The 57,096-nt window shown below is 48.3% G+C and carries 62 protein-coding genes and 4 tRNA genes (1 of these 66 cut by a window edge); 7 read left to right on the top strand and 59 right to left on the bottom strand.

Annotated features, from left to right (window positions below; genetic code table 11):
- Positions 1–364: 364 nt before the first annotated feature.
- The 22 genes from rplQ to rpsF all read right to left on the bottom strand — a co-directional run bounded on the left by rplQ (position 365) and on the right by rpsF (position 11,898).
- A complete protein-coding gene (gene rplQ, locus K0504_RS11770; protein ID WP_220104384.1) occupies positions 365–766 on the bottom strand; it encodes a 50S ribosomal protein L17 in 402 nt (133 codons plus the stop codon).
- A 38-nt stretch (positions 767–804) separates the two neighbouring features.
- Positions 805–1,794 carry a DNA-directed RNA polymerase subunit alpha gene (locus K0504_RS11765; protein WP_220104383.1) on the bottom strand — a complete coding sequence of 330 codons (990 nt, stop codon included), beginning with the start codon at positions 1,792–1,794 and terminating at the stop codon, positions 805–807.
- 33 nt (positions 1,795–1,827) lie between these two features.
- Positions 1,828–2,448 carry a 30S ribosomal protein S4 gene (gene rpsD, locus K0504_RS11760; protein ID WP_220104382.1) on the bottom strand — a complete coding sequence of 207 codons (621 nt, stop codon included), beginning with the start codon at positions 2,446–2,448 and terminating at the stop codon, positions 1,828–1,830.
- A 30-nt stretch (positions 2,449–2,478) separates the two neighbouring features.
- Positions 2,479–2,868, bottom strand: coding sequence for a 30S ribosomal protein S11 (rpsK, locus tag K0504_RS11755; RefSeq protein WP_220104381.1), 390 nt, complete (start codon positions 2,866–2,868; stop codon positions 2,479–2,481).
- Between the two features lie 18 nt (positions 2,869–2,886).
- A complete protein-coding gene (gene rpsM, locus K0504_RS11750) occupies positions 2,887–3,243 on the bottom strand; it encodes a 30S ribosomal protein S13 (RefSeq protein WP_220104380.1) in 357 nt (118 codons plus the stop codon).
- 116 nt (positions 3,244–3,359) lie between these two features.
- Positions 3,360–3,473: a 50S ribosomal protein L36 gene (gene rpmJ / locus K0504_RS11745; RefSeq protein WP_087507567.1), complete on the bottom strand. Its 114-nt coding sequence runs from the start codon at positions 3,471–3,473 to the stop codon at positions 3,360–3,362.
- A 31-nt stretch (positions 3,474–3,504) separates the two neighbouring features.
- Positions 3,505–4,833 carry a preprotein translocase subunit SecY gene (secY, locus tag K0504_RS11740; protein ID WP_220104379.1) on the bottom strand — a complete coding sequence of 443 codons (1,329 nt, stop codon included), beginning with the start codon at positions 4,831–4,833 and terminating at the stop codon, positions 3,505–3,507.
- A gap of 6 nt (positions 4,834–4,839) precedes the next feature.
- The gene (rplO, locus tag K0504_RS11735; RefSeq protein ID WP_220104378.1) at positions 4,840–5,274 is read right to left on the bottom strand and encodes a 50S ribosomal protein L15; all 435 of its coding nucleotides are present in this window, start codon (positions 5,272–5,274) and stop codon (positions 4,840–4,842) included.
- Positions 5,274–5,459: a 50S ribosomal protein L30 gene (gene rpmD, locus K0504_RS11730; protein WP_220104377.1), complete on the bottom strand. Its 186-nt coding sequence runs from the start codon at positions 5,457–5,459 to the stop codon at positions 5,274–5,276. The genes rplO and rpmD overlap by 1 nt, the downstream gene beginning before the upstream one ends.
- Positions 5,460–5,465: 6 nt before the next feature.
- On the bottom strand, positions 5,466–5,966 hold the full coding sequence (gene rpsE / locus K0504_RS11725; RefSeq protein ID WP_220104376.1) for a 30S ribosomal protein S5: 501 nt from the start codon (positions 5,964–5,966) through the stop codon (positions 5,466–5,468).
- Positions 5,967–5,976: 10 nt separating this feature from the next.
- Complete coding sequence (gene rplR, locus K0504_RS11720; protein ID WP_220104375.1) at positions 5,977–6,330, bottom strand: 50S ribosomal protein L18; 354 nt, start codon at positions 6,328–6,330, stop codon at positions 5,977–5,979.
- Between the two features lie 9 nt (positions 6,331–6,339).
- On the bottom strand, positions 6,340–6,873 hold the full coding sequence (gene rplF, locus K0504_RS11715; protein WP_220104374.1) for a 50S ribosomal protein L6: 534 nt from the start codon (positions 6,871–6,873) through the stop codon (positions 6,340–6,342).
- A gap of 13 nt (positions 6,874–6,886) precedes the next feature.
- A complete protein-coding gene (rpsH, locus tag K0504_RS11710; RefSeq protein ID WP_220104373.1) occupies positions 6,887–7,279 on the bottom strand; it encodes a 30S ribosomal protein S8 in 393 nt (130 codons plus the stop codon).
- Between the two features lie 27 nt (positions 7,280–7,306).
- Positions 7,307–7,612: a 30S ribosomal protein S14 gene (rpsN, locus tag K0504_RS11705; RefSeq protein WP_220104372.1), complete on the bottom strand. Its 306-nt coding sequence runs from the start codon at positions 7,610–7,612 to the stop codon at positions 7,307–7,309.
- Positions 7,613–7,623: 11 nt separating this feature from the next.
- Entirely contained in the window at positions 7,624–8,163 is a 540-nt protein-coding gene (gene rplE, locus K0504_RS11700) for a 50S ribosomal protein L5 (RefSeq protein WP_220104371.1), read from the bottom strand.
- Between the two features lie 15 nt (positions 8,164–8,178).
- Positions 8,179–8,496: a 50S ribosomal protein L24 gene (gene rplX, locus K0504_RS11695; protein WP_220104370.1), complete on the bottom strand. Its 318-nt coding sequence runs from the start codon at positions 8,494–8,496 to the stop codon at positions 8,179–8,181.
- 12 nt (positions 8,497–8,508) lie between these two features.
- Complete coding sequence (gene rplN, locus K0504_RS11690) at positions 8,509–8,877, bottom strand: 50S ribosomal protein L14 (RefSeq protein WP_087507578.1); 369 nt, start codon at positions 8,875–8,877, stop codon at positions 8,509–8,511.
- A gap of 658 nt (positions 8,878–9,535) precedes the next feature.
- Complete coding sequence (locus K0504_RS11685; RefSeq protein WP_220104369.1) at positions 9,536–10,150, bottom strand: putative HlyD family type I secretion protein; 615 nt, start codon at positions 10,148–10,150, stop codon at positions 9,536–9,538.
- Positions 10,151–10,460: 310 nt separating this feature from the next.
- Positions 10,461–10,913, bottom strand: a complete 453-nt coding sequence (rplI, locus tag K0504_RS11680) for a 50S ribosomal protein L9 (protein ID WP_220104368.1) — start codon at positions 10,911–10,913, stop codon at positions 10,461–10,463.
- Between the two features lie 24 nt (positions 10,914–10,937).
- Positions 10,938–11,165, bottom strand: coding sequence for a 30S ribosomal protein S18 (gene rpsR / locus K0504_RS11675; protein WP_220104367.1), 228 nt, complete (start codon positions 11,163–11,165; stop codon positions 10,938–10,940).
- 11 nt (positions 11,166–11,176) lie between these two features.
- Positions 11,177–11,485: a primosomal replication protein N gene (priB, locus tag K0504_RS11670; protein ID WP_220104366.1), complete on the bottom strand. Its 309-nt coding sequence runs from the start codon at positions 11,483–11,485 to the stop codon at positions 11,177–11,179.
- Positions 11,485–11,898, bottom strand: a complete 414-nt coding sequence (gene rpsF, locus K0504_RS11665; RefSeq protein WP_220104365.1) for a 30S ribosomal protein S6 — start codon at positions 11,896–11,898, stop codon at positions 11,485–11,487. Before rpsF ends, priB begins: the two co-directional genes overlap by 1 nt.
- Positions 11,899–12,149: 251 nt before the next feature.
- Between rpsF and K0504_RS11660 the strand changes: the two genes are divergently transcribed.
- Positions 12,150–13,406, top strand: a complete 1,257-nt coding sequence (locus K0504_RS11660) for a serine hydrolase domain-containing protein (RefSeq protein WP_220104364.1) — start codon at positions 12,150–12,152, stop codon at positions 13,404–13,406.
- Between the two features lie 239 nt (positions 13,407–13,645).
- On the opposite strand, the gene K0504_RS11655 is transcribed toward K0504_RS11660, so the two are convergent.
- The 15 genes from K0504_RS11655 to rpsJ all read right to left on the bottom strand — a co-directional run bounded on the left by K0504_RS11655 (position 13,646) and on the right by rpsJ (position 23,193).
- Positions 13,646–14,041 (bottom strand): DUF2750 domain-containing protein, encoded by a 396-nt coding sequence (locus K0504_RS11655; protein ID WP_220104363.1) that lies wholly within the window; start codon positions 14,039–14,041, stop codon positions 13,646–13,648.
- A gap of 2 nt (positions 14,042–14,043) precedes the next feature.
- The gene (rlmB, locus tag K0504_RS11650; protein WP_220104362.1) at positions 14,044–14,787 is read right to left on the bottom strand and encodes a 23S rRNA (guanosine(2251)-2'-O)-methyltransferase RlmB; all 744 of its coding nucleotides are present in this window, start codon (positions 14,785–14,787) and stop codon (positions 14,044–14,046) included.
- Positions 14,788–14,790: 3 nt separating this feature from the next.
- Positions 14,791–17,232 (bottom strand): ribonuclease R, encoded by a 2,442-nt coding sequence (rnr, locus tag K0504_RS11645; protein WP_220104361.1) that lies wholly within the window; start codon positions 17,230–17,232, stop codon positions 14,791–14,793.
- Positions 17,233–17,384: 152 nt separating this feature from the next.
- A complete protein-coding gene (locus K0504_RS11640) occupies positions 17,385–18,044 on the bottom strand; it encodes a tetratricopeptide repeat protein (RefSeq protein ID WP_318837968.1) in 660 nt (219 codons plus the stop codon).
- 186 nt (positions 18,045–18,230) lie between these two features.
- A complete protein-coding gene (rpsQ, locus tag K0504_RS11635) occupies positions 18,231–18,482 on the bottom strand; it encodes a 30S ribosomal protein S17 (RefSeq protein ID WP_220104360.1) in 252 nt (83 codons plus the stop codon).
- Positions 18,482–18,673 (bottom strand): 50S ribosomal protein L29, encoded by a 192-nt coding sequence (rpmC, locus tag K0504_RS11630; protein WP_191146496.1) that lies wholly within the window; start codon positions 18,671–18,673, stop codon positions 18,482–18,484. The genes rpsQ and rpmC overlap by 1 nt, the downstream gene beginning before the upstream one ends.
- Positions 18,673–19,086, bottom strand: coding sequence for a 50S ribosomal protein L16 (gene rplP, locus K0504_RS11625; protein WP_220104359.1), 414 nt, complete (start codon positions 19,084–19,086; stop codon positions 18,673–18,675). The genes rpmC and rplP overlap by 1 nt, the downstream gene beginning before the upstream one ends.
- Before the next feature lie 10 nt (positions 19,087–19,096).
- Positions 19,097–19,801 (bottom strand): 30S ribosomal protein S3, encoded by a 705-nt coding sequence (rpsC, locus tag K0504_RS11620; protein ID WP_220104358.1) that lies wholly within the window; start codon positions 19,799–19,801, stop codon positions 19,097–19,099.
- Between the two features lie 13 nt (positions 19,802–19,814).
- On the bottom strand, positions 19,815–20,147 hold the full coding sequence (gene rplV / locus K0504_RS11615) for a 50S ribosomal protein L22 (protein WP_087506480.1): 333 nt from the start codon (positions 20,145–20,147) through the stop codon (positions 19,815–19,817).
- 10 nt (positions 20,148–20,157) lie between these two features.
- Positions 20,158–20,436: a 30S ribosomal protein S19 gene (gene rpsS, locus K0504_RS11610; protein ID WP_220104357.1), complete on the bottom strand. Its 279-nt coding sequence runs from the start codon at positions 20,434–20,436 to the stop codon at positions 20,158–20,160.
- Positions 20,437–20,450: 14 nt separating this feature from the next.
- Positions 20,451–21,275: a 50S ribosomal protein L2 gene (gene rplB, locus K0504_RS11605; protein ID WP_220104356.1), complete on the bottom strand. Its 825-nt coding sequence runs from the start codon at positions 21,273–21,275 to the stop codon at positions 20,451–20,453.
- 17 nt (positions 21,276–21,292) lie between these two features.
- The gene (gene rplW / locus K0504_RS11600; protein WP_220104355.1) at positions 21,293–21,595 is read right to left on the bottom strand and encodes a 50S ribosomal protein L23; all 303 of its coding nucleotides are present in this window, start codon (positions 21,593–21,595) and stop codon (positions 21,293–21,295) included.
- Positions 21,592–22,197 (bottom strand): 50S ribosomal protein L4, encoded by a 606-nt coding sequence (gene rplD / locus K0504_RS11595; RefSeq protein WP_220104354.1) that lies wholly within the window; start codon positions 22,195–22,197, stop codon positions 21,592–21,594. The genes rplW and rplD overlap by 4 nt, the downstream gene beginning before the upstream one ends.
- A gap of 14 nt (positions 22,198–22,211) precedes the next feature.
- The gene (rplC, locus tag K0504_RS11590) at positions 22,212–22,850 is read right to left on the bottom strand and encodes a 50S ribosomal protein L3 (protein ID WP_220104353.1); all 639 of its coding nucleotides are present in this window, start codon (positions 22,848–22,850) and stop codon (positions 22,212–22,214) included.
- A 31-nt stretch (positions 22,851–22,881) separates the two neighbouring features.
- Positions 22,882–23,193 (bottom strand): 30S ribosomal protein S10, encoded by a 312-nt coding sequence (gene rpsJ / locus K0504_RS11585; protein WP_087506498.1) that lies wholly within the window; start codon positions 23,191–23,193, stop codon positions 22,882–22,884.
- A gap of 310 nt (positions 23,194–23,503) precedes the next feature.
- On the opposite strand from rpsJ, the gene K0504_RS11580 reads away from it, so the two are divergent.
- Positions 23,504–24,565, top strand: coding sequence for a hypothetical protein (locus K0504_RS11580; protein ID WP_220104352.1), 1,062 nt, complete (start codon positions 23,504–23,506; stop codon positions 24,563–24,565).
- A 43-nt stretch (positions 24,566–24,608) separates the two neighbouring features.
- On the opposite strand, the gene K0504_RS11575 is transcribed toward K0504_RS11580, so the two are convergent.
- From K0504_RS11575 to murB, 22 genes are all read right to left on the bottom strand, one after another.
- Complete coding sequence (locus K0504_RS11575; protein WP_220104351.1) at positions 24,609–25,991, bottom strand: phosphohexomutase domain-containing protein; 1,383 nt, start codon at positions 25,989–25,991, stop codon at positions 24,609–24,611.
- A gap of 2 nt (positions 25,992–25,993) precedes the next feature.
- Entirely contained in the window at positions 25,994–27,403 is a 1,410-nt protein-coding gene (locus K0504_RS11570; protein WP_220104350.1) for a mannose-1-phosphate guanylyltransferase/mannose-6-phosphate isomerase, read from the bottom strand.
- Between the two features lie 265 nt (positions 27,404–27,668).
- Complete coding sequence (gene tuf / locus K0504_RS11565) at positions 27,669–28,853, bottom strand: elongation factor Tu (RefSeq protein WP_220104338.1); 1,185 nt, start codon at positions 28,851–28,853, stop codon at positions 27,669–27,671.
- A gap of 60 nt (positions 28,854–28,913) precedes the next feature.
- On the bottom strand, positions 28,914–31,025 hold the full coding sequence (fusA, locus tag K0504_RS11560) for an elongation factor G (RefSeq protein ID WP_220104349.1): 2,112 nt from the start codon (positions 31,023–31,025) through the stop codon (positions 28,914–28,916).
- Positions 31,026–31,096: 71 nt separating this feature from the next.
- On the bottom strand, positions 31,097–31,570 hold the full coding sequence (gene rpsG, locus K0504_RS11555) for a 30S ribosomal protein S7 (protein ID WP_220104348.1): 474 nt from the start codon (positions 31,568–31,570) through the stop codon (positions 31,097–31,099).
- A gap of 77 nt (positions 31,571–31,647) precedes the next feature.
- The gene (gene rpsL / locus K0504_RS11550) at positions 31,648–32,022 is read right to left on the bottom strand and encodes a 30S ribosomal protein S12 (protein WP_220104347.1); all 375 of its coding nucleotides are present in this window, start codon (positions 32,020–32,022) and stop codon (positions 31,648–31,650) included.
- A gap of 185 nt (positions 32,023–32,207) precedes the next feature.
- Positions 32,208–36,413 carry a DNA-directed RNA polymerase subunit beta' gene (rpoC, locus tag K0504_RS11545; RefSeq protein ID WP_220104346.1) on the bottom strand — a complete coding sequence of 1,402 codons (4,206 nt, stop codon included), beginning with the start codon at positions 36,411–36,413 and terminating at the stop codon, positions 32,208–32,210.
- 78 nt (positions 36,414–36,491) lie between these two features.
- Entirely contained in the window at positions 36,492–40,520 is a 4,029-nt protein-coding gene (gene rpoB / locus K0504_RS11540; RefSeq protein ID WP_220104345.1) for a DNA-directed RNA polymerase subunit beta, read from the bottom strand.
- Positions 40,521–40,725: 205 nt separating this feature from the next.
- Complete coding sequence (gene rplL, locus K0504_RS11535) at positions 40,726–41,091, bottom strand: 50S ribosomal protein L7/L12 (RefSeq protein ID WP_220104344.1); 366 nt, start codon at positions 41,089–41,091, stop codon at positions 40,726–40,728.
- A 58-nt stretch (positions 41,092–41,149) separates the two neighbouring features.
- Positions 41,150–41,644, bottom strand: coding sequence for a 50S ribosomal protein L10 (gene rplJ, locus K0504_RS11530; protein WP_220104343.1), 495 nt, complete (start codon positions 41,642–41,644; stop codon positions 41,150–41,152).
- 251 nt (positions 41,645–41,895) lie between these two features.
- Positions 41,896–42,594, bottom strand: coding sequence for a 50S ribosomal protein L1 (gene rplA / locus K0504_RS11525; protein ID WP_220104342.1), 699 nt, complete (start codon positions 42,592–42,594; stop codon positions 41,896–41,898).
- A 5-nt stretch (positions 42,595–42,599) separates the two neighbouring features.
- Entirely contained in the window at positions 42,600–43,028 is a 429-nt protein-coding gene (rplK, locus tag K0504_RS11520) for a 50S ribosomal protein L11 (RefSeq protein WP_220104341.1), read from the bottom strand.
- A 115-nt stretch (positions 43,029–43,143) separates the two neighbouring features.
- Positions 43,144–43,695: a transcription termination/antitermination protein NusG gene (nusG, locus tag K0504_RS11515; RefSeq protein ID WP_220104340.1), complete on the bottom strand. Its 552-nt coding sequence runs from the start codon at positions 43,693–43,695 to the stop codon at positions 43,144–43,146.
- A 1-nt stretch (position 43,696) separates the two neighbouring features.
- Positions 43,697–44,077: a preprotein translocase subunit SecE gene (secE, locus tag K0504_RS11510; RefSeq protein ID WP_220104339.1), complete on the bottom strand. Its 381-nt coding sequence runs from the start codon at positions 44,075–44,077 to the stop codon at positions 43,697–43,699.
- Between the two features lie 76 nt (positions 44,078–44,153).
- Positions 44,154–44,230: transfer RNA gene (locus K0504_RS11505), tRNA-Trp, on the bottom strand.
- A 208-nt stretch (positions 44,231–44,438) separates the two neighbouring features.
- Complete coding sequence (tuf, locus tag K0504_RS11500; RefSeq protein WP_220104338.1) at positions 44,439–45,623, bottom strand: elongation factor Tu; 1,185 nt, start codon at positions 45,621–45,623, stop codon at positions 44,439–44,441.
- A 119-nt stretch (positions 45,624–45,742) separates the two neighbouring features.
- Positions 45,743–45,818 (bottom strand) — tRNA-Thr (locus K0504_RS11495).
- Positions 45,819–45,831: 13 nt separating this feature from the next.
- Positions 45,832–45,906: transfer RNA gene (locus tag K0504_RS11490), tRNA-Gly, on the bottom strand.
- A gap of 36 nt (positions 45,907–45,942) precedes the next feature.
- Positions 45,943–46,027, bottom strand: a tRNA-Tyr gene (locus tag K0504_RS11485).
- A 236-nt stretch (positions 46,028–46,263) separates the two neighbouring features.
- Positions 46,264–47,007, bottom strand: coding sequence for a type III pantothenate kinase (locus K0504_RS11480; RefSeq protein WP_220104337.1), 744 nt, complete (start codon positions 47,005–47,007; stop codon positions 46,264–46,266).
- Positions 46,994–47,989, bottom strand: coding sequence for a bifunctional biotin--[acetyl-CoA-carboxylase] ligase/biotin operon repressor BirA (gene birA / locus K0504_RS11475; protein ID WP_220104336.1), 996 nt, complete (start codon positions 47,987–47,989; stop codon positions 46,994–46,996). The genes K0504_RS11480 and birA overlap by 14 nt, the downstream gene beginning before the upstream one ends.
- The gene (gene murB, locus K0504_RS11470; protein ID WP_220104335.1) at positions 47,970–49,037 is read right to left on the bottom strand and encodes a UDP-N-acetylmuramate dehydrogenase; all 1,068 of its coding nucleotides are present in this window, start codon (positions 49,035–49,037) and stop codon (positions 47,970–47,972) included. The genes birA and murB overlap by 20 nt, the downstream gene beginning before the upstream one ends.
- A gap of 213 nt (positions 49,038–49,250) precedes the next feature.
- Here murB and K0504_RS11465 point away from each other — a divergent pair, with 213 nt between their 5' ends.
- The 5 genes from K0504_RS11465 to K0504_RS11445 form a co-directional block, all read left to right on the top strand.
- Positions 49,251–50,252 carry an efflux RND transporter periplasmic adaptor subunit gene (locus K0504_RS11465; RefSeq protein WP_220104334.1) on the top strand — a complete coding sequence of 334 codons (1,002 nt, stop codon included), beginning with the start codon at positions 49,251–49,253 and terminating at the stop codon, positions 50,250–50,252.
- 3 nt (positions 50,253–50,255) lie between these two features.
- Positions 50,256–53,300: an efflux RND transporter permease subunit gene (locus tag K0504_RS11460; protein ID WP_220104333.1), complete on the top strand. Its 3,045-nt coding sequence runs from the start codon at positions 50,256–50,258 to the stop codon at positions 53,298–53,300.
- Entirely contained in the window at positions 53,300–55,327 is a 2,028-nt protein-coding gene (gene prsK / locus K0504_RS11455) for an XrtA/PEP-CTERM system histidine kinase PrsK (RefSeq protein WP_220104332.1), read from the top strand. The genes K0504_RS11460 and prsK overlap by 1 nt, the downstream gene beginning before the upstream one ends.
- A 49-nt stretch (positions 55,328–55,376) precedes the next feature.
- Positions 55,377–56,732 carry a PEP-CTERM-box response regulator transcription factor gene (gene prsR / locus K0504_RS11450; RefSeq protein WP_220104331.1) on the top strand — a complete coding sequence of 452 codons (1,356 nt, stop codon included), beginning with the start codon at positions 55,377–55,379 and terminating at the stop codon, positions 56,730–56,732.
- A gap of 231 nt (positions 56,733–56,963) precedes the next feature.
- Positions 56,964–57,096 carry the beginning of a hypothetical protein gene (locus K0504_RS11445; RefSeq protein WP_220104330.1) on the top strand. The gene runs 767 nt beyond the window's last position, so the window shows 133 of its 900 coding nt (coding positions 1–133); it begins with the start codon at positions 56,964–56,966; the stop codon falls past the right edge of the window.

The following is a 57,096-nucleotide window of genomic DNA, read 5'->3' as shown; positions in this document are numbered from 1 at the left end:
GATAATTTTTTATCTCAACTCACTGCGAGTGCCCACACAGATTGTCTTGCTTAATTGTTAAAGAGCGTGCGTCTTTCGACGCTGCAGCGCTTGGCTGCGGGAGGCGTATATTACGCTTCCTTCCCTCAGAGTCAATCACTTTTTTCAAAGTTTTTGTTCTGAGTGCTTAGAAGTAAACTTGAAACTTTAAAGGTTTCGCATTGCTCCGAAGCAGTGGAGGCGCATTATAGAGAGTCTTCGTTGGAGATCAAGATCTTTTTCGGATCTTTTTCTATGTTTTTATAAATTAATAAAAAATAAAGAAAAGCTTAAAATTCAGACACAAAAAAGCCGGGCGAACCCGGCTTTTTTAAAGAAATGATACTTACTCTTCAGTAGCTGCTTCAGTTGCTTCTTCTTCAGCAACTTCTGGACGGTCTACTAATTCGATGTAAGCCATAGGTGCATTGTCACCGGCGCGGAAGCCACACTTCAAAATACGAGTGTATCCACCTGGACGCTCTTGGTAACGAGGACCTAATTCATTAAACAATTTACCGACAACTTCTTGGTCGCGTGTGCGAGCAAAAGCTAAGCGACGGTTAGCAACGCTGTCTGACTTAGACAGGGTGATCAATGGTTCGATCACTCGGCGCAGCTCTTTCGCTTTCGGCAGTGTAGTCTTAATCACTTCATGACGTACCAGCGAGCTTGCCATGTTTTTAAACATAGCTTGACGATGACTGCTGTTACGGTTCAGTTGACGACCACTCTTGCGATGGCGCATGATCTTTTCCTTCTAACTCAGTTTACTTCGGTATCTGGTTATTCACCGTCAGCGATGCTGGCAGGTGGCCAGTTCTCAAGGCGCATGCCCAGAGACAAACCACGTGATGCCAAGACATCTTTGATTTCTGTGAGTGACTTCTTACCCAAGTTAGGGGTTTTCAGCAACTCAACTTCAGTGCGTTGTACCAGATCACCAATGTAGTGAATCGCTTCTGCTTTCAAACAGTTAGCAGAGCGAACGGTGAGCTCGAGATCGTCGACAGGACGCAATAGAATAGGATCGAATTCTGGTTTCTCTTCTTTCTGCTCCGGCTCGCTGATATCACGCAGCTCGACGAATGCTTCAAGTTGTTCAGCCAGGATGGTTGCCGAACGGCGGATCGCTTCTTCAGGATCCAAAGTACCGTTGGTTTCCATATCGATAACCAGCTTGTCCAAGTTAGTACGCTGCTCTACGCGAGCGGCATCCACATTGTAAGCAATGCGGCGAACTGGACTGAATGATGCGTCTACCAATAAGCGACCGATTGGACGCTCATCTTCTTCACTCTCTGCGCGAGCCGATACTGGCACGTAGCCACGACCGCGTTCAACAGTGATGCGCATGCTGATCTCACCTTCACCCGTTAAGGTACAGATGACATGTTCTGGATTTGCGATTTCAACATCACCGTCATGGGTGATGTCGCCTGCTACTACTGAGCCTGCACCACTCTTAGTCAGAGTCAATACTGCTTTGTCTTTACCAGACAACTTAACGGCCAGGCCTTTAAGGTTCAGCAGGATTTCGATGATGTCTTCAAGTACACCTTCTTTGGTGCTGTACTCATGTTGTACACCATCAATTTCTACTTCAGTCACTGCCACACCTGGCATAGATGAGAGCAGAATACGACGAAGAGCGTTACCCAAGGTATGACCGAAACCACGCTCAAGCGGCTCCAGGGTGACTTTCGCACGAGTAGGTGCAACCTGCTCGATGTCTACCAACCTAGGTTTGAGAAACTCTGTAACAGACCCCTGCATTTGTGTCCTCTCTTTAAATTAAGCGTTTACGCTTTACTTAGAGTACAGCTCGACGATCAGCTGTTCGTTAATATCGGCAGACAAGTCAGCACGCTCAGGATTACGTTTGAAAACGCCTTCCATTTTGCTTGCTTCAACTTCCAGCCAAGTTGGCTTTTCACGTTGCTCAGCAAGTTCCAAAGCAGCTTTGATGCGTGCTTGGTTCTTAGCTTTTTCGCGAACAGCAACCACATCTTCCACAGAAACTTGGAATGATGGGATGTTTACGACGCTGCCGTTTACCACAATACCTTTGTGGCTAACAAGCTGACGCGCTTCTGCACGTGTTGCTGCATAACCCATACGATAAACAACGTTATCTAGGCGGCCTTCCAGCAAAACAAGCAGGTTTTCACCTGTGTTGCCAGTAATACGAGCAGCTTTTTTGTAGTAGTTACGGAATTGCTTTTCCAGAACGCCGTAGATACGACGAACTTTTTGCTTTTCACGTAACTGAACACCATAGTCAGACAGACGCGGTTTACGCGCACCGTGTTGACCGGGTGGATTGTCGATTTTGCACTTGGTGTCGATTGCACGAACACCACTTTTCAGAAACAGATCAGTGCCTTCACGACGGCTAAGTTTGAGCTTAGGACCCAAATATCTTGCCATGTTCTTTCTCCAATATCCGGAAGCGGGGCGTTATACGCGGCGCTTTTTAGGCGGACGACAACCATTGTGAGGAATCGGCGTCACATCAACAATGTTGGTGATGCGGTAGCCACTAGCGTTCAATGCGCGGATCGCGGACTCACGTCCTGGACCTGGGCCTTTAACGAACACTTCAAGATTCTTCACGCCATATTCTTGCGCTGCAGTACCAGCACGTTCAGCAGCAACCTGAGCTGCGAACGGAGTCGATTTACGAGAACCGCGGAAGCCAGAGCCACCTGCAGTTGCCCACGACAACGCATTACCTTGACGATCAGTGATAGTCACAATGGTATTGTTGAAAGACGCATGGATATGAGCCATACCGTCTGGAATCTGCTTTTTGACGCGTTTACGCGTACGAGTTGGTTGTTTAGCCATGTTTAGACCTCTCCCCGATTACTTTTTGATCGGCTTACGCGGACCCTTACGGGTACGGGCGTTAGTTTTAGAACGCTGACCGCGCACAGGCAGGCTACGACGGTGGCGAATACCACGGTAGCAACCCAAATCCATTAGGCGTTTAATGTTCAGCGTAACTTCACGACGGAGGTCACCTTCTACGGCGTACTTACCAACTTCGTCACGCAATTTATCGATAGTTGCTTCATCCAACTGACCGATTTTTGCGTCTTGGGCAACACCAGTCGCAACACAAATTTCTTGTGCGCGGGTGCGGCCGATGCCGTAAATTGCAGTCAATGCAATTACAGCGTGTTTATTGTCAGGGACGTTAATGCCGGCTATACGGGCCATTAACAGCACTCCTCTAATTATGGGTCATTGATTTGAAAAGCCCGTAAGGATACTCAACCAATAACCTGTTTGCAAATCAGGCAAGCCGTTTTATTGGCTTGCCCACTTTTGTCCGATTAGCCTTGGCGTTGTTTATGCTTTGGCTCACTGCAAATCACGCGTACAACGCCGCGGCGTTTGATGACTTTACAGTTACGGCACATTTTCTTTACGGATGCGCGAACTTTCATTCTTAAACTCCGTTGAGTTACCAACCCGGCCTTAGCGGCCGTAGTTTTTAAGGTTGGCTTTGCGAAGTACAGATTCATATTGACTTGACATCATATGAGTCTGTACCTGGGCCATGAAATCCATGATAACCACTACAATAATGAGCAGCGAAGTACCACCGAAGTAGAACTGCACATTCATGGTAATGAGCATGAACTCAGGAACCAGACAAACCAACGTAATATAGAGTGCACCGGCTAAAGTAAGACGAGTCATTACTTTGTCGATGTAGCGAGATGTTTGCTCACCAGGACGGATCCCAGGAATAAACGCGCCCGACTTCTTCAAGTTATCTGCGGTTTCACGCGGGTTGAATACCAACGCCGTGTAAAAGAAGCAGAAGAAGATAATCGCTGCCGCATACAACATCACATACAACGGTTGACCTGGCTGCAGTGTCAATGACACTTGCTGCAGGATTTCCGCTACCACGCCGTCACCTTGACCAAACCAGCTTGCTGCTGTGGCAGGGAACAGAATGATACTAGAAGCGAAGATAGGTGGAATAACACCAGCCATATTCACTTTCAATGGTAAGTGAGTGCTTTGCTGTGCAAACACCTGACGCCCTTGCTGACGCTTAGCGTAATTCACAACGATACGACGCTGACCACGTTCAACGAACACTACGAAGAAGGTTACAACGAATACAATGGCAGCAATAACTAGCAGCACAATCGCGTTCATTTCGCCTTGACGAGCTTGTTCGATGGTCTGACCGATAGCTGTAGGCAAGCCTGCAACAATACCGGTAAAGATCAGAATCGAAATACCATTACCAATTCCGCGCTCAGTGATTTGTTCACCAAGCCACATCAGGAACATAGTACCGGTGACCAAGCTGACTACTGCTGTAAAGTAGAAGCCAAAACCTGGGTCAACCACCAAACCTGGCATCAGGTTTGGTAGGCCAGTGGAAATACCAATGGCCTGGAAGGTACCAAGTACCAATGTGAAGTAACGGGTGTACTGGCTAATCTTACGACGGCCAGCTTCACCCTCTTTCTTCAACTCAGCGAGTGGTGGGTGCACTACTGTCAACAACTGCATGATAATCGATGCCGAAATATACGGCATGATGCCCAATGCGAAGACAGAGGCACGTTCCAGAGCACCACCGGAGAACATGTTAAACATCTCAACGATGGTACCGCGCTGCTGGTCGAATAAATCAGCAAGAACCGAGGCATCAATACCAGGGATGGGTACAAATGAGCCCGCCCGGAACACGAGAATCGCGCCCAACACAAACAGTAGACGACTGCGTAATTCGCTTAGTCCACCTTTCGCACTATTCAAGTCCAATCCTGGTGTAGCCATTGATCCTTATTCCTCGACTTTGCCACCAGCTGCTTCAATCGCAGCTTGTGCACCTTTAGTTACAGCGATACCTTTCAGGTTCACAGCTTTAGTCACTTCGCCTGACAACACAACTTTAACGTTCTTCGTTGTGCCTTTAATCAGGTCAGCTGCGCGCAATGCATTGATATCAACCACTTCAGCTTCAATCTTGTTGAGCTCTTGAGTACGAATTTCTTCGCGAACCAATTGCTTACGAGATGTGAAACCAAATTTAGGTAAGCGTTGTTTCAAAGGCATTTGACCGCCTTCAAAACCAGCGCGAACGCCGCCACCTGAACGTGATTTCTGGCCTTTGTGACCACGACCGCCAGTCTTACCAAGACCAGAGCCGATACCACGACCAACGCGCTTACCTGTAGGCTTAGAACCTTCAGCTGGAGATAAATTATTTAAACGCATTATTCACCCTCCACCTGTACCATGTAGTAAACCTTGTTGATCATACCGCGAACAGAAGGAGTATCTTCCAGTTCAACAGTGTGACCAATGCGACGCAAACCTAAACCAGTTAGGGTTGCTCTGTGCTTTGGTAAGCGGCCGATAGAGCTTTTTACCTGAGTCACTTTCAATGTTTTATTCGCCATGATGCCTTACCCCAGAATTTCTTCTATAGATAGGCCACGTTTCGCGGCGACTTGCTCAGGTGAGTTCATGTTCACCAAAGCATCGATTGTTGCACGCACAATGTTGATTGGGTTGGTAGAGCCATAGGCTTTAGACAGAACGTTCTGTACGCCAGCTACTTCCAACACAGCACGCATCGCACCACCGGCAATAATACCGGTACCTTCAGATGCAGGCTGCATGTAAACGCGCGAACCAGTGTGACGACCTTTAACAGGGTGCCACAAAGTGTTGCCGTTCAATTCAACTTGTTGCATGTTGCGACGGGCTTTTTCCATCGCTTTTTGGATCGCAGCAGGTACTTCGCGGGCTTTACCGTAACCAAAGCCAACGCGACCCTTGCCATCACCAACAACTGTCAGAGCGGTGAAGCTGAAGATACGACCACCTTTAACCGTTTTTGCTACACGGTTAACGGCAATCAATTTCTCCAGAAACTCGCCTTGTTGCAATTCAGCTTTTGCCATCATCGACTCCTTAGAACTGCAGGCCGGCTTCACGAGCGGCTTCTGCAAGCGCTGCTACACGACCATGATACTTAAAGCCAGAACGGTCAAAGGCTACAGAGGTAACTTCTTTAGCAAGCGCGCGTTCAGCAATGGCTTTACCCACAGCTTTAGCAGCTTCCACGTTACCAGTAGACTTCAGTTCTTCGCTGATTGCTTTCTCTACAGTAGAGGCAGCAGCGATAACGTCAGAACCGTTAGGCGCGATCAATTGAGCATAGATGTGGCGTGGGGTACGGTGTACCACCAGGCGTGTTGCACCCAGCTCGCTGATTTTTGCGCGAGCGCGCGTAGCGCGGCGCAAACGAGATACTTTCTTATCCATCGCGATACCTTACTTCTTCTTGGCTTCTTTACGACGGACGTGTTCGTCGTCGTAACGTACACCTTTGCCTTTATAAGGCTCAGGCTTACGATAAGCACGAATATTGGCAGCAACTTGACCAACCAACTGCTTATCGACGCCTTTCAGCACGATTTCAGTTTGGGAAGGACATTCAGCTGTTACACCTTCAGGCAATTCGTGGTCGATTGGGTGTGAGAAGCCCAAAGCTAGGTTTACAACCTTGCCTTTAGCTTGCGCACGATAACCAACACCGTTCAGCAACAATTTGCGAACGAAGCCCTGACTTACGCCAGTAACCATGTTGTTTACCAAAGCGCGCGCAGTACCAGCCTGCGCCCATGCACCGTCTACACCGTCACGGCCGGCGAAAGTCAAAGCATTTTCTTCTTGCTTAACTTCAACACCCGCGTGAATGGTACGAGACAATGTACCTTGACCACCCTTTACAGTCAGATCTTGACCTTTCAACGTTACTTCAACGCCGGCAGGGATCTGAACAGGAGCTTTTGCTACTCGAGACATCCTCTACCTCCGATTAAGCTACGTAGCCGATGATCTCACCGCCCATGCCCGCTTTACGCGCAGCACGGTCAGACATCACGCCTTTAGAAGTGGACACGATAGAAACACCCAAACCAGCCAGTACTTTAGGTAAGTCGCCTTTCTTCTTATAAATACGAAGACCTGGGCGGCTAACGCGCTGGATAGTTTCGATAACTTCTTTACCTTGGAAGTACTTTAATTCTACTTCCAGTTCTGGCTTCGCTTCGCCAGACACTGAATAATCAGTGATGTAGCCTTCTTTTTTCAAAAGTGCAGCAATAGCAACTTTCAATTTTGAAGACGGCATTTTAACCGCAACTTTCTTGGCCGCTTGGCCGTTACGGATGCGAGTGAACATGTCCGAAATCGGATCTTGCATACTCATATCAATTTACTCCCGTGAACGACTCGATTACCAAGAAGCCTTGCGTAGGCCTGGAACCTCACCACGCATTGCAGCTTCACGCAATTTGATTCGGCTCAAGCCGAATTTGCGCAAAAATGCGTGCGGGCGACCCGTCACACGACAACGGTTACGTTGACGTGATTTGCTGCTATCGCGAGGCAGTGCTTGCAGTTTAAGAACTGCATCCCAACGCTCTTCATCAGAAGTGCTTGGGTTAGCAATCAATGCTTTAAGTGCCTGACGCTTCTCAGCGTACTTGGCTACAAGTTTGGCGCGCTTTACTTCGCGGGCCTTCATGGATTTCTTAGCCATAACCCTGTCCTTTACTTACGGAATGGGAAATTAAAGGCAGCCAGCAGAGCACGGCCTTCTTCGTCAGATTTCGCACCGGTAGTGATAGTAATATCCATACCGCGAATCTTATCGACCTTGTCGTAGTCGATTTCTGGGAAGATGATTTGCTCGCGTACGCCCATGCTGTAGTTACCGCGTCCATCAAAAGACTTAGTACTTACACCGCGGAAATCGCGGATACGTGGCATAGCAATACAAATCAAGCGCTCCAAGAATTCCCACATGCGTTCGCCACGCAGGGTTACCTTGCAACCGATAGGGTAGCCTTCACGGATTTTGAAACCAGCAACTGACTTACGAGCTTTGGTTACTACTGGTTTTTGACCAGTAATAGTTGCCATATCGCTTACGGCGTTTTCCAAAACTTTTTTGTCAGCTAAGGCCTCACCAACACCCATGTTCAGGGTGATTTTTTCAATCCGAGGGACTTGCATGATACTGTCGTAACCGAACTCTTTTTGAAGAGCTGGAACAACAGTCTCGTTGTAGTACTCATGCAGTTTCGCCATCGTAATACTCCGAAATTAGCTGATTACTTGATTAGTCGATTTGAAGAAGCGAACTTTCTTGCCATCTTCAACTCGGAAACCTACACGATCTGCTTTGCCAGTTTCGGCGTTGTAGATCGCAACATTAGAAACGTCAATTGCCGCTTCTTTTTCTATGATGCCACCCTCTACCTGCTGGTATGGGTTTGGCTTCTGGTGCTTCTTGACGATGTTAACGCCTTTTACAAGGACTTTGCCTGCTTCAACTAAGACTTGCTCGACTTCGCCGCGCTTACCTTTGTCTTTGCCTGCCAATACGATAACTTCATCGCCTTTGTGGATTTTCGCTGCCATTTCTGATTCTCCTTATAATACTTCTGGAGCCAGAGAGACGATTTTCATGAACTTTTCAGAACGAAGTTCACGCGTCACTGGACCGAAGATACGGGTACCGATCGGCGCATGGTTGGCGTTCAAAAGAACGGCCGCGTTACGATCGAATTTAATCAGAGAACCGTCTTGGCGACGAACACCCTTTCTGGTTCGCACTACAACGGCATTAAGAACATCACCTTTTTTAACTTTACCGCGAGGAATTGCTTCCTTCACAGAAACTTTAATGATGTCACCAATACCGGCATAGCGGCGGTGTGATCCACCGAGAACCTTAATACACATCACGCTGCGTGCGCCGCTATTGTCAGCAACATCCAGCAGGGTCTGCATTTGGATCATTTCAGTGCTCCGCTATTTACTTTACGTAAAACAAAAGATCCGGGCCCGTTCTGAGCTCGGATCGTGGCTGCCTTTTTACAAGGGCGCCGAAGTATACCAACGTTTTGGGGGATTGGGTAGTGGTAATTTCAATCCAAAAAAAGAAGGTTATTTTTTGAGTGGTTTTCGAGGGTGTGTTAGGTAACTTTTATATGCAAACCAACTAATCAACATCTTTTCAGAAGGCTCAGTAGAACTATTAAGATTGCAGCATCTAAATTAGCAACCTAGCCAAGCCGTCAATGTCGCGACTGATTTAATGCTACTTTATGTCGCTAGAACATCTAATCATCGCCATTTTGATCCCGATAGTTAGATAACAATCGGTCGCTTTTCTTCGTAATCCCGTGAGCTAGCATAGATGTAATGACAACAACAAAAGCAACATCCAATTCTCCAAATTGTTTAGCTAGTAACATATATAAAGCCATTAATATGTTTGTAATCAATACTGTCTAGCAGAAGCTTATCAAGTTACGCATTTTACTATCCATTGCTAACATCCCTTTATTAGGATAAGTGTTGCACCATGCTCTATCTTCTCAAATAGATTAATTACAAGGAATGCAACTCTCCATCGTAATTGCCTCCGTAGCCGCTAGCGCTGGGGGAGCCAGCCCTATTGAACTAAAATGTAGAGGTAATCCCTCTTGGTTACGTGACCTTGCTGATAAACTGACTCGATATCTTGCAACTGCTCTTGATAAATCACGTTGCGCGCTTCCAAGGCCTCGGCTTGCTGCGCTAACTCAACAAGCTCCTGCGATAAAAAGCCTTTGCTGTCGCTCAATTCACTTAATTGCTTAACGTGCAGTTCTTTTATTTGTGCTAATTGGTTTTCTAGTGACCGAATTTGCAACTCGACTTGTTGGACTCGACTTTCGCCCGCATCAACACCGTTAGCCAGCGAACGCTCCGTAATTAACGTTACTAATGGCTGACCTTCTTCAACTTGTTCGCCTTCTTTAACATGCAAAATTTCAACATTAGCCATTCTCGGAGTGTAAATTTTGAGAAACCCCTTACTAGGAACTAAGTAACCTCGCACTACTTCCTTTCGGCTATATTCACCAAGCCAAAGAAAAAGAGCAGTCACAGCTAGAGAGATGACCAACAATGTAGTAATCGTTGAAAATGAAACGGGCTGCGCAACAACAATGTCGCCAGCTAGTCGATTTTTTTGGTATGCAAGGGCTTGCTGTCGAAACAAGCCTTCTGAAGATAATTTAGACATTCCACGTCCTTGTGAATTCTTTTGATATCGTTACGAAAGATTGAATAAGTTCTCATCGCCCTGATGACATTCATCGCTATTTAAAAAAGCACATGGTTAACATTCAGCCAAGTCGAAATAACCAAAAAATCGACGTTGTTGAGATTCGTCAACTCACCACAGTTTAAACACCGAAAAGTTCATCCTCCATTTGCTAAACAGAAAAGTACTCACCCAGCCGTGTTCCATTGATAAACCGCACATAAAAAAACACCGCCAGTTGGCGGTGTTTTTTTACGCTCGAGCTCCAATGAAGGAGCAAAGCAGAAGATTACTCTTCAGCTTCAATCACAACTTTAACAGCTGTAGTAACATCTGAGTGAACTTGTACGTCAATGTCGTACTCACCAATGTTACGTAAAGTGCCTAAAGGCAGACGTACTTCAGACTTAACAACTTCAACGCCAGCGGCGGTGATTGCGTCAGCCAGGTCACGCGTACCGATAGAACCGAACAGCTTGCCTTCGTCACCAGCTTTAGAGGTGATTACAACAGCTTCCAGCTCAGCCAGTTTGGCACCACGTGCTTCGGCAGCAGCTAGCTCGTCAGCCAGTTTTGCTTCCAATTCAGCACGACGTGTTTCAAACGCGGCAACATTTTCTTTATTAGCAACTACTGCTTTGCCTTGAGGCAGCAGGTAGTTACGAGCGTAACCAGCTTTAACGGTTACTTCATCACCCAGACCACCCAGGTTAGCGATTTTATCAAGCAGAATAACTTGCATCTGAATCTCTCCTAGTAAGTGGGCTTATTTGTGGCCATCAGTGTATGGCAACAGAGACAGGTAGCGAGCGCGCTTAATAGCACGGGCCAACTGACGCTGATACTTAGCACTGGTGCCAGTGATACGGCTTGGTACGATTTTGCCACTTTCAGTGATGTAGCTTTTCAACGTAGCAATATCTTTGTAATCAATCTCGGTCACGCCATCCGCTGTGAAGCGGCAGAATTTACGACGACGGAAAAAACGAGCCATGAGGCTATCTCCTAGTTAATCTGTTCAATGCTTCTGGCATGCAATACCAAGCGGGATAAACCGTTGGCGGATTTTTGCTGGCTAATAAAGCCGCTCACCTTTACTTGCATTGCCGTTGTCAAAGACGCTGTTTGCGTCTGCAGTTCTTCGCCGCTTGCCACGACTTGAATCCGACACCACGCTCGGCGTGATTTGTTGGCTTCAATTTGCTCTGACTCATGGTCGAGAGAAAAGTGACAGTGTTGAATCCCTGCGGGGCTTACACTGTGCTGCGGTGCTCGGCTAACTACGCCACTTAACACCAGCCAGTTATCGGCCATTATTCTTCTGCGCTTGCCTCAGCAGCCGGAGCTTCTTCGGTTTTAGCAGGACGCTCTTCACGAGGAGCGCGCTCTTCGCGAGATGAACGCTCTTCTTTCGCTTTCGCCATTGGCGAAGGCTCAGTAACAGCATCTTTAGTACGCATGATCACATTACGGATCACAGCATCGTTGTAGCGGAAACTAGTTTCCAGCTCGTCGATTACAGCTTGGTTAGCTTCAACATTCATTAACACGTAGTGTGCTTTGTGAAGTTTGTTGATTGGGTAAGCCAGTTGGCGACGACCCCAGTCTTCTAAACGGTGAACTTTACCACCGTCAGCATCGATCAGACCGGTATAACGTTCAACCATACCAGGAACCTGTTCGCTTTGGTCTGGGTGGACCATAAATACGATTTCGTAATGACGCATTGTTGCTCCTTACGGATTATTAGCTTCGTTAGGCTCAGTCACACCACATAGAAGCAAGGAACTAAAGTAAGTTTGACTGATTTAAGGGCGCGTAGTGTACAGAATGTAGGCGTAGCACGCAACAAGCCAGAACGATTAACTTAGCTCCCGAATCTTATTTAGATTTGCTACCCTATCGCGGCTGTTCGGTAAGCCAATAAGCCATACCGAATTAGGCAGCACAATATCGGCCCAACGGAGTGCATTAAACCATGCGACGAACCTGTCATTTCTTGAGACTTGCAACAGCTTTGATTGCTCTTCTGCTCGCGCCATCGCTAGCGGCAGCAACCAAACCTGCAGCATCCCTTGATGACTGGTTACAGCAGTTTGATGACTATTTCTTGGCTCAAATGCAAAAGCATAAAGTGCCGGGCGGTGCTTATGTGATTGTGCAGGGCGACCAAATTCTTAGAGTGCGGCCTTATGGTGTGCGTAAACAACGCAGCGCCGCTCCGGTAGATATTCACACCACTTTCAGGTTGGCGTCGGTTTCTAAAACCTTTGCGGCGAGCCTAGCGGCTAAGCAGGTTCATCAGGGCCATTTCAAATGGCAAGATTCGGTGGTCAAGTATGTTCCTCAGCTCGCTTTTAAAACTCCCGGCCACGCCGAGCGGCTGCAAGTAAAAGACTTACTCAGTCACGCCAGTGGCCTGGTCCCTAATGCTTACGACAACTTGATTGAGGCAGGCCAATCACTTCCGAAAATCCTGCCGCAATTTAAAAAGCTCAAACCCTTGTGTGAACCCGGCAAGTGCTACGGTTACCAAAATGTGCTGTATAGCATGATTGAGCAAGTCATCGAACAAACTAACCCGCTCGATTATGAATCATTAATGCAACAAGCCGTGTTTGATCCGCTTGGCATGGACAACGCCAGCTTGGGCCGCGATGCGTTTATGAATAACCCAAACCATGCCACTGGCCACTTAAAGCTTAAACGTGGCTGGTACCCTAAAAAACCAAAGCGCGATTACTACAATTTCCCTGCCGCCGCGGGGGTAAACGCCAGCATTTATGACATGGGGAAATGGCTTATTGCACAATTAGGCCACCGACCTGACGTACTGCCGCCAACTGTACTCAACGATATGCGTACAGCCAACGCCGTCACTAAACGCGACTTAAAGCGCCGCCAATGGCGTAAATATTTGAAGCGAGCTGAATACGGCCTTGGATGGCGTTTGTATGACTTTAATGGAACAGACTTGGTTTACCATGGCGGTTGGGTTGCCGGTTTTCGCGCCGATTTAGCCTACGCACCAAACATTGATATTGGCATTGCGGTATTACTCAATGCCGAATCTCATGCCATCAACTATGTGACCACTCACTTCTGGGATATGGCTTTAAAACCGCAAGCGTTAGCATTAATAGACCAAGCCAAACCAACGCCGCAGCCAAGAATGATTTCACCTTTACTGCTGCGCAATGCTCAGGTTCAACCCTATCGGAGCGAGCAGTATTAATTCGGGTTACATTACGACCCAATAACTAATCTAACAGTCAAACACCTAACGAATTTCGAAGCAGAAAGATAATCAATAATAATATTTGCTCAGTTATCGTACTGACATTTTATCTTTGGGCTGATCCCCAGTTTAACCTCGAGAAAAGTGCAAGCCGGACTAACGGATCTTCCTTTCTTCCTAAATCACAGCTACAAAAAAGGCTCCCGAAGGAGCCTTTTTTGTTTCAGCCAAAGCTATTAAGCCATGGGTGCTTTTTTCTTTTGAAGCTTGGTATTAACAGCCAGCTCTTGCGCTGAAATAACTTCGCTAGAGCCTTCTAAATCTGGGAATACGGCAACATCAATGACATCGTTTTCCATACCCGGCAGCCACTTTTCTTGCCAGTCATCTAATGAAATGGCCAGCGGCTTTAACCCTTGCCATTCTTCAACAGCAGCGTTACTCGCAAAAACTTCGAGAGGCCACACGGGCAATAATTGCTCACCGTCGCTATCAACAATCAAACAGCCTTCGTCATCAGACAACGCCCAAACTTGCTTGTGCTTTACGGTTAACCCTAAAAACAACTCAAAACGTTGTTCTTCGTTTTGCTGACCCCATTCGGAGATCTGCGCTTCTGAGTAATCACTCATGTTTATGCTCCTAGCCGTTGTCGGACGACTTCATACAAACAGATGCCGGTTGCCACCGACACATTTAAACTACTAACGACACCGGCCATAGGTAGCTTGACCAGTTCATCACAATTCTCGCGCGTTAACCGTCGCATGCCTTTGCCTTCCGCGCCCATCACCAACGCCATTGGCCCTTGCAGTTTGCAGTCAAACAGGTTTTGCTCGGCTTCACCGGCGGTACCCACCAACCAAACGCCCTGCTCTTGTAAAAAACGCATGGTCCGGGCCAAGTTGGTCACTTGTACCAACGGCATCGTTTCTGCCGCACCACAGGCAACTTTCCGTACCGTAGGGTTTAAGCTCGCCGATTTATCTTTCGGTACAATCACCGCATCAACGCCGGCCGCATCGGCCGTTCGCAGACAGGCGCCAAGGTTATGGGGATCAGTCACCCCATCAAGCAACAACAGCAGTGGCTTATCAGTTTTTGCCAAAATTGCATCTAAATCCGCTTCTGTAGCAACTTTGGCGGGTTTAATACGCGCCAAAACACCTTGGTGATTTTCGCCTTTGGCACGATCATCTAAGGTTTTTCTGGGCACAAACTGAACACTTACACCGTGTTGGCGAGCCGTTGTCACCATTGCTTGAAAAGCATCGTCATCACGGCCTTTCAGGCACCATAGCTCGACCACTCGTAATGGCGCGGCATCTATAATTGCGCGAACGGCGTGAATGCCGAACACAGACTCAAGTTGACTCATGGGTTACTTTTTCTTGCCTTTATTGCTGGCGTTTTTGCCTTTTGCCTTTGATTTGCCTTTCGGCCCTTTGGATTTCTTTTTACTTTTTGCCAAGGCCGCGCCGGCCGCAGAGACCATTGCTCGTGCAGAGCCCGGTTTAGGCTTGGCGATATCGGCGCCGCCTCGTTGATTCTTGTTTGGCGAATCCTTGTTGGCTTTACCTTTTGATTTGCTTGGCGAGCGTGGTTTGCCTGATGCCGTTTGCCCGGCAAGAACAAAATCAATCATTTTGTCTTCTAGGTTGACCGCTGCAACCTTCACCTCAATCACATCACCGATCCGGTAGCTTTTACCGGAGGCATTGCCCACTAAACGCTGGCGCGCACCATCAAAATTGTAGTAATCATTTTGCAGGCTTGAGATATGGACCAGCCCATCAATATGAAGTTCGTCGAGGCGCACGAAAAAACCAAAGCTAGTCACTGAGGCGATTACACCACTAAATTCATCACCCACGTGATCTTGCATGTACTCGCATTTGAGCCAGCTATCAACGTCTCGGGTGGCTTCATCAGCGCGACGCTCGGCCATAGAGCAATGAGGGCCAAAGTAATCCATGTCTTCGTCGAAATAGTGGTAGCCACCAATCGGCGTCCAGCGGTCGGGTACTTCGCCATGCTCTTTAGCAATAAGGTACTTAATGGCTCGGTGCAGCAATAAGTCGGGATAGCGACGAATGGGCGACGTAAAGTGCGCATAAGACGTTAACGCCAAGCCAAAGTGACCTATATTTTCAGCATCGTATACCGCTTGGCGCATCGAGCGCAGCAGCATCGTTTGAATCAATTCAGCATCAGGCCGTTCGGCCGCACGCTCAAGTAAGTCGGCATAATGCTTAGGCGTGGGCTCCATTTCGCCCCCTAAATGCAAACCGAGTTCGCCGAGGAAGTTTCGGAAATTAGTCAAACGCTCTTCACCAGGCGAGTCATGGACTCGGAACAAGGATGCAGCCTTGTGCTTTTCGACAAACTTAGCAGCCGAGACATTGGCCAAAATCATGCATTCTTCGATGATCTTATGGGCGTCATTGCGCACCACAGGCACAATGTGATCGATTTTGCGAAAAGCGTTAAAGATAAACTTGGTTTCTACCGTCTCGAGTCCTAATGCGCCGCGTTCAACGCGAGCAGCATGAAGCGCCTGATATAAGTTGTGTAGCTGTTGTAAATGTCCAACCAGCGGTTGATACCGTTCGATGAGTTCGGCGTCACCGTCTAAGATAGCGGCTACTTTGTTGTAGGTTAGCCGCGCCTTGGATTCCATTACCGCGGGATAAAACTTATAACCAGATAACGACCCGCCCTCGCTTACGGTCATTTCGCAAACCATGCACAAGCGGTCGACTTCCGGATTCAACGAGCACAAACCGTTAGACAGTTGTTCCGGCAACATCGGGATCACTTGCTGCGGAAAATAGACAGACGTGGCTCGATTAACGGCTTCGTCATCGAGCGCACTGCCCGGACGAACATAGTGACTCACGTCAGCAATTGCGACCCACAAGCGCCAGCCACCACTTTTCTTTCGCTCACAATAAACCGCATCATCAAAGTCTCGAGCATCTTCGCCATCGATGGTCACCAATGGCAAACCACGTAGATCGACGCGACCATGCTCGTATTTGTCTTTTTCAGGAACGTCTTCAGGAATTCCCTTAACGGTTCGAGTAACGGCTTTTGGCCACTGATGAGGAATTTCATGGCGGCGAATAGCTGTTTCAATTTCCATGCCTGGCGCCATGTGTTCACCGAGAATCTCAGTGACTTTACCAATTGCATGTTGGCGTTGATTGGGCCGTTGAACCAATTCTACGACTACCACATGACCTTGGCGGGCACCTTTGCTGTCGTCTTTTGGAATCACAATGTCTTGATTCAATCGGTTGTCGTCGGGCACCACAAAGCCGGTACCCTTTTCAACAAAATAGCGGCCAACGATACTACGAGATGCATCTTCCAACACACGGACAATACGGCATTCCATACGTCCTTTGCGATCAGACTTGGTGGGGAAAATTAAGACCTTATCACCATGCAATACCGCTAGCATTTGTCGCGGCGGAATAAACAAATCCGAGCCACCTTCATCGGGACGCGCAAAGCCGTGACCATCGCGATGTCCGATAACAGTAGCTGTGATAACGCCCATCTTCTCCGGTAAGGCGTAGCATTTGCTGCGAGTAAAGACTAACTGACCATCTCGCTCCATCGCTCGTAGGCGACGTCTAAGCGCTTCTTGCTGCTGCTCGTCATTAATTTTGAATTGCTGTTCGATTTGCGAACGATTCAGTGGCTCCGGATGGGCTTCGAGCACCTGAAGGATTAATTCCCGAGATGCGATGGGACGGTCATATTTTTTGGCTTCGCGATCCTGATGCGGATCTTGATAGTTTTTTGATTTACTCACGCTGGCTCTTCAATGTGGCCTGATAGCGCTGAGTATACCTTATGGACCAACAATGCCGCGAAGAAATTATTGAATGACATAAAACAACTAAGCACTAGCGGCAAAGTTAGGATCTAATCTTTACGGTTGGGTTTCAGATCAGTAAATAGGGTTTAACGTTCAAGCGGACGCTGCGCTTGTTTTACAAGCTCGGCAGGCATCTTTTGTGCAAGTAACAGCAACAACTCGCCTGCGCGTTTTTGGTCTTTCCGATCACCAATAATCGCATTGTGCAGCCAATGATAAACATCATAATAACTCGACGGATCGCCATAGCCTTCCAAGTAAAGCTCAACCAATTGCATTTGGGCTTTGATGTGGCCGGTCGATGACGCGGTATATAAATATTCGACTGCGCGTACTTTGTTTGCCCGGACGAATTTACCTTGAGCGTGGTAGCGCCCCAACTGCTCGAGTGCATCGGGTAGCCCTTGCGCGGCTGACCGTTCAATATAAAGCATGCCTAATTGCGCATCGCGTTCGATACAAACGCCATATAGCAACATGTCACCGTACAGAAACTGGTAAGCAGGCACTTTCATTTTTTCGGCACGGGCTTTGATATCTTCAACGAGCTGGCAGTCGTCATCGCGAACACGTTTGAGGTGTTCATTTTTATTAATAAGCTCGAGCAATTCGTCTTGGGAATAAATTTGGACAGCTGACAGGATTGACTCCGCTTTCGCTAAATTTGGCATTAGTAGCGCAGGCATAGCAATAAGCCCAACTATCACTAATGCGTGTCGTAGCAGACTTTTAGCAAAGGTTGTCACGGCGTCATCTCCCCTATTAATGCAGCCTAAGATTACTTATAACCTGTGTATCGGCGATTACCAATATTTCTTTATAGTCTAGCTTGGTCTGGCTCACTAAAAACAAGCCATTGCACAACGGCGTATTTCATAAAACAAAAAAGGCTCCCGAGGGAGCCTTTTTTTAGTAAAGCATTAAGTCAAAACTTAAGCTTTAGTTACCACTTCAACCAGGGTCCAGTTTTTAGTCTTGGACAGTGGGCGGCATTCTTTAATGCTAACCACATCACCTGCTTGACATTGGTTTTCTTCATCATGTACGTGCAGCTTAGTCGTACGCTTAATGAATTTACCGTAGATCGGGTGCTTCACTTTGCGCTCGATAGCAACAATGATGGACTTGTCCATTTTGTCGCTAATTACTTTGCCTTGCAGCGTACGGATTTTAGCTTCGCTCATTACGCACCTGCCTTCTCGTTCAGGAGGGTTTTTACGCGCGCAATGTTGCGGCGCACTTGTTTCAGCGTGTGAGTCTGAGCTAGCTGACCAGTGCTTGCTTGCATGCGCAGGTTAAATTGCTCACGCAGCAGCTCCAGCAGTTCAGCATTCAGCTCTTCCACGCTTTTTTCACGCAGTTCACTCGCTTTCATTACATCACCGTCCGAATTACAAAGGTTGTTTTAATTGGAAGCTTACGGGCTGCCAGATCAAAGGCTTCACGAGCCAATTGCTCTGGAACACCGTCCATCTCATAAAGAACACGGCCTGGCTGAATCTGGGCAACCCAGTATTCAACATTACCTTTACCTTTACCTTGACGAACTTCCAACGGCTTTTCAGTAATTGGCTTGTCTGGGAAGACGCGAATCCAGATTTTACCCTGACGCTTCACATGACGAGTCATAGCACGACGCGCAGCTTCAATCTGACGCGCAGTGATGCGACCACGACCAACAGCTTTCAAACCGTAAGTGCCGAAGCTTACTTTGCTACCAGCAACCGCTACACCACGGTTACGGCCTTTGTGCATCTTACGGAACTTAGTACGTTTCGGTTGTAGCATTGCTTACTCCTTACTTAGTACCTTTACGGCCGCGCTTATTAGCTGGACGCGGTTGTTGCGCCTGCTGCTTCTCGACCTGTTCCATACCACCGAGGATCTCGCCTTTGAAGATCCACACCTTGATGCCGATGATGCCGTAAGTAGTCAAAGCTTCTGAAGTAGCATAATCGATGTCTGCACGCAGAGTGTGCAGTGGTACACGACCTTCGCGGTACCATTCTGTACGAGCAATTTCTGCACCGCCCAGACGACCACTAACTTCTACTTTGATACCTTTGGCACCGAGGCGCATAGCATTTTGAACCGCGCGCTTCATGGCACGACGGAACATAACACGGCGCTCAAGCTGACTAGCGATGCTATCGCCAACCAATTTTGCGTCGAGTTCAGGCTTACGCACTTCAGAGATGTTGATTTGTGCAGGTGCACCAGCCAATTTGGCTACGTGCAAACGCAGTTTCTCAACGTCTTCACCTTTTTTGCCAATCACAACACCTGGACGGGCAGTGTGAATGGTCACGCGAATGCTTTTCGCTGGACGTTCAATTTCAATACGTGAAACTGAAGCGTTTTTCAGTTCTTTATTTAAGAACTGACGAACCAAGTGGTCGCTGTGCAGGTTGTCCGCGTACTCAGTTTTCCCGGCATACCAGGTTGAGTTCCACGGCTTAACGATGCCTAGGCGAATTCCATTTGGATGTACTTTCTGACCCATTTACCTGTCTCCGTTAGCTGTCGGACACAACCACAGTAATGTGGCTGGTACGCTTCAGGATGCGGTCGGCACGACCCTTTGCACGCGGCTTGATGCGTTTCATAGTTGGACCTTCGTCAACGAAGACTTTGGCAACTTTCAACTCATCAATGTCGGCGCCCTGGTTGTGCTCGGCGTTTGCAATTGCAGACTCCAGCACCTTTTTAACCAATACAGCAGACTTCTTAGGGCTGTAGTTCAGGATGTCCAGTGCTTTCGCTACCGGTACACCTCGGATTTGATCCGCGACCAAGCGAGCCTTCTGAGCTGCGGTCCGGGCAAACCGATGTTTAGCTAATGCTTCCATCATTTACTCCTTAACGCTTCTTGGCTTTCTTGTCCGCGATGTGTCCGCGGTATGTACGAGTAGGTGCAAATTCACCCAGCTTATGGCCAACCATTTCGTCAGTCACGTAGACAGGAACATGTTGGCGACCATTATGGACAGCGATGGTCAATCCGATCATATCGGGAATGATCATTGAACGACGGGACCAGGTTTTCACTGGTTTTTTATCCCCGCTTTCCACCGCTTTCTCTACCTTCTTCAGCAAGTGCAGGTCAATAAATGGACCTTTCTTGAGAGAACGTGGCATGGCTTCTACCTCTATTACTTAGAACGACGGCGAACAATGTACTTATCAGTACTCTTGTTCTTACGCGTCTTGTAGCCCTTAGTCGGCACACCCCAAGGTGTAACAGGATGACGACCACCAGACGTACGACCTTCACCACCACCGTGTGGGTGATCAACCGGGTTCATGGCAACACCACGAACGGTTGGGCGAACGCCACGCCAGCGAGATGCACCAGCTTTACCAAACTGCTGCAACATATGCTCGGCATTACCTACTTCACCCAAAGTCGCACGGCATTCGGCGAATACTTTACGCATTTCGCCACTGCGCAGACGCAGAGTTACATAGGAGCCTTCACGGGCAACGATTTGTGCATAAGCACCAGCTGAACGTGCCAGCTGAGCACCTTTACCCGGTTTCAGTTCAACACAGTGAACGGTTGAACCAACAGGAATGTTGCGCAACGGTAACGTGTTACCGGCTTTAATTGGCGCATCTTCACCAGACTGAACTGGTGCACCAACTTGTAGGCCTTTAGGCGCGATGATATAGCGACGCTCACCATCTGCATAAAGAACTAGCGCAATGTTAGCACTACGATTCGGATCGTATTCCAGACGCTCAACTTTCGCTGGGATACCGTCTTTGTTGCGTTTGAAGTCAACAATACGGTAATGCTGCTTGTGACCACCACCAATGTGACGCACGGTAATGCGACCATTGTTGTTGCGGCCACCAGACTTAGACTTTTTGTCCAGCAAAGGGGCGTATGGTTTGCCTTTGTACAGGTCGTTATTAACAACCTTAACTACGTGGCGACGACCCGGAGATGTTGGCTTACATTTAACAATTGCCATGTTTCCTACTCCTCCAATTACTCACCGCCGCCAACGAAATCAATTTCGCTGCCGTCTTTAAGCGTTACATAGGCTTTTTTCCAATCGCTGCGGCGGCCGAAACGAGCACCGTGGCGTTTGGTTTTGCCTTTGACACTGGCGGTACGAACACCAGCAACTTCAACTTCAAACAGCTTCTCTACAGCCGCCTTGATCTCACGCTTGTCAGCGTCAGTCACAACTTTGAAAACAACAGTGTTGTTGCTTTCAGCAGCCATGGTGCTCTTTTCAGAAACTACCGGCGCTAAGAGAACTTTTAGCAGACGCTCTTCAGTGATCATGCCAGGCTCTCCTCAAGTTGCTTCACTGCAGCGGCAGTGATCAAAACTTTATCAAAAGCAATCAAGCTAACTGGGTCGATGCCTGCAACGTCGCGAACGTCAACTTTGTACAAGTTGCGGGCGGCCAGGAACAGGTTCTCATCAACTTCTTCAGTAACGATCAGAACATCGTTCACTTCGTACTGCTTCAGTTTGCTAGCTAGCTCTTTAGTTTTAGGTGCTTCAACACCAAATTTTTCTACAACGATCAGACGTTCTTGACGCACAAGCTCAGACAAAATGCTGCGCAATGCACCGCGATACATCTTTTTGTTCACCTTTTGGCTGTGATCTTGTGGCTTAGCCGCAAAAGTCACGCCACCGCTGCGCCAGATTGGGCTGCGGATAGTACCAGCACGTGCACGGCCAGTACCTTTTTGTTTCCAAGGCTTCTTGCCGCCACCACTCACTTCAGAGCGAGTTTTTTGAGCACGAGTACCTTGACGAGCACCTGCTGCATAAGCAACAACTACTTGGTGAACTAACGCTTCATTAAAGTCACGCCCGAAGATCGTTGGATTGACTTCAAGCGCGCTTTGCGCGTCTTTCAATACTAATTCCATCACCAATCTCCAAGTTACGCTTTAACGGCTGGTTTAACGATGACGTTGCCGCCAGTAGCGCCCGGAACCGCACCTTTTACAAGGATAAGGTTACGTTCTGCGTCAACGCGAACTACGTCCAGAGACTGAACAGTTACACGCTCTGCACCCATATGACCGGCCATTTTCTTGCCTTTAAAGACTTTACCTGGTGATTGGTTTTGACCAATCGAGCCATGTGCACGGTGACTCAAAGAGTTACCGTGAGTCGCGTCTTGGGTACTGAAATTCCAACGCTTAACTACGCCTGCGAAACCTTTACCTTTAGAGGTGCCAGTTACGTCAACTTTTTTAGCTTCAGCCAACAACTCAACAGTGAGTTCGTTGCCAGTAGCCAATTCTTCGCCTTCACCGTCTGCCAGACGGAATTCCCATAAACCGCGACCGGCTTCTACGCCCGCCTTAGCAAAATGGCCCGCTTCTGGCTTGGTCACACGGTTGGCTTTTTTCGCGCCAGTGGTCACTTGAACCGCACGGTATCCGTCGGTTTCCAGAGTTTTAATCTGTGTGACACAATTGGCTTCGACTTCAATTACGGTTACAGGTGTAGAAACACCATCTTCAGTGAAGATGCGCGTCATACCCACTTTACGACCGACTAATCCGATAGCCATGGTTTACAAACCTCTTCTAGTCTGCTTGGGATTAACCCAAGCTGATCTGAACATCAACGCCCGCAGCAAGATCCAAACGCATCAAAGCATCGACAGTTTTGTCGGTTGGTTCGACAATGTCGACCAAACGCTTGTGAGTACGGATCTCATATTGATCCCGCGCGTCTTTGTTAACGTGCGGAGAAATCAGAACGGTATAACGTTCTTTGCGGGTTGGCAGCGGAATCGGACCACGTACCTGAGCCCCGGTGCGCTTCGCAGTCTCAACGATCTCTGACGTAGATTGATCGATCAGACGATGGTCAAAAGCTTTTAGGCGGATACGGATTCTTTGGTTCTGCATCAGACCAACGCTCCAAAAATGTTTGACACAAAAACACACGCCCAATCCAGTACCATTATTGGTATGGTGGGTGTGCATCGGTTCATTCAACCCCCAATTGGGGTTGCTGGTTTTAGTAAACTGAGTTTAATGAACTTCATTAATCAACAGTTACTGATAACTCGTACTAGGACGAGTGGTCGCGTATTATACACAATCAATTGACGAGCACAAGCGTCATCGACAATTCAATTTAAAACACTCGGCAATGCCATTATCGTATTGCTATAGTTAGCTGAAATAACTTAATAAATTCATTCTTTGGTATTTTATGTTGTTGATGTGGCTCACGACCACAACGCTTAACCTAGCCACGCCATCGCTGCCGCCAGTACCTGCAGAGCAAGAGGCGGATATGTGGCGCTACGCGCAGCAGCACATGCAGCCCTGCAGTTCATCGGCAAAAGAAAACTACCCTTGGTATGACAAAGCCCACTTACTACTTTCCGATACTGTGTGTGAGCAAGCACTCTGGTTTGATAGCTTCTTTGGACCAGATCAAGTGTCTAGCTCTGATGTTCAAAGCGCCAGTAGTTTGGTTCAGTTAAACCTCGATTATGTTTATCGCGAACGGGAGTCCGATCAATTAAAGCCCCGGGTTCAAGCATCGATTAACCTTCCGAATACCTCTAACAAGCTAAAATTGTTAATTGAAGGCCGTGATGAATCCGTCACCGGCGATAATTTAACTAGCCCTGCCGGGCGCTCCCAAGAAAAATCCGCTGCCGCGGTTCGCTATATCTTTTTTGACCAAAACAACTGGGATTTGAATTTTGACGTGGGTGCGCATTTCAACGGTGGCCCCTTTACGCGGATTCGAGCCCGTAACTACAAACCGCTGAGCGAACGTACCATCTTTAAGTTTACGCAAGACTTAACGTTAGAGCTTGAAGATAGCTGGTATGAAACAACCCGTTTTACCATCGACAATTTCCACGATGACGTTGTTTATCGTTATCAAGCACAATCGAAATATGGTGAAAAAACCGATGGTATCGAATGGCGCTTGTTAGTCGCCCGCATTAAACAATTGACCTCACGCAGCGCTATCGCGGGATTTGCTTCAGTGTCAGGTGCAACAGAGGATCCAAGTGACGATGATGAATCAGAGATTTATCGGCTTGGGTTAAATTATCGAAAGAGTATTTGGCGCCCGTGGTTCGTCGTTCACGTCGAGCCGCAAATAACCTTTCCTCGAAAATATGATTACCAGACTAATTATTTATTTTTGCTCGGCATCGAGGTGCAATTTGGTAAGGGGCGTCGATCGCCGTCCTATCGACGGGTGAATTTTGCGACGCCAGATCCCACAGAAAACCATGTTCCCCAATAAAAAAGCCGGCTAGTTGCCGGCTTTTCATGCACCAATCATCACGTTAGCTTGCACTTAGCAGGGCCAACAGCTCGTCCGTTTTGGCCTGCATCAGCGCCATATCCGTGCGGCTTTCCACATTCAAACGCACCACAGGCTCGGTGTTAGACTTGCGCAAGTTAAAGCGCCAGTCAGCAAATTCCACGCTAATGCCATCAGTACGGTCAACCAGCAAGGCGTCGGCTTCGTACGTAGCTAACACCGCTGCAATGGCACTATCGGGATCGCTTAAGGTTTGGTTGATTTCACCGGATGAGGGATACGCGGCAATCCGCTCTTTCACCAATTCAGATAACGGCTTGCCCGTGGTGGTTAATAGCTCGGCCACAAGCAACCATGGGATCATGCCGCTGTCACAATATGCAAAGTCGCGGAAGTAGTGGTGCGCACTCATCTCGCCACCATATACCGCATCTTCTGCGCGCATGATGTCTTTGATAAAGGCATGGCCAGTTTTGCTCATAATAGCCTGGCCGCCGGCTTGCTCTACCACATCGATGGTGTTCCAAGTTAAACGTGGGTCGTGAATGATTTTAGAGCCCGGTTGCTGCACTAAAAATGCTTGCGCCAACAGGCCAACAATGTAGTAGCCCTCAATGAATTCGCCGCGCTCATCAAACAAGAAGCAGCGGTCGAAATCACCATCCCAGGCAATGCCCATGTCGGCACCATGCGCTTTGACTGCATCGGCAGTATGAGCGCGATTCTCTGGCAACAATGGGTTTGGAATACCGTGAGGGAATGTTGGGTCGGGCTCGTTATGAATTTTTATCAACTCGACGGGTACTTGCGCTTGAGTAAACACCGCTTCAAGAGCATTCACCACATGACCCGCTGCGCCATTACCAGCATTCACAACCAGCTTGAGGGGCTTGAGTTTGGCGATGTTGATATACCCCAATAAATGGGCGATGTACTCGCCCAGCAAGCTTCGTTGCTCGTAGCTGCCTTTGGGTCGCTCGGTGCTAAAGTCGCCGTTGCGCCATGGCGCTTCACCAGCAATACGCTTAATGTCCGCGAGGCCATTGCTATTGCCGATAGGACGGCTGCCCTGACACACCAACTTCATGCCGTTGTAGTCAATAGGATTGTGCGAGGCGGTGACTTCGACGCCGCCATCAATCCCCAGGTGGGATGTGGCAAAGTAGATTTCTTCGGTGCCAGTCATTCCTAGGTCAATGATGTTAGTGCCCGCATCCATCAAGCCTTCAGCCAGGGCATTTTTTAAGGCTTCACTGGTTTCCCGCGCATCACCGCCGACGACCACGGTTTCTGGTTGCAAGAACTCACCATAGGCGCGGCCAATGTCATAGGCGATTTTCTCATCGAGCTGAGTGCCGAGCTGGCCGCGAATATCATATGCTTTAAAACAAGTTAACTCTGCCATAGTTACTTTTCCACACGCCCATAACGGTCTTCAAATCGAACAATGTCATCTTCACCCAAGTACGAGCCAGACTGTACTTCAATCAGCTCAAGCGGCACCTTGCCAGGGTTCTCAAGGGCATGCACAACACCAACGGGAATGTAGGTTGATTCGTTTTCGGTTACTAAGAAGGTTTCGTCGCCATTGGTGACACTGGCTGTGCCACTGACCACAATCCAATGCTCAGCGCGGTGGTGGTGCATTTGCACTGATAATTTAGCGCCCGGCTTGACGGTAATGCGTTTAACCTGATGACGCTCGCCATTATCAATGGAGTCATAACAACCCCATGGGCGGTACACATACCGGTGGTGCAGGTATTCGCTGCGCTCTTGCGCTTTGAGCTCATTGACGATGCTTTTTACATCTTGCACCTTGTTTTTGTCAGCCACGAGCACCGCATCTTTGGTTTCCACCACAATGATATTATCGAGGCCCACCACGGCAACCAGCTTTTCTTCGGCATTGACATAGGTGTTGTTGCTTTGATGCACCATGACATCACCACGGGTGACATTGCCGGCGTCATCTTTGTCATTCACTTCCCACAGCGCAGACCAAGAGCCAACATCGCTCCAGCCAGCATCGAGGGGAATAACCACAGCACGGTCAGTCTTTTCCATTACCGCGTAATCAATGGAGTCATCTGGGCAGCTCAAAAAGGCCTCTTGATTCACCCGAACAAAATCTAAATCGTGGCTGACATCGGCCATGGACGCCTGACACGCGGCTAAGATAGCCGGTTGGTGTTTACCCAGCTCGGCTAAGTACTGGCCGGCAGTGAACATGAACATGCCCGAGTTCCAGTAGTAATCACCACTGTCGACATACGACTGCGCCGTAGCTAAGTCGGGTTTTTCAACAAACTCGCCAACTTTGTACGCATCACCTTGGGCGGCACCACTTCGAATGTAACCGTAGCCCGTTTCAGGCCCCGCGGGCACAATACCAAAGGTGACCAGCTCGCCGGCTTGGGCCAGCGGTGTGGCTTGCTCAATCACGCGATGAAAAGCATCGGCATCTTGAATCACGTGGTCTGCGGCGAGCACCAACATCAAGGCCTCATCACCAACGGTTTGCTGCAAGGTTAATGCAGCAAGTGCCACCGCCGGTGCCGTATTACGTCCATCAGGCTCTAAGATAATCGTACCCAAATCGCCAAGCTGATGAAGCTGCTCGGCCACAATAAAGCGGTGCTCTTCATTGGAAATGACCACAGGCGAATGCGTTTTCACCCCCGCAAGACGGGTGATGGTTGCCTGCAGCATGGTGCTGTCGCCGTGAAGCGGCAGGAACTGTTTCGGGTAAAGCTTGCGTGAAAGTGGCCATAACCGACTGCCGGAGCCACCGGCCATGATGACGGGGTAAATCATTTTGTTTCCTTACGCGATTTGAGGCGTTTGAAATTCGTTGAGTGCTGCCAACGAATCAAATCTATTTTGTGTAGGGCAGTTTAACAAACATATAATGTAATGTAAGGAAAGGCTAGCGACCTATATCATTAGCTTCTTCTTATAAGAAACGACGTCACAGTTTAATGTGGCGGTGCGAGTTGGCTATGGATGGTACGGTCAAAAGCGATCAAAAAAGGCCGCCCGAGGGCAGCCTTTTTTTTATGCAATGTTTGCTATCGCTCGATTACTCGATGATAGACGCTACAACACCAGCACCTACGGTACGACCACCTTCACGGATTGCGAAACGTAGACCTTCGTCCATCGCGATTGGGTTGATTAGCTCAACAACCATCTTGATGTTATCGCCTGGCATAACCATCTCTACGCCTTCTGGCAATTCGATAGTACCGGTGATGTCAGTTGTACGGAAGTAGAACTGTGGACGGTAGCCTTTGAAGAACGGAGTATGACGGCCGCCTTCTTCTTTCGACAGTACGTATACTTCTGATTCGAACTTCGTGTGCGGAGTGATTGAACCTGGCTTCGCCAGTACTTGACCACGCTCAACGTCTTCACGCTTAGTACCACGCAGAAGAACACCAACGTTCTCACCAGCACGGCCTTCGTCAAGAAGCTTACGGAACATCTCAACACCAGTACAAGTTGTGTTAACTGTTTCTTTAACACCAACGATGGCAACTTCGTCACCTACGTTAACGATACCGCGCTCAACACGACCCGTTACAACAGTACCACGACCTGAAATTGAGAATACGTCTTCGATTGGCAACAAGAATGGCTTATCAATGTCACGCTCTGGCTCTGGGATGTATGAATCCAAAGCTTCGGCCAACTCAATAATCTTGTCTTCCCACTCTTTCTCGCCTTCCAGTGCTTTCAGCGCTGAACCTTGGATAAGTGGTAAGTCATCACCTGGGAAGTCATATTCTGAAAGAAGTTCACGAACTTCCATCTCGACCAGCTCAAGCAATTCTTCATCATCAACCATGTCACATTTGTTCATGAATACGATGATGAAAGGTACGCCTACCTGACGAGACAACAGGATGTGCTCACGAGTCTGTGGCATTGGGCCATCAGTCGCAGCTACTACCAAAATCGCGCCGTCCATCTGAGCAGCACCAGTAATCATGTTCTTCACGTAATCGGCGTGACCTGGGCAGTCAACGTGCGCGTAGTGACGAGTTGGAGTGTCGTACTCTACGTGTGAAGTCGCGATGGTGATACCACGCTCACGCTCTTCTGGAGCGTTATCGATTTGTGCGAAATCTTTCGCTTCACCGCCGTAAACTTTCGCCAATACGTTTGTGATTGCTGCAGTCAGCGTTGTTTTACCGTGGTCAACGTGACCGATAGTGCCAACGTTTACGTGCGGTTTATTACGTTCAAATTTTTCTTTAGCCACTTTCTTTACCTTTAAGTTAAAAAGTCCGGTCGGTAATCAGTGGGACCGGACCGAACTTCATTAACCCTGACGTGCCTCAATCACACCTTTGGCTACCGCCGCCGGCGTGTCATTGTACTTCAGGAATTCCATAGAATAGGACGCACGACCTTGCGTTTGAGAACGCAGATCAGTTGCGTAACCGAACATTTCAGCCAGCGGAACCTGTGCACGAACTAACTTCATGCCAGCAACACCGTCATCCATACCATCGATCATGCCGCGACGACGGTTTAAGTCACCTACCACATCACCCATGAAATCTTCTGGCGTTGTTACTTCCACCTTCATAATAGGCTCCAATAGTGACGGCTTAGCTTCCAGCGCGCCCTTTTTAAAGCCCATAGAAGCTGCGATTTTAAACGCCATTTCATTGGAGTCAACATCGTGGTAAGAACCATCGAACAAAGTTGCCTTGACACCCAGCAATGGGTAACCGGCAAGTACACCTTGCTCCATGGTCTCTTCGATGCCTTTTGATACCGCCGGGATGTACTCCTTCGGTACCGCACCACCAACGATTTCATTAACGAACTCGTAGATCGGTGCATCTTCGCCTTCAAAATCCAGCGGCTCTAGCTTAAGCCAAACATGGCCATACTGACCACGACCACCAGATTGTCGAACGAACTTGCCTTCCACTTCTGCACTACCGCGAATCGCTTCACGGTAAGCAACTTGTGGTTTGCCGACATTACACTCAACGGTAAATTCACGCTTCATGCGGTCAACAATAATATCGAGGTGCAACTCACCCATACCAGAAATAATGGTCTGACCCGATTCTTCGTCTGTTTCAACACGGAACGACGGATCTTCAGCGGCTAATTTACCTAGCGCGACACCCATTTTTTCTTGATCGGCTTTAGTTCTTGGCTCTACTGCAACGGAAATTACCGGCTCAGGAAACTCCATACGTTCCAGAATCACTTTGTGTTCCGGATCGCACAAGGTGTCACCTGTTGTGCAGTCTTTTAAACCAATCGCAGCGGCGATATCGCCTGCGTGCACTTCTTTAATTTCTTTACGGTCGTTGGAGTGCATTTGCACGATACGACCGAAGCGCTCTTTTTTCTGCTTTACAGAGTTATAGACGGCATCGCCCGTACTGACCACTCCGGAATAACAACGGAAGAAGGTCAGTGTTCCAACAAATGGGTCGGTAGCGATTTTGAACGCCAGCGCCGCAAATGGCGCATTGTCGTCCGCAGGACGCTCAGTTTCGTTTTCGTCATCGTCGATGCCGGTAATAGCCGGCACATCAACCGGTGCTGGTAAGTACTCCACCACCGCATCGAGCACTGCTTGAACACCTTTATTCTTAAAGGCCGAACCACAGGTTGCTAGAACGATTTCATTATTAAGTGTACGACTACGTAGACCTTGCTTGATTTCTGCTTCGGTAAGCTCCCCATCATTGAGGTACTTGTCCATCATTTCTTCGGTTGCTTCGGCTGCCGCTTCAACCAATTTCTCATGGTATTCTTCAGCTAGCTCTTGCAACTCAGCAGGAATCTCTTCGTACGTGAAGGTGGTGCCCTGGTCCGCTTCGCTCCAGTTAATCGCCTTCATCTTGATCAGATCGATCACCCCGGTGAAATGCTCTTCGGCACCAATATTCAATTGAATTGGTACCGGCGTCGCACCCAAGCGATCTTCAATTTGTTGAACAACACGCAGGAAATCAGCGCCTGCCCGGTCCATTTTGTTCACAAATACCATACGTGGAACTTGGTATTTGTCGGCCTGACGCCAAACCGTTTCCGATTGAGGCTCCACACCAGACGCGCCACAGAAAACAACAACCGCACCATCAAGCACACGCAATGAACGCTCTACCTCAATGGTAAAGTCAACGTGACCTGGGGTATCAATGATATTGACGCGATGCTCAGGGAATTGGCCATCCATACCACGCCAAAACGTAGTGGTGGCAGCAGAGGTAATGGTAATACCGCGCTCTTGCTCTTGCTCCATCCAGTCCATCGTGGCGGCACCATCGTGCACTTCACCAATTTTATGGGAAAGACCGGTATAAAAAAGAACACGCTCGGTGGTGGTCGTTTTACCTGCATCCACGTGAGCACAGATACCGATATTCCGGTAACGCTCAATGGGAGTTGTACGAGCCATAAATTCCTCTGTATGTAGCTGTACAGAAAACCGTGGGCAGCACGATGTGTGCTACCCACAGTATGGAGTGACTACCAGCGGTAGTGAGCGAACGCTTTGTTCGCATCAGCCATGCGGTGAACGTCTTCACGTTTTTTCACCGATGCGCCTTTGTTCTCTGCTGCGTCGAGCATTTCGCCAGCTAAACGCTGGGCCATGGATTTTTCACCGCGCTTACGCGCAAACTCAACTAACCAACGCATAGCAAGAGCATTACGGCGTACTGGGCGTACTTCGACAGGCACTTGATAGGTAGAACCACCAACTCGGCGGCTTTTCACTTCTACTGATGGACGTACGTTGTCTAACGCAGTTTCAAACAGTTCCAGTGGATCGTTACCATCTTTCTTCTCAGCGATGATATCTAATGCACCGTAAACGATTTTTTCAGCAGTTGATTTCTTTCCATCCAACATAAGGATGTTTACAAATTTGGCCAACAGCTCAGATTTAAACTTAGGATCTGGCAGGATTTTACGTTGACCGATGACGCGACGTCTTGGCATTTTACAATTCTCCGGTTAATTCAGGATAACCCAAAACAAATAAAGTGGCTTAGTTTGGCCTTACTAACGGAGTACCGTTAAGACTTAGGCTTCTTCGCACCGTACTTAGAGCGGCCTTGGCGACGGTCGTTAACACCGGCTGTATCAAGGGCACCACGTACTGTGTGATAGCGCACACCTGGCAAATCTTTTACACGACCGCCACGAATCAGAACAACACTGTGTTCTTGCAAGTTGTGACCTTCACCACCAATGTAGGAAGTCACTTCGAAGCCGTTTGTCAGGCGTACACGACATACTTTACGTAACGCTGAGTTAGGCTTTTTCGGAGTGGTTGTATATACGCGAGTACATACACCACGCTTTTGTGGACACGCTGCCAATGCCGGTACGTTAGTCTTTTCGACTGGACGACGACGTGGTTTGCGCACCAACTGGTTAATAGTTGCCATGAACTACTAGCTCCTGGTTAGTTTTATTTACTCTATAAATGAAAAATCCGCGCCCTTATTAGGGGCCGCGGAATTGTAATGAGCAGTTTTTGAGCTGTCAAGTTAACAGTTCCAGCACACCGCATTTTTTAGCATGCTGGAGCCATATTTTATGACAGTTAGCTGTTCATTGGGCGTTACGCCTATTACTCAGCGTCATCCGTTGAGTTCAAGGCTGCCGCCAACGCGATGCTCGCTTCATCCATGCTTGGGCCAGTCGCTTCTTCAACAGGTTTCGCCTGGTGGCGTTTCTGGTGATAAGCAAAACCGGTACCCGCAGGGATTAGGCGGCCAACAATCACGTTTTCTTTCAGACCGCGAAGGTCATCTTTCTTACCACTTACAGCAGCTTCCGTCAGGACTCGAGTTGTTTCCTGGAACGACGCAGCAGAAATAAAGCTTTCTGTTGCCAAGCTAGCTTTAGTAATACCGAGCAAGTCGTGATCGTATTTCGCAGGTTGCTTGCCAGCCGCTTCTAAATCACGGTTAGCAATATTCACGCGAGCAACTTCCAACTGCTCTCCGGCCAAGAATTCTGAATCGCCGCCATCAAGAATGGTGCACTTACGCAGCATCTGACGAATGATCACTTCAATGTGTTTGTCATTGATTTTCACACCCTGCAGACGATAAACGTCTTGCACTTCATTCACGATATAGTTAGCAACCTCAGAAATACCACGCAGACGCAGAATGTCTTGTGGTGCTTCTGGACCGTCAGCAATGACTTCACCACGTTGAACTTGTTCACCTTCGAACACGTTCAGCTGACGCCATTTCGGAATCATCTCTTCGTAGGCATCGCCTTCTTTCGGCGTGATCACCAAGCGGCGTTTACCTTTGGTTTCTTTACCGTACGAGATGGTACCTGTGATTTCAGCCAAGATCGCTGGATCTTTTGGCTTACGCGCTTCGAACAAGTCAGCTACGCGTGGCAAACCACCGGTAATATCACGGGTCTTCGAGCTTTCTTGTGGAATACGTGCTAACGCATCACCAACACCAACTTCGGCACCGTCTTTCATATTAACGATGGCGTTACCTGGCAAGAAGTACTGCGCAGGGATGTCGGTACCCGCAATGTTGATGTCATCACCTTTCGAATCAACCAGCTTCACCATTGGACGGATTTCTTTACCGGCCGTTGGGCGCTGTGAAGGATCGATAACAACAATTGATGTCAGGCCAGTCAGTTCATCAGTTTGTTTACTGATGGTGACGCCATCGATCATATCAACGAACTTAATGGTACCGCCTACTTCGGTGATAATTGGGTGCGTGTGCGGATCCCAGTTTGCGATAACCGCGCCCGCTTCAATTTTCCCACCTTCAGTACTGGTTAGTACCGAACCGTAAGGCAATTTGTAGCGTTCTTTTTCAAGGCCGAGTTCATCGATGACCGTCAATTCAGTTGAACGAGACGTTACAACCACTTTGCCATCACCGTTGATTACATACTTCGCATTGTGAAGTTTGATGGTACCGGCGTTCTTAACTTGAATGCTGTTCTCTGCAGATGCACGCGATGCCGCACCACCAATGTGGAAGGTACGCATGGTCAGCTGAGTACCAGGCTCACCAATCGACTGTGCTGCAACAACACCTACGGCTTCACCTGAACCAACTTTATGACCGCGAGCCAAGTCACGACCATAACAGTGGGCACACACACCGAAATCAGTGTTACAAGTAATAACCGAGCGAACTAATACTTCATCGACACTGTTTTCTTCAAGCAGGTCACAAAGTTTCTCGTCAATGAAGGTGTTGCGTGACAACAAGACTTCGCTGTCAGAGCCAGGCTTGATAACATCTGCCGCTAATACTCGACCCAACACACGTTCGCGCAATGGCTCAACCACGTCGCCGCCTTCAATCAGCGGTTTCATGACCAGACCTTCTTCGGTACCACAATCATCTTGTGTGATGACCAAATCTTGCGCAACGTCTACTAGACGGCGCGTCAGGTAACCGGAGTTTGCAGTTTTCAGTGCAGTATCGGCCAAACCTTTACGAGCACCGTGAGTTGAGATGAAGTACTGGAGTACGTCAAGACCTTCACGGAAGTTCGCAGTAATTGGCGTTTCGATAATAGAGCCATCAGGTTTCGCCATCAGGCCACGCATCGCAGCGAGCTGACGAATCTGAGCGGCACTACCACGAGCACCGGAGTCGGCCATCATAAAGATGCTGTTGAATGAAGCTTGTTCTTCTTCTTCGCCGTCACGGTTGATTACGATGTCCGTTTTCAAGTTATCCATCATGGCTTTTGACAACTTCTCGTTGGCAGAAGACCAGATATCAATAACCTTGTTGTAACGCTCACCCGCGGTAACCAAACCAGACTGGAATTGCTCCTGGATTTCCGCAACTTCACTTTCAGCCGCAGCCAAAATCTCAGTTTTAGAATCAGGGATCACCATGTCATCAACACCAACAGAGGCACCAGACAGCATCGCGTAATGGAAGCCGGTGTACATCAATTGGTCAGCAAAGATAACCGTGTCTTTCAGGCCCAGCTTACGGTAACAAGCATTGATCAATTTAGAGATCTGCTTTTTACCCAGCGCTTGATCAACCAGTTCATACGGGAGGCCATCAGGGATGATGTTCCACAGAATGGCGCGGCCAACGGTTGTGTCTTTAACTTCAAACTTCTCGCTACGGTTGCCTTCTTCGTCGATCTCAACCGAACGGATACGAACCTTAACGCGTGAATGCAGCTCGGCATTACCAGTACGGTAAGCTTTTTCAGCTTCCTGGTAATCAGCCAGCAACATGCCTTCGCCTTTGCCGTTCACTTTGTCGCGAGTCATGTAGTACAGACCCAAAACAACGTCTTGCGACGGAACGATAATCGGCTCACCGTTAGCAGGTGACAGGATGTTGTTCGATGCCATCATCAGCGAGCGAGCTTCAAGCTGCGCTTCGAGCGTCAGAGGAACGTGAACCGCCATCTGGTCACCATCGAAGTCGGCGTTATAGGCCGCACAAACCAATGGGTGTAGCTGAATCGCTTTACCTTCAATCAGAACAGGTTCGAACGCTTGAATACCCAAACGGTGCAAGGTTGGTGCACGGTTCAACAGTACCGGGTGTTCACGGATGACTTCATCCAACACATCCCATACTTCTGGTAATTCACGCTCAACCATTTTCTTAGCAGCTTTGATGGTTGTGGCTAAGCCACGACCTTCTAATTTGCCATAAATGAAAGGCTTGAACAGCTCCAATGCCATCTTCTTAGGAAGACCACACTGGTGTAATTTCAACGTAGGACCAACGGTAATAACCGAACGGCCTGAGTAGTCAACACGCTTACCCAACAAGTTCTGACGGAAACGACCTTGCTTACCTTTGATCATATCGGCCAAAGATTTTAGAGGGCGCTTGTTAGAGCCTGTGATGGCACGACCGCGACGGCCGTTATCCAGCAGGGCATCAACTGCTTCTTGTAACATACGTTTTTCGTTACGCACGATGATATCTGGCGCAGCCAGATCCAACAGACGCTTCAAACGGTTGTTACGGTTAATGACGCGACGATACAAATCGTTCAAGTCAGAGGTAGCGAAACGGCCACCATCCAACGGTACCAATGGACGCAGATCTGGCGGCAGAACCGGCAGAACGGTCATGATCATCCACTCAGGCTTGTTGCCAGAGAAGTGGAAAGCTTCCATTAGTTTCAAACGCTTAGTGACTTTTTTGCGCTTGGTTTCAGAGTTGATAGTTGGCAACTCTTCACGCATGGCTTCAATTTCAGCAGCCAAGTCAATTTCTTTCAGCAGATCGAGAACGGCTTCGGCACCCATTTTGGCTTCGAAGTCATCGCCATGTTCTTCCAAAGAATCCAAATAGGTTTCTTCGGTTAGCATTTGGCCGCGTTCTAGGTTGGTCATGCCCGGCTCGGTTACGACGAATGATTCGAAGTAAAGTACGCGCTCGATGTCACGTAGGGTCATGTCCAACAACAAGCCAATACGGCTTGGTAGTGATTTCAGAAACCAGATGTGGGCAACTGGCGATGCCAGTTCAATGTGACCCATGCGCTCACGACGCACTTTAGTGACGGTGACTTCAACGCCACACTTTTCACAAATCACACCACGGTGTTTCAGGCGCTTGTACTTACCGCACAAACACTCATAGTCCTTCACAGGACCGAAAATACGGGCGCAGAAAAGACCGTCACGCTCTGGCTTGAACGTACGGTAGTTAATGGTTTCAGGCTTTTTCACCTCACCAAACGACCAGCTGCGGATCTGGTCAGCTGAAGCCAGCCCGATCTTAATACCATCGAACTCTTCAGACTGGGTCTGTTGCTTAAACAGCTTTACTAAATCTTTCACCTAATTCTCTCCTTCAAGGAGTGGCTCAGTCTGGTGCGGCTCAACGAGCCGCACCGCGGCGTTAGTCAATCGAACTGATTACTCGGTTTCCAGTTCGATATTGATACCCAGAGAACGGATTTCTTTCAGCAATACATTGAAAGATTCTGGCATGCCAGGTTCCATTCTGTGGTCGCCACCCACGATGTTTTTATACATCTTGGTCCGGCCATTCACGTCGTCCGATTTCACAGTCAGCATTTCCTGCAGCGTATACGCAGCACCGTATGCTTCCAGTGCCCACACTTCCATCTCACCGAAGCGCTGACCACCGAATTGAGCTTTACCACCCAACGGTTGCTGTGTAACCAAGCTGTAAGAACCTGTAGAACGTGCGTGCATCTTGTCATCAACCAAGTGGTTGAGTTTCAACATGTACATGTAGCCTACCGTTACCGGACGCTCAAAGCTGTTACCTGTACGACCATCATAAAGCGTGATCTGACCTGAACGTGGAATATCACCAAGCTCAAGTAATGCTTTGATTTCAGACTCTTTAGCACCGTCGAATACTGGCGTCGCAATTGGCAGACCTTTCTTCAGGTTGCCAGCCAAACGCAGTACTTCGTCGTCAGTAAAGTTGTCAATGTCAACTTCTTGCAGCACTTCACCTAAGGTGTAAACCTGCTTAAGGAAATCGCGCATTTCAGCAATCGCACGTTGCTCTTCGAGCATACGATTGATCTTTTCGCCAATACCTTTAGCTGCCATACCCAAGTGAGTCTCAAGGATCTGACCAATGTTCATACGCGACGGTACGCCCAATGGGTTCAGAACGATGTCAACCGGAACGCCGTTAACGTCATGAGGCATGTCTTCAACAGGCTGAATGGTAGAAATCACACCCTTGTTACCGTGACGACCCGCCATCTTGTCACCTGGTTGTAGGCGACGTTTAACAGCAAGGTAAACCTTCACGATTTTTAGTACGCCAGGCTGCAAGTCATCACCTTGGGTGATCTTGCGGCGCTTAAGGTCATACTTGGCATCAAACTCTTCTTTTAGTTCAGCGTACTGAGCGGCGATAGATTCGAGATCCATCTGCGCATTCTCGTCCGTCAACGATTGAGTTAACCACTCATCACGTGCGGTGCTGGCCAATTGAGCTTCTTCAAAACCGTTGCTCAACAACAAGTTGCGAGCGCGGCTGTAGATACCGTTTTCAAGGATGGTGAACTCATCGTCGAGGTCTTTTTTGACCTGCTTGAGTTGCATCTCTTCAATTTCCAACGCGCGCTTGTCTTTTTCAACACCGTCACGGGTGAAGACTTGCACGTCAAGAATTGTACCGGATACCGAGTTAGGTACACGCAGCGAGCTGTCTTTAACGTCAGACGCTTTTTCACCGAAAATGGCACGGAGGAGTTTTTCCTCTGGAGTCAGCTGAGTTTCACCTTTAGGCGTTACTTTACCGACCAGAATATCGCCACCTTTCACTTCAGCACCGATATATACCACGCCTGATTCATCCAGCTTAGACAGCGCAGACTCACCAACATTTGGAATGTCAGCGGTGATCTCTTCTGTACCCAGCTTGGTATCACGAGCGATACAAGACAGTTCTTGAATATGAATCGTGGTGAAGCGATCTTCTTCCGCAACACGTTCAGAGATGAGGATTGAATCCTCAAAGTTGTAACCATTCCAAGGCATGAAGGCTACGCGCATGTTTTGACCCAGCGCCAGCTCACCCATATCCGTAGATGGTCCATCCGCCAACACATCACCGCGAACAATCGGCTCACCGACTTTACAAGTTGGCTTTTGATTGATGCAGGTGTTCTGGTTAGAACGGGTATATTTAGTCAGGTTGTAGATATCGATACCGGCTTCGCCTGGTACCAACTCTTCTTCCTCAACCTTAATTACGATGCGGCTTGCGTCAACATAGTCGACCACACCGCCACGCTTGGCAACAACGGTTACGCCGGAGTCAACCGCAACGGTTTTCTCCATACCAGTACCAACCAGCGGCTTATCAGCACGCAGCGTTGGAACTGCCTGACGTTGCATGTTCGCACCCATCAAGGCACGGTTAGCATCATCGTGTTCCAAGAATGGAATCATCGAAGCAGCGACCGATACGATCTGCTGTGGCGACACATCCATATAGGTGATTTCAGAAGCTGCAAACAGCTCGGTCTCACCTTTACAGCGGGCAGTAACCAACTCTTCAGTCAAACGACCTTCTTCATCAGTTGCCGCATTCGCCTGAGCAATAACATTGCTACCTTCCTGAATCGCAGATAGGTACTCAACCTCGTCGGTTACTACACCATCAACAACTTTACGGTAAGCCGTTTCTAGGAAGCCGTAGTCATTCGTACGCGCGTAAGAAGAAAGCGAGTTAATCAGACCAATGTTTGGACCTTCAGGGGTCTCAATTGGACAAACACGACCATAGTGAGTTGGGTGTACGTCACGGACTTCAAAGCCGGCACGCTCACGCGTCAAACCACCTGGACCCAAAGCAGAAATACGACGCTTGTGCGTCACTTCTGATAACGGGTTGTTTTGATCCATGAACTGAGACAGCTGGCTTGAACCAAAGAATTCTTTCACCGCAGCGCTAATCGGCTTGGCGTTGATCAAATCTTGTGGCATCAAGGCGTCAAGATCACCCAGACTCAAACGTTCACGAACGGCACGCTCAACACGAACCAAACCAACACGGAATTGGTTTTCTGCCATTTCACCAACAGAACGAACACGACGGTTGCCTAAGTGGTCAATATCATCAACATCATCTTTACCGTTGCGGATATCAATCAGTTTTCTCATGACATCAACGATGTCATCTTTACTCAGAACGCCTTCACCTTCGATGGTGTCGCGATCTAAACGGCTGTTGAACTTCATGCGGCCAACAGTAGATAGATCATAACGCTCTTCTGAGAAGAACAGGTTCTGGAACAAGGTTTCAGCAGCATCACGCGTTGGTGGCTCACCTGGACGCATCATGCGATAGATTTCAACCAAAGCTTCCAAACGGTTGCTGGTCGAGTCAATACGCACGGTGTCAGAAATGTAAGCACCGCTATCGAGTTCGTTGGTATACAACACTTCGAATTTCTTGATGCCTGCCTGTGACATTTCAGCGACATTTTCCAATGTCAGCTCGTCATTAGCTGCAACAACAACTTCGCCAGTTTCTTTGTTGACGTAGTCTTTGGCCGACACTTTGCCAACCAAATATTCCAACGGAACTTCAATATCGCTCAGCTCTTGTTTTTCCATGGCCTTAACATGGCGAGCTGTGATACGGCGGCCTTTCTCAACGATGATTTCACCGTCGCTACCGATCAGGTCGAAAGTGGCTGTTTCACCGCGCAATTTAGCGGGAGAGATGGCCATTTTAACTTTCTTGCCAGAAATGCGAATTTGCGTTGTCTCGAAGAATGCCGCCAGAATTTCTTCTGTGGTGTATTCAAGCGCACGCAAAATAATTGACGCAGGCAATTTACGGCGACGGTCAATACGCACGTACAAGTTGTCTTTCGGATCGAACTCGAAGTCCAACCAAGAACCACGGTATGGAATAACCCGCGCGTTATACAAGACTTTACCGGACGAGTGTGTCTTACCACGATCGTGATCGAAGAACACACCAGGACTACGGTGCAACTGAGAAACAATGACTCGTTCAGTACCATTGATAACAAAGGTACCATTGTCAGTCATCAATGGGATTTCTCCCATGTAGACTTCCTGTTCTTTAATGTCCTTCACTGTCCCTGGAGCAGCTTCGCGATCGTACAAGACGAGACGTAGCTTCACGCGCAAAGGCGCTGAGTATGTCACTCCACGAATTTGGCATTCTTTAACATCGAAAACTGGCACACCCAGGCGGTAGCTGACATATTGCAGCTCCGAGTTACCTGAGTAGCTCTTAATCGGGAACACAGAACGGAATGCGGCTTCTAGGCCATATTGTCCGTCCGGATCGATGTCTATGAATTTACGGAATGAATCCAGTTGAATAGACAGGAGAAACGGTACATCTAGTACCTTTGGACGCTTACCAAAATCCTTACGGATTCGTTTCTTCTCAGTGTAAGAGTAAACCATTAGGGTTCCTCAGCTGGCTGATACGTGACCCACTTTCACCTTAAAAAAGGTGACCTAGAATTACGTCATTTTGTAAGCTGGCAAAGCCAGCGGAATGGCACTATAAATGACGCGAAATTAATACCATCCCTGAGCGCAAAAAGGCCGGTGACCGAAAAGTCACCAGCCCTCGCCTTTTCAGGCGGCTAAGCTGTCAAATGACAGCTTATTTGATCTCAACTTCGGCACCCGCTTCTTCGAGTGTCTTCTTGAGTTCTTCTGCTTCTTCTTTAGATACAGCTTCTTTGATTGGAGCTGGAGCACTTTCAACCAGACCTTTGGCTTCTTTCAGGCCAAGACCAGTCGCGCCGCGAACAGCTTTAATTACAGAAACTTTGTTACCGCCGATAGCAGCAAGTACTACGTCGAATTCAGTTTGCTCTTCAGCAGCTTCGCCGCCAGCAGGGCCAGCAACAACAGCAGCAGCTGCAGTTACGCCGAATTTTTCTTCCATCGCAGTGATTAGCTCAGCTACGTCTTTTACTGACATCTCTGCAACTGCATCGATGATTTGCTCTTGAGTGATAGACATGACTCTATAATCCTAAAATCTTGTGAACAAATGTTCGTTAAATCTTTAACAAAGCCGATTAAGCGGCTTCGGCTTCTTTTTGGTCGTGAAGGGCAGCTAGTGTACGTACCAGCTTGCCTGCAGAGGCTTCCTTCAAAACGCTCATCAGTTTTGCGATTGCTTCGTCGTATGTTGGCAGTGAAGCCAGCAATTCAACGTCAACTTTCTCGCCTTCAAAGGCAGCGGCTTTCAGTTCAAAGGCTTCATGCTTTTTAGCGAAGTCTTTGAAGATACGCGCTGCAGCACCTGGGTGCTCGGCAGAGAATGCAATCAATGTTGGGCCAACAAACACGTCATTCAGGCACTCGTAATCGGTACCTTCCAGTGCGCGGCGAGCCAGAGTATTACGTACAACACGCATAGAAACGCCGGCTTCGCGGGCTTCTTTACGCAATGCAGTAATGGCATCAACCGTTACACCACGTGCGTCAGCAACAACTGCTGATTGAGCGCCTTTGGCTGCCTCGTTGACTTCAGCGACAATCGCTTTTTTGCCTTCGAGATTTAATGCCATTGGCTTTACTCCTGGTTATTCCGAATATTCTCGGTACAAAACAACTTTTCAACATCGAAAAGCTTGTTGGTGATAAAACCAGGTGCAAGATGTCTTGTCCTGGGGTCCCACCATCTGCGTAGGGAATTAAGTCATTTCACTATATTGCTATAGAAATCCGACACCTACGGTCTTGGATGGGGCCGAATAAATTCGACCCAACCCGCTGCGAGCCCGACATTATAACCATAACATCGGGATTCGCCAATTTTTTACGCCAGGTTCAGAGTTGCCTGGTCGACAGTAACACCAGCACCCATAGTGGTAGACAGGCTGATCTTCTTGATGAACTGACCTTTAGCAGAAGCTGGCTGAGCTTTTTTCAAAGCAACCAACAAGGCTTCCAAGTTTTCTTGGATCTGTTCAACAGAGAAATCTGCTTTACCAATAGTGGTGTGGATAATGCCGTTTTTGTCGTTGCGGTAACGAACCTGACCAGCTTTCGCGTTTTTAACCGCGTCAGCAACGTTAGGCGTTACAGTGCCAGTCTTAGGGTTTGGCATCAGGCCGCGTGGACCTAAGATTTGACCCAATTGACCCACAACGCGCATTGCATCAGGAGAAGCAACAACAACGTCAAAGTCCATCTCGCCTTTTTTCACTTGCTCAGCCAAATCGTCCATACCAACTAAATCAGCACCAGCTTCTTTAGCAGCATCGGCGTTTGCGCCTTGAGTGAACACAGCAACACGAACCGTGCGGCCAGTACCGTGAGGCAATACTGTTGCGCCACGTACGTTTTGATCTGATTTACGTGGGTCAACGCCCAAGTTAATAGCAGCGTCTACGCTTTCTACGAACTTAGCAGTTGCCAATTCTTTCAACAGAGCAACAGCTTCATTGATACCGTAATCTTGAGTTGGGTTCACTTTCTCGCGAACCGCTTTCATACGTTTAGTTAATTTAGCCATTGTCATTAGTCCTCTACGATCAAGCCCATCGCGCGAGCAGAGCCGGCGATAGTGCGAACGGCTGCATCCATTGAAGCAGCAGTCAGGTCAGGCTCTTTCATCTTCACGATTTCTTCGAGCTGAGCACGAGTCACGCTACCGACTTTGTTTTTGTTCGGTACGCCAGAACCGCTCTTAATGCCTGCCGCTTTTTTCAGCAGGTAAGACGCTGGTGGAGTCTTAGTTTCGAAGGTGAATGAACGATCGCTATATACAGTGATAACGACAGGTACCGGAGCACCTTTTTCCAAAGAATCTGTTTTGGCGTTGAACGCTTTACAGAATTCCATGATGTTAACACCGTGCTGACCCAGTGCCGGACCAACCGGAGGACTTGGGTTTGCCATACCAGCCGCTACTTGCAGCTTGATATACGCTTCGACTTTCTTAGCCATGATTTACCTCAGTTTTGGGTTCAGGCGCTTACCAATATGGCGAGCTCCCCTAAAAGTAGGGCGCGGATTATAGCGATATCCGCGCCCTCAAACAATAGCTTTGCTGAAAAATTGATCAGCTTTTTTCGATTTGAGAGAAGTCCAAATCGACAGGGGTCGAACGACCGAAAATCAGAACCGATACTTTCACGCGGCTCTTCTCGTAATCGACTTCCTCGACCACACCGTTGAAGTCGGCAAACGGGCCATCGTTGACACGAACCACTTCGCCAACTTCGAACAACGTTTTTGGTCTTGGCTTGTCGGTCGACTCTTCTAAACGGTTCAGGATGCGATCAGCTTCAGCCTTAGAGATGGGAGCTGGACGGTCACTGGTGCCACCAATAAAGCCCAATACGCGTGGAATATTGCGAACCAAGTGCCATGAGGCATCGTTCATTTCCATTTCAACCAGTACGTAGCCTGGGAAAAACTTACGTTCGCTTTTACGCTTCTGACCGGCACGCATTTCAACCACTTCTTCGGTTGGAACCAGAACTTCACCGAACTGGTCTTCCATGCTGTGCATTTTAATGTGCTCTAGCAGCGACTTCTGTACACGCATTTCATAACCAGAAAATGCCTGCACAACATACCAACGTTTTTTCGGTTCTTGCTGCTCGCTCATATTAGATACTCACTCCGGTGATAAAGGCCACAACGCGAACCAGAATCGCATCCAGGCCCCACAGTAACAACGCCATAATCGCGGTAACGGCAAACACGATCAGCGTGGTTTGCACAGCTTCCTGGCGGGTTGGCCAAACAACCTTACGAACTTCGGTACGAGATTCTTTGGCAAAGGTTACAGCGGTCTTACCTTTGGTTGTTTGAGCTGCAACAACCAGAGCTGCAGCCACAGCGATAATCACACCGGCAACACGCAATGCGACGGATAAGTCCGCCAACATGTAATTACCAACGACAGCACCGCCTAACAGGATAAAAACCAAGCCCCACTTCAGGCCATCCATTGACGAATTCGTGCTGGCTTCAGGGTTCGCACTCATTACTCATACCTTTTATCTATAAAGACAACAACGCCCCGCTGCCGATTCACTCAGGAGCGAGGTTTTTCAAATAACATGGCAGGGCAGGAGGGACTCGAACCCCCAACCATCGGTTTTGGAGACCGCTGTTCTACCAATTGGAACTACTGCCCTACGTTGACATCCACCCGCAGGCTTCAATCTAAATGGTTTTATACTAATTCCATCAAACACTTACGAAAACAGACTCAATGTTCAATGGAATAAATACGCGCCACCCCAATTTTTTAGGGGCCTAGTTATACACTAAATCCCAAAGGCTTTCACGTGAAAAGGCCGCCCGAGGGCAGCCTTTTTTTATGCAGTGTTTGCTATCGCTCGATTACTCGATGATAGACGCTACAACACCTGCACCTACGGTACGACCACCTTCACGGATTGCGAAACGTAGACCTTCGTCCATCGCGATTGGGTTGATTAGCTCAACAACCATCTTGATGTTATCGCCTGGCATAACCATCTCTACGCCTTCTGGCAATTCGATAGTACCGGTGATGTCAGTTGTACGGAAGTAGAACTGTGGACGGTAGCCTTTGAAGAACGGAGTATGACGGCCGCCTTCTTCTTTCGACAGTACGTATACTTCTGATTCGAACTTCGTGTGCGGAGTGATTGAACCTGGCTTCGCCAGTACTTGACCACGCTCAACGTCTTCACGCTTAGTACCACGCAGAAGAACACCAACGTTCTCACCAGCACGGCCTTCGTCAAGAAGCTTACGGAACATCTCAACACCAGTACAAGTTGTGTTAACTGTTTCTTTAACACCAACGATGGCAACTTCGTCACCTACGTTAACGATACCGCGCTCAACACGACCCGTTACAACAGTACCACGACCTGAAATTGAGAATACGTCTTCGATTGGCAACAAGAATGGCTTATCAATGTCACGCTCTGGCTCTGGGATGTATGAATCCAAAGCTTCGGCCAACTCAATAATCTTGTCTTCCCACTCTTTCTCGCCTTCCAGTGCTTTCAGCGCTGAACCTTGGATAAGTGGTAAGTCATCACCTGGGAAGTCATATTCTGAAAGAAGTTCACGAACTTCCATCTCGACCAGCTCAAGCAATTCTTCATCATCAACCATGTCACATTTGTTCATGAATACGATGATGAAAGGTACGCCTACCTGACGAGACAACAGGATGTGCTCACGAGTCTGTGGCATTGGGCCATCAGTCGCAGCTACTACCAAAATCGCGCCGTCCATCTGAGCAGCACCAGTAATCATGTTCTTCACGTAATCGGCGTGACCTGGGCAGTCAACGTGCGCGTAGTGACGAGTTGGAGTGTCGTACTCTACGTGTGAAGTCGCGATGGTGATACCACGCTCACGCTCTTCTGGAGCGTTATCGATTTGTGCGAAATCTTTCGCTTCACCGCCGTAAACTTTCGCCAATACGTTTGTGATTGCTGCAGTCAGCGTTGTTTTACCGTGGTCAACGTGACCGATAGTGCCAACGTTTACGTGCGGTTTATTACGTTCAAATTTTTCTTTAGCCATAATAATGGAGCCTCGTTAGTGTAAAAGTTGGGCTGGTCAAACGCCTCAACAGCAATAACCGGCATCGATACCGGCGATTGTTTCATTAACAGCTTGAGGGAGCTTTATCGGAGAAAGAGTGGTGCTGATAGGCAGATTTGAACTGCCGACCTCACCCTTACCAAGGGTGCGCTCTACCAACTGAGCTATATCAGCACTGAATTCTCGCTGGAGCGGGTAGTGGGAATCGAACCCACATCATCAGCTTGGAAGGCTGAGGTAATAGCCATTATACGATACCCGCATGTGCCTTTGAGGCTACCTCAAACCGCAAAATAAATGGTGGAGGGGGAAGGATTCGAACCTTCGAAGGCGGAGCCGTCAGATTTACAGTCTGATCCCTTTGGCCACTTGGGAACCCCTCCACGCGCCGACAGATATCAGGATAAACCTGTTGTTACTGCTTGCGCGGCTTCAAGCCACTACTTGTAACAAGCACCTGTCGTTCAGTGCGGAGCGCATTCTATATAAGGGATTTTGGCAGTGCAACACCTTTTTCAATATTTACTATTTTTTCTCGTAAGGTGTGCACGATTCATACATTATTCACGCAATTAACCCAACTTTGCCGCTAGGTGTGTGCAAATGGGTCACTGTATGTTCATTGATTTTCTCGCTGCGCATCTTCGGCATAGCGTTTAAGGCCGGTAAACACCAAATCAGGCCGCATGAATACTTCTACATCCATAAAGGAGGCCAGCTTATCGGCATCTCCCCCGGTCAATATCAGTTGCCCTTGAGATTCATGATCCGGTAGCGCAATCAGTTTCATTGCTTGTGTTATTGCCCCTGCAATCGCAGACAATGCCCCGAGCTGAATGGCATCACTGGTACTCAAACCAAAGCCTGATGCCCTTTGCTGCTTATGAACATGAAGCTTTTCCGAGCGCTGCGTCAGTGACTCTTGCATCATCTGTAGACCGGGAACAATCCAGCCGCCAAGGTGATAGCCTGAAGCATCCATCGCATCAACCGTCACCGCGGTACCGGCATCGACAATCACACAAGCTTGCTTTGTTAACTGTCGCGCTCCAATCAAGCCAAGCCAACGATCAACACCCAGTAGCGTATGATCGTGATAGCCATTTGTTACGCCAAAAGCTTGCGGCTCTGAGTTTACTTCGCGCACCGTAATTTGTTGCTGGCACGCGACATTAATGACTTGCTGACAGATCGAACCGGGCGCCACACAGGCAAGGCAAATTAACGAAATCGATTTCCCTTTAAACGTCGACCACACATCGGCAAACGGTTGCTGGTAATCCCAATAAATGGGCGGCTGTAGCCTGCCATTGTCAATCTCGACGAGTTTGCCTCGCGTATTCCCCAAATCAATCAGCAACATTTGCTTGCCTTAGGGATAATTCGCCGCCGAAAAAACTGCGTAATCCGTCTTGGGTTTCAACTAACAAAGCGCCTTGGCCATCAACGCCGCGGCAGACACCTTGGATTTGATGAGCTCCCATCACTAAGCACACGGCTTGATCGTGATAAACATCGTAACGAGACCAATCCGTTAAGCAATGCTGTAAACCGCCACGTTCAAATGCCTCCAAACAATCAACAATGGCTTGATATAACCCCGCCGCTAAATTTGTTCGAGGCGGCACTGGCTTCAGCCATTGACTCAAATCAGTCCAAGGTTGATCAATTTGGTCACTCGCCTGCTTGGGTAAATTGACATTTAAACCAACACCAACCACGGCTGAGCCACAACCATCGCTGCGACTTTCAAGCTCGACGAGAATGCCGGCCACCTTTTTATTATCGATATAAATGTCATTCGGCCATTTCACTTGGGCCGGCACGCCCATCTGTTGAAGCCAACGCGTCATAGCTAAACCAACGGCAACGCTCAATCCCATTAGCTCTGATAGGTTGCATTGTGATTGCCACCACACCGAGCAATATAAAGCGGCACCAAAGGGCGATTGCCAACTCCGCCCTCGCCTTCCTCTTCCTGCGCTTTGGCATTCGGCCCAACAGGCACTACCGCTCGCTACGTTTTGATCTTTCTTGTTGAGCCAAAATTGATTGGTGGAATCAACGAGAGGTAACACATGTAACTCTGCATCAGCCGATATTCGCGGTGTTAACCGCTGCTTTAGTAATTCGGGGTCAATCAAATCAAGTGTTTGTGCGAGCCGATAGCCTTTCCCTTTTACTGCAAAGATATCGACGCCAAGTGCTTGCAACTCGGAAACATGACGAGCAATGGCTGCTCGACTAATGGCAAATTGGTCGGCAAGTTCGGTGCCAGACACAAAGGCATTAGCGCTCAGCGTAGACAATATATCGCGCTTACTTTCAAAGGCAGGTTTTCGCATAAGCCTGCTCCAATGTTAATTCCGCCTGCGCGCCTAAGAAGCGAACTTCCGGCGTTAATTCAATGCCGTACTCAGCCAACACTTGCTGTTTGATTTGGCGCGCTAAATTAATGACGTCTTCGGCAGTAGCATGGCCACGATTGGTTAGTACTAATGCCTGATGATGATGCACATAAGCACCACCCACGCCTTTCCCCTTCCAGCCCAATTGATCAATCAACCACGCCGCGGGTATTTTTATTCCGCCAGCAACATCAAACGACGGCATCGCAGGATATTGAGCTTGCAGTGCTTTGGCTTGCGCACTGGGAAGTGTTGGGTTTTTAAAAAAGCTGCCCGCATTCCCTATTTTTTTGGGGTCCGGTAGCTTTTGTTCGCGGATCTCAGTCACCCGCTGCACAACATTCAATGGCGTTAGCCCGTCATTGACGGCCAGTTCATCTAACCCCTGATAAGTCAGCTTTGGCTGCCAGTTTCGTGGTAATTGAAAACCAACGGCAGTAATCAACCAGCTCGCAGCTTGCGGTGTTTTGAAAATAGAGTGGCGATAATCAAACTGGCAATCGGCGGCAGTCAAGCGACGGCTTTCGCCGGAGCGCCAATCAAAGACATCCACATAATCACAGAAGTCGGCTAACTCAACTCCGTACGCACCAATATTTTGCACAGGGGCAGCGCCAACGGAGCCGGGAATAAGTGCAAGATTTTCGAGCCCGCCCACGCCCTGCTCGGCTAACTCAACCACTAACTGATGCCAATCTTTACCCGCTTCAGCGTGACAATAAACAGCGTCATCTTGCGCCGACAGCACCACTTGATTGGCGGAGAGCTTAACAATTGGTCGCTTGATCGGTTCAACAAAAATGGTGTTGGCCCCTTCGCCCAACCAATAGGGCTGACAATCTAGGCGCTGACGCAGCAGCGGCAACTCGTCCAACGCATCCACAATAATGAGTTGCGTAGCCGTTTGCGGTAAAGTAAAGGTGTGATAGTCGTCTAAAACGATCGGATCAAGCACAGACAAAGTAACCAAGCTCCCATTTAACATGCGCGCATTATACCTAGATTGGCAGCCATAGTTAAAAATCGGCCGAGAAAAACGCCTTACACTTTCAATCAATTAACGTTATGTTTGCATTTGTGAACCATCACTCAAAGCGCTCGCCGCAAAAATATCTGGCGACTGCGTATTAGTATAAACTCATTAGATTAGTTACCAACGGACTCGGGAAGGTCGCACGTGTTTGTAAAATCAAACAGCATGAAGCTTACGAAGCTAATTACCAGATTTGCGCTGTTTGCCAGCATCCTCGTCATTAACACACCAGCGTTTGCTGACAACATGCCTACTCAAAACCAGCAATTTAGTGCCGAGCCTTTTCATATTGAAATTAGCCGCACCGGCCGCATCGACTTTCGCTATGTCACTAACTTGTCGTTCAAGACCTCAGGTTTTGTTGATGTGTTATATGCCGATGCAGGGCAGCGCGTTTATGCCGGCGACTCCGTGGCGATTATTGAGATGACCGACTTACTGGCCGCCAAAGCCAGTGCATTAGCAAGTAACGAAAAAGCCGATCAGGACTTAGTCCGCGCAGAAAAACTTTACCGTGAAAAAACCGTATCCGAGGACTACTTGGAGCAAGCACAAACCACGGCAGTGCAAACTAAAAGCGAGTTAAATCGTATTGAATACGATTTGGATAAAGCTCAAATCGTGGTGCCTTTTGATGGCGTGGTGGTCGAACGCTTGGTACAACCGGGCGAACAGGTTTCTTCCGGGGCGCCAGTGTTCGCCATTGCGTCGGTTGATCCTAAAAACCTGATCATTCGGCTAAACCTGACCCAGCATGAAATTGCTCATGTTCAACGCAAAATGCCAGCCGTTGTCACCCTACCCGACCTGAAAACATTTAATGCGCACATCATTGCTATTAGTGCGGTTGCCGATGCTCAAACTGGCTTGTACGAACTCGAGCTCGCCGCCGACCTCGGCGCTCACAAAGCGCTGCCAGGACAATGGGTCACCGTCGACATAGGCGTAGAGAGCAGCCTCAAGAGCTTTCGCATCCCGATGATTGCACTCGCCGGGATCACTAACGGCCAAGCAAGTTTCGTGATTGCAAATGGCGATCAATACCAACTCAAGCAGTTTGATATTCTGCATATGGATCAGCAGTTTATATATGTGCCAGCACAAGGAACGTCAATTAATATAGTGACGCGTGGCTGGAACAGGCTACTGAACCAATTGGAGCAGTAGCGCATGTGGTTACCAAATGCAGCGCTGCGCCATTCGCAGTTTTCAATCATCGTCATTGTGTTAGCCCTGGCTCTGGGTGTCATTTCGTACCTGACCATGCCCCGCTCGGAAGATCCGCAATTTGACCTTCCCATCACCCTAGTTGAAGCCGTCTACCCCGGCGCCACACCGCTTGATGTTGAAACCTTAGTGGTGGATCCCATTGAGCAAGTGGTTGCAGATTTAGAAGATATTAAAAAGATCGACACCACCATTTTTAATGGTGGTGCGCGCATCGAAGTGACCTTTTTGTATGGCACCGATCCGGACGAAGGATACGATGATATTCGCTTGGCATTGGCCAATATTCGTAACGACTTGCCACAAGAAGCCGCATTCTTCATCGAAAAAGGCTCACCCACCAGCGTCAACATTTTGCAATTTGCAGTATGGAGCGAACCGATGGACTACAAGTCGGTTTCGGTTGCTTCTGAGCAGTTGCAAAAAATGCTGTCTCGCCACCCGCAAGTACAAAAATCTGAGCGCTGGGGCTTACCAGATCAAATTGTTGAAGTAGCGGTACTGCCTGAGCGATTAAAGCAATACGGCCTGAGTATTAATCAGGTATCAGAAGCGTTGGCTTCACGCGCAGATAACTTAACACCAGGCTTTGTTGATGCCAGCGAGCGACGCTTTAACGTAAACGCTAGCGGTAACTATCAAAACCTAGAAGAAGTGCGCAACAGCATCGTGTTTAAAGGTGAGCACTCGCCCATCAAAATATCAGATGTCGCCCATGTTGATTATGCCTCCGATGAGCCAACCTATTTAGCTTACTTCGAAGGGAAACCTGTGGTGTTTGTGACGGTTGAACAAGCCGCAGGCGGGAACATTTTCGAATTAACCGACACTCTACTGGCTGAAGTCGATCAGTTTAAATCCAGCTACCAAGATCAAAACATTCAAGTAGAACTGATTTTTAACCAGTCAGAGAGTGTTGAACAGCGGGTCAATGGCTTTTTCGTCAACCTTGCCCAAGGTTTGGTGCTAGTGGCAGTTCTATCGCTACTGTTCCTTGGCGCACGGCCGTCACTATTAATTACAGTCACCGTACCATTGTCATTTGCCATCGCCATCGGCTTGCTGGACATGTCAGGTTTTGGCTTAGAGCAAATGTCCATTGTTGGGCTCATTATTGCGCTCGGTTTGTTGGTCGATGACGCCATTGTGGTAACCGAAAGTGTCCACCGAACAGCCGGACAAGGTTTATCCACTTTAGAAGCCGCCAAAGAAGGCGCCAGTCGGGTGGGTATGGCAAGTGCCATTGGCACCTTTACCACTGTATTTGCGTTTTTACCCATGTTGCTGCTGGAAAGCTCAAGTGGCGATTTCATGCGCTCCATGCCCGTCACTGTGAGCTTGGTTTTAGTCGTTTCGTTATTACTGTCACTAACGTTAACCCCCTTGATGGCCAGCAAATTAATGGCCAAATCAGCCGAGCCAAAATGGTCGCTGCAAAGGCCAATCAACCATTTTGCTATGGGCACTTACAGCTCGTTACTGCACAGCACACTCAAGCACAAAACACCCACCATGATTGTTGCGATATTGGTAATGGCCGGCGGAATGAGTTTGTTCCCGCGGGTTGGTTTAGCGCTTTTTCCAAAAGCGGAAAAGCCGATGGTACTTGTCGATGTTCAAGCGCCGCCGAACACCGCGCTGCATGAAACTAATGCCATCACTCAAGATGTCGCAGACTTTGTCGCTCAAAACAAAGCGGTTAAGTCAGTCGCCCTCAACATCGGAAATGCCAATCCACGCATTTACTACAACGAAATCCCTCGCCGAGGGCAGTCAAACTACGCCCAAATTCTGGTCCTACTTGAACATTACGATGCCGACGGTGTTGCTGAACTACTGACGGAGTGGCGACAACATTTTGCGCAATATTCTGAAGCGGAAATTACAGTCAAAGAATTTCAACAAGGGCCCGTAACCGATCCGCCAATCACCATTCGCATCGTGGGTAATGAAATTGACGATGTCCAGCAAGTGTCCAGAGACTTAGCGCACATGCTCAGAACCACCGAGGGCGTCGTCAACGTTCGTAATAGCATCGGTGAACCGCAAGTAGAGCTGGATTTGAACATCCAATTCGACACATTGGCATTGACCGGTGTTGATGTTGCCACCTTTGATCAAACCCTGAAAACGGTATTGACCGGCCGCGATGTGGGCACCTTAAAAGATGACAAAGGCGACTCGTACCCCGTTCAAGTCAAAGGCTTTTCGCCATCATTTTCCGAGATAGCGCAAATCGACGTTGCTAGCAACGAGGGCAACTTAATTCCGCTCAATCAGTTTGTTCAACCGCAGCTCAGCAATGGTCATCCGGAATTTTTCCACTACCAAAAATTGCGAAACAGTAAGGTCTCGGGTGACGTGGCCGCTGGCCATAGTGTCGCGGCACTTACCGCTCAAGCTATTGCCTATTTGGATAATTACGCAATGCCTGCAGGTGTGCATTATGAAGTCGGCGGCGAGGAGGAATCTCGTAGTGAAAACTTTGCTGGCTTGAGTCACATCATGCTGATAGCCGGCTTAGGTATTTTTGCCCTGCTGGTGTTCCAATTCCGCAGCATTATTCAGCCTGTGGTCATTTTCGCTTCGATTCCATTTGCGGTAGCAGGCGCAATCGCAGGCTTATTGCTTACCGGGTACAGTTTCTCGATGATGGCGTTTGTCGGCTTAATCAGCTTATTTGGAATCGTCGTCAACAACGCCATCATTCTGGTTGACACCGTCAACTACAATCGCCGCCAAAACATGCCTGCAGAGCAGGCTGTTGTAGCTGCCAGCGCGACTCGATTAACGCCAATAACTTTAACAACGTTAACCACTATCGTTGGCTTATTACCCTTGACGCTATTTGGCGGCAAACTATGGGCGCCGCTTGGCTGGGTCATTATTAGCGGGCTGTCTGTATCGACCATTTCAAGCTTAATTGTGGTGCCGATTTTGGCGTATCTGGTTATTAAAGGAAAAGCAGTCAAAGGAAGTACCGTTTAATGACACAAGTAGTGGGCGTATGGGGTTATGGCTTAGCGGGCGCCGCGTTCTTATTTTTATTTTTACTGATCTTAACGACGCAGCAGCGCTCGTTACCTAGAAGTTGCTTATTGATAGCAACCGCAATCACAGCCGTATGGGGAGTTATCGCTGCAGCGCAGCAATATGTAGGCTTTGGTATGCCGCTGGTGCAAAGCCTCAACAGTGTAAGAAATGGTGCTTGGTTAATGCTGTTAGCCGCCGCTCTTGCTGATACCAACCAGTGGCGCGGCCTCTTTCTATCGCCATCTCGGCTTGCCATTAGTGCCCTTATATTGCTGACCGCCGTTGGTGAATTGATTCATCCACAAATAGCCAGGCTTACAAACAAACACTTGTTAATCCTTCATTTAGCGCAACCCGTTGTCGCACTTTGGCTATTAGAGCAACTTTATCGCCAAACATTGCCAGAAAAGCGCTGGGCAATTAAAACCATGTGTCTTGGCTTGGCAATGGTTTATGTGTTTGATTTTGTTTTCTTCTCCAATGCCGTGCTGACAAGTGTCATCACCATCGAGTTCTGGAATGTCCGTGGTTGGCTATTCACAGCAGCAGCACCATTAATTCTGCTTACCGCAAGGCGTGCGCCGGATTGGTCAACGCGCGTATTTGTTTCTCGCGAAGTGATCTTCCACAGTACGTTATTGCTGGTGGCTGGTAGTTACCTGTTATTGATGTCTCTTGCCGGTTACTACATTCGTTATATGGGCGGCAACTGGGGCGGAATTGCGCAAATCCTATTTTTTGCCTTGGGCGGCTTGTTGCTCGCCGCACTGTTTCTGTCAGACGGTTTACGGCGCCGCGTTAAGGTTCTTATTGCCAAGCACTTCTTCGCCAACAAATATGAATATCGTGATGAATGGATGCGCTTTGCCGAAGTCTTTGAGGATAACTTGTCGTCACCTCATAAGATTGCCTTGCAAGCCTTAGTAAAGCCATTTGGTAGCGAATCAGCCTTGTTAGCCATCAAAACCCCAAGTGGTTACGAAACAGTGGCTCAAGTAGGAAAACACGATGAATCGGAAGCTGTATTTATGCTCTCCAAACTGGCCGGCCACGTCATAGAACATGACTGGGTTTTAGATGCGCAAGAGATTGCCATGCCAGAAGCCAAACTGCCTTTCGAAATTGCGCTTGAAGATCGACGCCCATTGAGTTGCTACCAACTCATCATTCCCATTGGCGCGGGTTCAGAACTAAATGCTGTATGCTTGCTTTCTATGCCCAAAAACGCGGATTCATTTAACTGGGAAGATCGCGATTTAATGCGGGTGATTGCACGCCAATTAAGTGTTCATCTGAAATTGCATCAAGCCAATCAGGCGCTGTCAGAAAGCCAGCAGTTTGATACCTTCAATCGAATGTCGGCATTCTTGGTTCATGATCTGAAAAACATTTTGGCGCAACTTCAACTGCTGACTCGTAATGCCGAGAAGCACAAACACAACCCAGAGTTTGTTGACGATGCGTTTGAAACTGTCGCCGCGGCGAGCACGCGCTTGAATAAGGTACTCACCCAACTGCGCCAGAAGCGCGCTGAAGGCGAACAAGACCGCCGATTTGATTTGGCGGCGTCTATTTTACAAGTCGTGACCACTCGCTCAGCTAGCTTCCCAGTGCCGACCTTCGACACCCAAGTGACGAATATTCAGTTCAAGGCAAATCAAGATCGTTTTGAGAATGTGTTAAGTCACTTAATCCAAAATGCTCAGGATGCGACCGGCAACAATGGCTCGGTCACCGTCAGCCTTAAACAAACCGAACAACAAGCAATTGTTCGCATCCGTGATACAGGCCAGGGGATGACCAAAGAATTCATCAACAATCGTCTGTTTAAACCTTTTGATACCACGAAAGGAAATGCCGGCATGGGGATTGGCGCCTACGATGCGAAAAAATTTGTCGAGCAACTGGGAGGACAACTCATTGTTACCAGTGAAGTTGATCATGGCTCAGAGTTTGCCATGGTACTCCCTATACAGGCTTGAGCAATCTAAGCATAATGATTCGAATTCGATAAGGAAATGATAAAAGCTAATGGAAACTCTGCTTGTAATTGAAGATGACCTAGGCATACAGAAACAGCTGAAGTGGACCTTTACCGATCATGAAGTGATCACCGCTGGCGATCGCGAATCAGCCATTGCCGCGTTGCGTCGCTACGAGCCCAAAGTTGTAACACTTGATTTAGGGCTGCCACCTGATGAAGCAAATGCGAGCGAAGGGTTGGCTGCGCTGCAACAAATATTAGAGCTTGCGCCTAAAACCAAAGTGGTGGTGATCACTGGTAACGATGATAAAGACAATGCATTGAAAGCCATCGCCATGGGCGCGCACGACTTCTATCAAAAACCAATCGATGCCGACACCCTAGATATTATTGTTTCCAGAGCTTTTTTTGTAGCCAATATCGAACATGAAAATGATCGCCTCAAACAGTCCTCGCTTGACGACAATGGCTTTATTGGCAACAGCCCGCAAGTCCAACAAGTCAGCCGGATGGTTGATCGCATTGCCCCTACCGAAATCACTACACTCCTTTTAGGAGAAAGCGGCACAGGTAAGGAAGTACTAGCTCGCGCAATCCATGAACGCGGCCCGCGTGCCGGCAAACCATTCATCGCGATTAACTGCGCATCTATTCCTGAAACTCTACTCGAGAGCGAGTTATTTGGTTTTGAACGAGGCGCGTTTACTGGCGCCCATAAGCAGACCAAAGGCAAAATTGAATGCGCTCATGGCGGTACGTTATTCCTCGATGAAATCGGTGATATGCCATACCCACTACAAGCCAAAATCTTGCGCTTTTTACAGGAAAAAATTATTGAGCGATTAGGTGGCCGCCAAGAGATCGCAGTTGATGTAAAAGTTGTTTGCGCAACCCATCAAAACTTGCAAGGTATGGTGTCAGAAAAGAGCTTCCGAGAAGACTTGTTTTACCGTATTAGTGAAGTGACTATTAACATCCCGCCGTTGCGTGAACGCGGTGAAGACATCTTGCTGTTATCCCGAGCATTTTTACAAAGCTTCGCACAACAATTTGGCCGCAAACTGACAGGCTTTACTGAGGAAGCAAGGGCAGCGCTTATGGCCCATAATTGGCCGGGGAATATTCGCGAGCTTCAAAATAAAATTAAATCCGCTGTCATCATGGCCGAAGGCAAGCAAATTTCAGATTTAGATCTGATGTTAATGCCCGCGACAGAAGAGTCATCCCTAAGGCAAATGCCACTTAACCTAAAGCAGGTTCGAGAAGCAGCAGAAAAACACGCTATAAATCGGGCTTTGACTATGGCTGACGGGAATATGTCGAAGACCGCAGAGCTGTTGGGTGTTACAAGGCCAACGCTCTATTCATTGATGGATAAGTATGGGATGGAGAAACCATCTTAATTTGTTCATAATGTGAACGTTTTTTTATTGCTCGGTGTTGTCGAAGAACTTTACAACTGTTGTAACGCCATTATATTGTTGCTCTAGCGCTACTTTCGCAACATTATAAAAATCATAACGTTACTAGAAAAAACAGGATTGGGCATACTTTTTGCTTTAGTCACTAAATAATGCGTTCCTGATATGGCAGCGTAACACCGACGATTTATCTAATTTAGGCTGGATGAAACAATGAGTAACGAACAAAGCAACGATATGGAAGTCAAGGAAGCCAAATCGGGTGCTCAATCATCACGATTTGATCGTCGCCGATTTTTGAGAACATCTGCGGCGGCAACGCCTGTACTAATGACGTTAAAGAGCC

Source organism: Neiella holothuriorum, from assembly GCF_019457915.1.
Classification (GTDB): Bacteria; Pseudomonadota; Gammaproteobacteria; order Enterobacterales; family Neiellaceae; genus Neiella; species Neiella holothuriorum.
This window is presented reverse-complemented; position numbering and strand designations above follow the sequence as displayed.

Excerpts from the sequence above, each read along its gene's own strand:
- tuf (WP_220104338.1), bottom strand. The coding sequence starts at position 45,623 with ATGGCTAAAGAAAAATTTGAACGTAATAAACCGCACGTAAACGTTGGC.
- rplE (WP_220104371.1), bottom strand. The coding sequence starts at position 8,163 with ATGGCGAAACTGCATGAGTACTACAACGAGACTGTTGTTCCAGCTCTT.
- rplV (WP_087506480.1), bottom strand. The coding sequence starts at position 20,147 with ATGGAAGCATTAGCTAAACATCGGTTTGCCCGGACCGCAGCTCAGAAG.
- rpsR (WP_220104367.1), bottom strand. The coding sequence starts at position 11,165 with ATGGCTCGTTTTTTCCGTCGTCGTAAATTCTGCCGCTTCACAGCGGAT.
- rplO (WP_220104378.1), bottom strand. The coding sequence starts at position 5,274 with ATGCGTTTAAATAATTTATCTCCAGCTGAAGGTTCTAAGCCTACAGGT.
- K0504_RS11570 (WP_220104350.1), bottom strand. The coding sequence starts at position 27,403 with ATGATTTACCCCGTCATCATGGCCGGTGGCTCCGGCAGTCGGTTATGG.
- rpsL (WP_220104347.1), bottom strand. The coding sequence starts at position 32,022 with ATGGCAACTATTAACCAGTTGGTGCGCAAACCACGTCGTCGTCCAGTC.
- rplX (WP_220104370.1), bottom strand. The coding sequence starts at position 8,496 with ATGGCAGCGAAAATCCACAAAGGCGATGAAGTTATCGTATTGGCAGGC.
- K0504_RS11575 (WP_220104351.1), bottom strand. The coding sequence starts at position 25,991 with ATGGCAGAGTTAACTTGTTTTAAAGCATATGATATTCGCGGCCAGCTC.
- rplA (WP_220104342.1), bottom strand. The coding sequence starts at position 42,594 with ATGGCTAAATTAACTAAACGTATGAAAGCGGTTCGCGAGAAAGTGAAC.
- secE (WP_220104339.1), bottom strand. The coding sequence starts at position 44,077 with ATGAGTGCGAACCCTGAAGCCAGCACGAATTCGTCAATGGATGGCCTG.
- priB (WP_220104366.1), bottom strand. The coding sequence starts at position 11,485 with ATGGCCGATAACTGGCTGGTGTTAAGTGGCGTAGTTAGCCGAGCACCG.
- rpsM (WP_220104380.1), bottom strand. The coding sequence starts at position 3,243 with ATGGCCCGTATAGCCGGCATTAACGTCCCTGACAATAAACACGCTGTA.
- K0504_RS11460 (WP_220104333.1), top strand. The coding sequence starts at position 50,256 with ATGTGGTTACCAAATGCAGCGCTGCGCCATTCGCAGTTTTCAATCATC.
- K0504_RS11660 (WP_220104364.1), top strand. The coding sequence starts at position 12,150 with ATGCGACGAACCTGTCATTTCTTGAGACTTGCAACAGCTTTGATTGCT.
- rplB (WP_220104356.1), bottom strand. The coding sequence starts at position 21,275 with ATGGCAATTGTTAAATGTAAGCCAACATCTCCGGGTCGTCGCCACGTA.
- rpsG (WP_220104348.1), bottom strand. The coding sequence starts at position 31,570 with ATGCCAAGACGTCGCGTCATCGGTCAACGTAAAATCCTGCCAGATCCT.
- rplC (WP_220104353.1), bottom strand. The coding sequence starts at position 22,850 with ATGGCTATCGGATTAGTCGGTCGTAAAGTGGGTATGACGCGCATCTTC.
- rlmB (WP_220104362.1), bottom strand. The coding sequence starts at position 14,787 with ATGAGTCAACTTGAGTCTGTGTTCGGCATTCACGCCGTTCGCGCAATT.
- prsR (WP_220104331.1), top strand. The coding sequence starts at position 55,377 with ATGGAAACTCTGCTTGTAATTGAAGATGACCTAGGCATACAGAAACAG.
- rplL (WP_220104344.1), bottom strand. The coding sequence starts at position 41,091 with ATGTCTATCACTCAAGAGCAAATCATCGATGCAGTTGCAGAGATGTCA.
- rplF (WP_220104374.1), bottom strand. The coding sequence starts at position 6,873 with ATGTCTCGAGTAGCAAAAGCTCCTGTTCAGATCCCTGCCGGCGTTGAA.
- rpmJ (WP_087507567.1), bottom strand. The coding sequence starts at position 3,473 with ATGAAAGTTCGCGCATCCGTAAAGAAAATGTGCCGTAACTGTAAAGTC.
- fusA (WP_220104349.1), bottom strand. The coding sequence starts at position 31,025 with ATGGCTCGTACAACTCCCATTGAGCGTTACCGGAATATCGGTATCTGT.
- rplJ (WP_220104343.1), bottom strand. The coding sequence starts at position 41,644 with ATGGCATTAAATCTCGAAGGCAAAAAAGCGATTGTCGCTGAAGTCAAC.
- rpsS (WP_220104357.1), bottom strand. The coding sequence starts at position 20,436 with ATGCCACGTTCTCTCAAGAAAGGTCCATTTATTGACCTGCACTTGCTG.
- rpsK (WP_220104381.1), bottom strand. The coding sequence starts at position 2,868 with ATGGCTAAACAACCAACTCGTACGCGTAAACGCGTCAAAAAGCAGATT.
- rpsH (WP_220104373.1), bottom strand. The coding sequence starts at position 7,279 with ATGAGTATGCAAGATCCGATTTCGGACATGTTCACTCGCATCCGTAAC.
- prsK (WP_220104332.1), top strand. The coding sequence starts at position 53,300 with ATGACACAAGTAGTGGGCGTATGGGGTTATGGCTTAGCGGGCGCCGCG.
- rpsQ (WP_220104360.1), bottom strand. The coding sequence starts at position 18,482 with ATGAGCGAAGCTAAAATCCGTACGCTGCAAGGCAAAGTAATTAGCGAC.
- rpsC (WP_220104358.1), bottom strand. The coding sequence starts at position 19,801 with ATGGGTCAGAAAGTACATCCAAATGGAATTCGCCTAGGCATCGTTAAG.
- K0504_RS11465 (WP_220104334.1), top strand. The coding sequence starts at position 49,251 with ATGAAGCTTACGAAGCTAATTACCAGATTTGCGCTGTTTGCCAGCATC.
- rplQ (WP_220104384.1), bottom strand. The coding sequence starts at position 766 with ATGCGCCATCGCAAGAGTGGTCGTCAACTGAACCGTAACAGCAGTCAT.
- rplN (WP_087507578.1), bottom strand. The coding sequence starts at position 8,877 with ATGATCCAAATGCAGACCCTGCTGGATGTTGCTGACAATAGCGGCGCA.
- murB (WP_220104335.1), bottom strand. The coding sequence starts at position 49,037 with ATGTTAAATGGGAGCTTGGTTACTTTGTCTGTGCTTGATCCGATCGTT.
- K0504_RS11580 (WP_220104352.1), top strand. The coding sequence starts at position 23,504 with ATGTTGTTGATGTGGCTCACGACCACAACGCTTAACCTAGCCACGCCA.
- rpsJ (WP_087506498.1), bottom strand. The coding sequence starts at position 23,193 with ATGCAGAACCAAAGAATCCGTATCCGCCTAAAAGCTTTTGACCATCGT.
- rpsE (WP_220104376.1), bottom strand. The coding sequence starts at position 5,966 with ATGGCAAAAGCTGAATTGCAACAAGGCGAGTTTCTGGAGAAATTGATT.
- rpoB (WP_220104345.1), bottom strand. The coding sequence starts at position 40,520 with ATGGTTTACTCTTACACTGAGAAGAAACGAATCCGTAAGGATTTTGGT.
- birA (WP_220104336.1), bottom strand. The coding sequence starts at position 47,989 with ATGCGAAAACCTGCCTTTGAAAGTAAGCGCGATATATTGTCTACGCTG.
- rpmD (WP_220104377.1), bottom strand. The coding sequence starts at position 5,459 with ATGGCGAATAAAACATTGAAAGTGACTCAGGTAAAAAGCTCTATCGGC.
- rplK (WP_220104341.1), bottom strand. The coding sequence starts at position 43,028 with ATGGCTAAGAAAGTCGAAGCGTATATCAAGCTGCAAGTAGCGGCTGGT.
- rpmC (WP_191146496.1), bottom strand. The coding sequence starts at position 18,673 with ATGAAAGCGAGTGAACTGCGTGAAAAAAGCGTGGAAGAGCTGAATGCT.
- nusG (WP_220104340.1), bottom strand. The coding sequence starts at position 43,695 with ATGAGCGAGCAGCAAGAACCGAAAAAACGTTGGTATGTTGTGCAGGCA.
- secY (WP_220104379.1), bottom strand. The coding sequence starts at position 4,833 with ATGGCTACACCAGGATTGGACTTGAATAGTGCGAAAGGTGGACTAAGC.
- rplW (WP_220104355.1), bottom strand. The coding sequence starts at position 21,595 with ATGATCACTGAAGAGCGTCTGCTAAAAGTTCTCTTAGCGCCGGTAGTT.
- rplD (WP_220104354.1), bottom strand. The coding sequence starts at position 22,197 with ATGGAATTAGTATTGAAAGACGCGCAAAGCGCGCTTGAAGTCAATCCA.
- rplI (WP_220104368.1), bottom strand. The coding sequence starts at position 10,913 with ATGCAAGTTATTCTGCTTGATAAAATCGCTAACCTGGGTGGTCTGGGT.
- rpsD (WP_220104382.1), bottom strand. The coding sequence starts at position 2,448 with ATGGCAAGATATTTGGGTCCTAAGCTCAAACTTAGCCGTCGTGAAGGC.
- rpsF (WP_220104365.1), bottom strand. The coding sequence starts at position 11,898 with ATGCGTCATTACGAAATCGTATTTATGGTCCACCCAGACCAAAGCGAA.
- K0504_RS11480 (WP_220104337.1), bottom strand. The coding sequence starts at position 47,007 with ATGTTGCTGATTGATTTGGGGAATACGCGAGGCAAACTCGTCGAGATT.
- K0504_RS11765 (WP_220104383.1), bottom strand. The coding sequence starts at position 1,794 with ATGCAGGGGTCTGTTACAGAGTTTCTCAAACCTAGGTTGGTAGACATC.
- K0504_RS11655 (WP_220104363.1), bottom strand. The coding sequence starts at position 14,041 with ATGAGTGATTACTCAGAAGCGCAGATCTCCGAATGGGGTCAGCAAAAC.
- rplR (WP_220104375.1), bottom strand. The coding sequence starts at position 6,330 with ATGGATAAGAAAGTATCTCGTTTGCGCCGCGCTACGCGCGCTCGCGCA.
- K0504_RS11685 (WP_220104369.1), bottom strand. The coding sequence starts at position 10,150 with ATGTCTAAATTATCTTCAGAAGGCTTGTTTCGACAGCAAGCCCTTGCA.
- rplP (WP_220104359.1), bottom strand. The coding sequence starts at position 19,086 with ATGCTACAACCGAAACGTACTAAGTTCCGTAAGATGCACAAAGGCCGT.
- rpsN (WP_220104372.1), bottom strand. The coding sequence starts at position 7,612 with ATGGCTAAGAAATCCATGAAGGCCCGCGAAGTAAAGCGCGCCAAACTT.